This is a genomic window from Streptomyces sp. NPDC052107 (assembly GCF_040680215.1).
GTDB lineage: Bacteria > Actinomycetota > Actinomycetes > Streptomycetales > Streptomycetaceae > Streptomyces.
In genome coordinates, this window is record NZ_JBFAWG010000024.1 from 1 (window position 1) to 57,671 (window position 57,671).

Consider the following 57,671-nt stretch of genomic DNA (forward strand, 5'->3'; position numbering starts at 1 on the left):
CGGCCGGTTCCTCACACCTCACGAACGGCAGAATCGTCGTACTGGTCACGCCCAATCAGGGCACCACAACAAGATCGTGTTATGAGCTCTTAGGTGGCTGCGTCGCTCCTGTTTGACTCTTCAGAAACTTGCGTGCTGCCGGCGCTGTCCTGTCCCGAGCGGGTTATTGAGGATCGCGCTGTATCGAGGAGCGCTTGCGGGGTCACTCCTAGGTGTTGGCTTCCCCACAATGCTGCGGGGCCCATGAGAAAGATGAGTGCGGCAGGTATTGCTGCTGTCAGAGGTACGCCCACACGCGTCGCGCCAGCGAGCGCTGCCGCAGCAGCGAAGGAACTAACGACGATAATCCAAGCGTCACGCTTCTCTGACGGCGTGTGCATCGTGTCCGAGGTAACGGATTCTTCGGCGTCCTCAACATCGAGTAGATGCAGCCATCGTTTTTCGATGATCCGATCAAGCAGCGTTGAGACTAGGCGAGAGCCTTCAGGGACCCTTTCGCTGCCGTCCGTGAGAACTCCACGGGAGTATCGCATAAGTTGATTCGTGACCACGGCTATGTGTCTAGTGGCAGCTTCTCTAAGACCTGGACCCCATAGAGATGGCCCGTGCTCGGCGAAAGATTCTAGCCAGGAGCAGAGCGAAGGTATTTCCTGAGTGGCCGCAGATCCTGTTACCCCGCTTCCGGCTGTCCTGCTGTGTTCTTGAAGTATCGCGACGCAGAGGAGTAGTGCCTCGTGGTCACTGTTTTGTAGTCGCCATATCGAAGCCTGTTCGCGGTAGTGCAGAATCCCGAAGGAGGTGCCAGCGAGCACCCCGAGGAGGGTGGCCTGGTCTTCCAACTCACCTGTTGGAAAAAGCATGTTCGACCAGAGATCCTCGCCCCTGTAAGCCCACCCTGGCCACATGACTGCGGTCGCCCACACAAGTTCGAATGCGACAATGGCTACCCAGTCCATTCTGCGCAGCGCAGTTGTGCTAGACCACGCTCGCATCAACTCCGTCTTCAATCTATCTACGGTAACGACCATGGGCCTGCCGTGGCTTTGACATATTTCCAGGCAGCGTCCGCTATCTGTCTCTGCGATCTCGCGGGAGAGGGATGCGCGCAATCCTGGCACAGGGAGATATTTTCCGTGGCGCCACGGTTTGTCAACCGCAAGGCGGCCACATATCCTCTCGATTACCACTTTTATAAAAACCGTGACAGTCCCGAAGAGGAGTACCGCATTTACCCAATGTGACACTTCTATTCGCATCTTGCCCCCCCATGACCGATGATCTCTATCACCATCGCAGGCCATGCGGCCCCCTCCACCCCCCATGGCTTCCGGCGCCGGTAGTCCTGCAAGGGGCAGCCACTGTGACGCACCCCAGCGTTATATGTCTACCTGCCGATCACGCTTTGTGAATTCTGTCCGCGTCCAAGCTCGCTGCATGCCCGTTGGCCGGATGTCGCAGAGGCTAGGAGCCAGCTGAGCTGAGGAATGGTCCGCAGGAGCTGAAGCCGGCGCCCGAGCGTGTCGGAGGTGTGTCACGAACACCGAGAGACAACGAGAGAGGGCGGGAGTCAGTGAGACTGACTCCCGCCCTCTTCTGTCGGCATCCGCCCTGGTCAGCGGTTGATCCTTGCTGATCCTCGGCGAGTGCCCCCGGCAGGATTCGAACCTGCGCACACGGCTCCGGAGGCCGTTGCTCTATCCCCTGAGCTACGGGGGCGTGTCGGCTGCGGAGCTCTTTGCTCGCGGCGACGGGTAGAAGACTAGCAGGTCCGGCGAGGTGATCAGGAACCCGTTTCCCCGGTGGCGAACAGGGCGGGGTCATTGCCCATGGTGGACGGGTCCGTGTGGGGCGGGCCTGCCCTTTCGTGAGGGGCGGAAACGGGCTTAGTGCGGGGCGGGCAGGTCGTCCGGGTGCGGTGGACTTCGCCTGTACGGAGCAGGCCCGTGCCCTCGGTGAGGTGGACGGGTCCCCTGTACGGGGTGGAAGTGGGGAAAACCCGGACGCGGTGGCCGGTCCGGACCTACTCTCGACTTGTGTCAGGCGCCTCGGGTCGGGTGCTTGTTGTGGACGACAACAAGGTCATCCGGCAGCTGATCAGGGTCAACCTCGAGCTGGAAGGGCTGGAGGTCGTGACCGCGGCCGATGGTGCCGAGTGTCTGGATGTGGTGCACCAGGTGCGGCCCGATGTCGTGACGCTCGACGTCGTCATGCCCCGGCTGGACGGCCTGCGCACCGCCGCCCGGCTCCGCGCCGACCCCCGTACGCACCATCTGCCCCTCGCCATCATCAGTGCGTGCACGCAGTACGAGGTCGACACCGGTCTCGACGTCGGCGTGGACGCCTTCCTCGCCAAGCCCTTCGAGCCCTCCGAACTCGTACGCCTCGTCAAGCAGCTGATCGAGCGCGGGGGCGACGGTGACGGGGCAGACGGAGGGCAGGGAGGCGGAGGGCATCGAGGCCGGGGCGGGAGCGGCGACGGGGATGATGACGAGGACGGGGATGGTGGCGCGGATGGGGGCGGGGGCGGCGGCAGGGTTCCGGGGGGCGTCGCCGATGGGATCTCCGACGGGGTCTCCGATGGTGTGCCGGGTGGGATTTCGTCCGGTGGTTAGGTGGTCAGGGAACGGTGGGGGATCCGGGGCCGGTCAGAGGGCCGTCCCACAGTAAGGACCGTTTCGGCTACCCACTCCCTTCCTCCCCTACGCTTGTCCCGTGACCCCCGTCGAGTTGTCCCGCACCGTGCTGCACGCGGTGCGGTGTGCTGTCGATGAGGGGGAGCTGAGTGTGAGCGTGCCCGAGCGGGTCGTGGTGACCGAGCCGGGGCCCGGGGGGTGCGGGGACTTCGCCACCAACGTCGCTCTGCAGCTCGCCCGGCCGGCCGGGCAGCCCCCGCGGCGGGTCGCCGAGATTCTGCGGCCCCGGCTCGTCGGTGCCGACGGGATCCGGGATGTCGTCGTGACCGGGCCCGGGTTTCTGAACATCAGCCTGGACGCGCAGGCCGACCTCGTCACCGGGCTCGTCCGGGAGATCCGGGCCCGTGGGGCCTCGTACGGTCATGGTGACGCCCTCGCCGGGCAGGTCGTCGCGCTGCGGGTGCCGTACGAGGTGCGGGCCGAGGTCGTCGCGGACGCCGTCGTACGGATCGTCGCCACGCAGGGCGGGCGGGCCACCGTCGAGCATGGTGAGCCCGTCGATCTGCGGCCCGTGCCCGCGCCGGAGGATCCCGCGCCGCTGGGCCACGACGCCTCCCAGTGGGCCCTGCTGCACCCCGCCCCGCACGACCGGCCCCGCATCACCGCCGATCATCTGGTCCAGCGGGAGAGCAATCCGCTGTTCCGGGTGCGGTACGCCCACGCCCGCGTCCGGTCCCTCAGCCGCAGCGCCGCCCGCCTGGGCTTCGCCGCCGAACCCGGTCCGCTCGACACCAGCCCCTCCGTCGACGCCGGTCAGACCGATACCAGCCGCTCTGCAGACACTGCCCCCGCCATCGCCGCCAAGGGCAGCCACACCACCGCCAAGGGCAGCCACACCACCGCCACCAGCACTTCCCGCGACATACCTGCCATCCCCACCCTCCTCACCCCCCTGGCCGACCACCCCCGCATCCTCACCGCGGCCGCCACCCACCGTGCCCCGGACCGGCTTGCCCGGCATCTCGTCACCGTTGCCGATGCCGTGCTGCCCTTTCTGCCCTCCGTGCTGCCCTGCGGCGAGGAGAAACCCTCGGCCGCCCACCGCGCCCGGCTCGCCCTCGCCGAAGCCGCCGGGACGGTGCTGGCCGGCGGCCTGTCCCTGCTCGGCATCGACGCACCCGAACACCTCTGAGGCCCCTCGCGAGAGACGCCCGGAGAGAGACAGAGAGTCTGAGAGTCACCGTCATGAGCCGTTCCGCCCATCCCGCCGGGCCCCGCCACGCCGACGTCCTGCCCGAGGGGCACTACTACGCGCCGCCCGCCGACCTCAACGCCCTCGACCACAAGGTCTGGGCCCAGACCGTCGGGCGCAACGCCGACGGGGCCGTCACCGTCGGAGGCGTCGATGTGAAGACCCTCGCCGAAGAGCACGGCACCCCCGCCTACATCCTCGACGAGGCCGACTTCCGTGCACGCGCGCGTGCGTGGCGTACCGCCTTCGGGGCCGACGCCGATGTGTTCTACGCGGGGAAGGCGTTCCTGTCCCGTGCCGTCGTGCGGTGGCTCAATGAGGAAGGGCTCAACCTCGACGTGTGCTCCGGGGGCGAGCTGGCCACCGCCCTGTCCGCCGGCATGCCGGCCGAGCGCATCGCCTTCCACGGCAACAACAAGTCCACGGACGAGATCCGTCGCGCCATCGAGGCCGGTGTCGGGCGGATCGTGCTGGACTCCTTCCAGGAGATCGTGCGCGTCGCCCACATCGCGCAGTCCCTGGGCAAGCGGCAGAAGGTCCAGATTCGGATCACCGTCGGGGTCGAGGCGCACACGCACGAGTTCATCGCCACCGCCCATGAGGACCAGAAGTTCGGGATTCCGCTGGCCGGGGGGCAGGCCGCGGAGGCCGTGCGGCGGGCGCTGCAGCTCGACGGGCTCGAGCTGATCGGGATCCACTCCCACATCGGGTCGCAGATCTTCGACATGTCCGGCTTCGAGGTCGCCGCGCACCGCGTTGTCGGGCTGCTCAAGGACATTCGGGACGAGCATGGCGTCGAGCTGCCCGAGATCGACCTCGGCGGTGGGCTCGGTATCGCCTACACGAGCGACGACGACCCCCGCGAACCCCACGAGATCGCCAAGGCGCTCACCGAGATCGTCACGCGCGAGTGCGAGGCCGCCCGGCTGCGCACCCCCCGCATCTCCGTCGAGCCCGGGCGCGCCATCGTCGGGCCGACCGCCTTCACGCTGTACGAGGTCGGCACCGTCAAGCCGCTGGAGGGGCTGCGGACGTACGTGTCCGTCGACGGCGGCATGTCCGACAACATCCGCACGGCCCTGTACGACGCCGAGTACAGCGTCGCCCTCGTGTCCCGGACCTCCAGTGCCGAGCCCATGCTCGCCCGTGTGGTCGGCAAGCACTGCGAGAGCGGGGACATCGTGGTCAAGGACGCGTTCCTGCCCGCCGACCTGGCGCCGGGGGATCTCATCGCCGTACCGGCCACCGGTGCGTACTGCCGGTCCATGGCCAGCAACTACAACCATGTGCTGCGGCCGCCCGTCGTCGCGGTGAAGGACGGCGAGGCGCGGGTGATCGTCCGGCGCGAGACGGAGGAGGATCTCCTGCGTCTCGACGTCGGCTGACACCAGCGCATGACACCAGCTCACGGGGACGGAAGATCTACGGTCTTCCACCCCCGAACAAATGAAATAGATGTCTCACGATCCGGACGAAGGGTAGAAACTCCCGTCCGGTGAGTGAGACTGGTCCAACCGTAGACGGTATGAGGAAACGAGGTCGGATGATGCGTACGCGTCCGCTGAAGGTGGCGCTGCTGGGCTGTGGGGTTGTCGGCTCAGAGGTGGCGCGCATCATGACGACGCACGCCGACGACCTCGCAGCGAGGATCGGAGCGCCCGTGGAGCTCGCGGGCGTGGCCGTACGGCGCCCCAGCAAGGTGCGCGAGGGCATCGACCCGGCCCTCGTCACCACCGACGCCACCGCCCTCGTCAAACGCGGCGACATCGATGTGGTGGTCGAGGTGATCGGCGGGATCGAGCCCGCGCGGTCCCTCATCACCACCGCCTTCGAGCACGGGGCCTCCGTCGTCTCCGCCAACAAGGCCCTGCTCGCCCAGGACGGGGCCGCCCTGCACGCGGAGGCGGAGGAGCACGGCAAGGACCTCTACTACGAGGCCGCCGTCGCCGGTGCCATCCCGCTCATCCGCCCGCTGCGCGAGTCCCTCGCCGGCGACAAGATCAACCGGGTGATGGGGATCGTCAACGGCACGACCAACTTCATCCTCGACAAGATGGACTCCACCGGCGCCGGCTACCAGGAGGCGCTCGACGAGGCCACCGCCCTCGGGTACGCCGAAGCCGACCCGACCGCCGACGTCGAGGGCTTCGACGCCGCCGCCAAGGCCGCCATCCTCGCCGGGATCGCCTTCCACACGCGCGTGCGCCTCGACGACGTCTACCGCGAGGGCATGGCCGAAGTCACCGCCGCCGACTTCCGCTCGGCGAAGGAGATGGGCTGCACCATCAAGCTGCTCGCGATCTGCGAGCGCTCGAAGGACGGGGCGTCCGTCACCGCGCGCGTGCATCCCGCCATGATTCCGCTGACCCACCCGCTCGCCTCCGTGCGCGGCGCGTACAACGCCGTTTTCGTGGAGAGCGATGCCGCCGGTCAGCTGATGTTCTACGGCCCCGGCGCCGGCGGTTCCCCGACCGCCTCCGCCGTGCTCGGCGACCTCGTCGCCGTCTGCCGCAACCGGCTCAACGGCGCAACGGGGCCCGGTGAGTCGGCGTACGCCGCCCTGCCCGTCTCGCCCATGGGCGAGGTCGTCACGCGCTACCACATCAGCCTCGACGTCGCCGACAAACCGGGTGTTCTCGCCCAGGTCGCGACCGTGTTCGCCGAGCACGGGGTGTCGATCGATACGGTGCGCCAGCAGGGCAAGGACGGCGAGGCCTCCCTCGTCGTCGTCACCCACCGCGCGTCCGACGCCTCCCTGTCCGGGACCGTCGAGGCGCTGCGCAAGCTCGACACCGTGCGGGGTGTCGCCAGCATCATGCGGGTTGAAGGAGAGTAACCAGCAATGACCCACCAGTGGCGCGGAATCATCGAGGAGTACCGGGACCGGCTGCCGGTATCCGACACCACGCCGGTCGTGACGCTCCGCGAGGGCGGTACGCCCCTCGTGCCCGCGCAGGTGCTCTCCGAGCGCACGGGCTGTGAGGTCCACCTGAAGGTGGAGGGCGCCAACCCCACCGGGTCCTTCAAGGACCGCGGCATGACCATGGCCATCTCCAAGGCCAAGGAGGAGGGGGCGAAGGCGGTGATCTGCGCCTCCACCGGCAACACGTCGGCCTCCGCCGCCGCTTACGCCGTGCGGGCCGGCATGGTCTCGGCCGTGCTCGTCCCGCAGGGCAAGATCGCCCTCGGCAAGATGGGCCAGGCCCTCGTGCACGGTGCGAAGATCCTCCAGGTCGACGGCAACTTCGACGACTGCCTCACCCTCGCGCGCTCGCTGAGCGAGAACTACCCGGTGGCGTTGGTCAATTCGGTCAACCCGGTGCGTATCGAGGGCCAGAAGACGGCCTCCTTCGAGATCGTGGACATGCTCGGCGACGCACCCGACATCCACGTCCTCCCGGTGGGCAACGCGGGCAACATCACCGCCTACTGGAAGGGCTACACGGAGTACGCCGCCGACGGCATCGCCTCCGGGACCCCCCGGATGTGGGGCTTCCAGGCCTCCGGCAGCGCCCCGATCGTGCGCGGCGAGGTGGTCAAGGACCCGTCGACCATCGCCACCGCCATCCGCATCGGCAACCCCGCCTCCTGGCAGTACGCCCTCGCCGCGCGCGACGAGTCGGGCGGTGTCATCGACGAGGTGACGGACCGTGAAATCCTGCGCGCCTACCGCCTGTTGGCCGCGCAGGAGGGCGTCTTCGTGGAGCCCGCCTCCGCCGCCTCCGTGGCCGGTCTGCTGAAGGCCGCCGAACAGGGCAAGGTCGACCCGGGGCAGCGCATCGTGTGCACCGTCACGGGCAACGGCCTCAAGGACCCCGACTGGGCCGTCGCCGGCGCCCCGCAGCCGGTCACCGTCCCGGTCGACGCGGCCGCCGCCGCCGAGCGCCTCGGCCTCGCCTGAATCCTGGAAAACCCCTGACAGGGTGCACAGGGGGCTTACGACACGCATCGTGCGCCTCCTGTGCGCCCTATGTCGCCACACAACCTTCCTTCGATAGGCTGTACTGAACCCGCCCGTTGCATATGCCCGGCACAGGGCTGCGCACATGGGCGACGCCGCGCCGTCTGCGCGGCCGGAGGGTCTCCACGTACGTATCGAATGTCTTCGACAGTCACGCAGCTCAAGGAGAGTCAACGAGCGATGGCCGGTCCAGCGTTCCGCGCCGCCGCCGTCCGGGTGCGCGTTCCCGCCACCAGCGCCAATCTCGGCCCGGGCTTCGACGCCCTCGGCCTCGCGCTGGGGCTCTACGACGACGTGGTCGTCCGGGTGGCCGACTCCGGGCTGCACATCGACATCGCGGGGGAGGGCAGCGAAACCCTTCCGCGTGACGAGTCTCACCTTCTCGTCCGCTCCCTGCGCACCGCCTTCGATCTGCTGGGCGGACAGCCCCGCGGCCTGGAGATCGTCTGCGCCAACCGCATCCCGCACGGCCGTGGCCTCGGCTCCTCCTCCGCCGCCATCTGCGCCGGCATCGTCGCCGCCCGCACGGTGACCATAGGCGGCGAGGCCCGCCTGGACGACGCGGCGCTGCTGGAGCTGGCCACCGAGATCGAGGGCCACCCCGACAACGTGGCCGCGTGTCTGCTCGGCGGCTTCACGCTGTCCTGGATGGAGTCCGGCGCCGCACGGGCGATCAGGATGGAGCCCAGCGATTCCATCGTTCCGGTGGTTTTCGTGCCCGGTAAGCCGGTCCTAACCGAGACCGCGCGCGGCCTGCTGCCGCGCACCGTGCCGCACGTCGACGCCGCCACCAACGCGGGCCGTGCCGCCCTGCTCGTCGAGGCCCTCACCCGGCGCCCCGAGCTGCTGCTGCCCGCCACCGAGGACCGCCTCCACCAGGAGTACCGCGCTCCGGCCATGCCGGAGAGCGCCGCGCTGGTGGAGCGGCTGCGCGCCGACGGCATCCCGGCCGTCATCTCGGGCGCCGGACCCACCGTCATGGCGCTGGCCGACGCCGACAGCGCCGACAAGGTCGCCCACCTCGCGGGTGCGGGCTGGGCCGCGAACCGGCTGGACCTCGATGTCCAGGGAGCGAGCGTGCTGCCGCTTGCGACCTGACACACGGTTGCCGGATTTGGAGAGGGGGAATGTTTGTTGGATCCGGTAGTGTTAACCTCAAGTCTGCACCCGACCCCACCATGGCGAGGTGCATCGTGTCCCAGTCCGGGACAGACATTCTTCCGGGAGCCTCCCACGCCACTCCGTGTTCCGTGCGCCGTACCTGGGCAGTACGTCGTATGCGGGCACTGAGCGGGCCGCCGGGCACGCTCCGGAATCGGTGCTACCACGCCACGTGACACTGGGTGCCACGGCTCGCGGAAGCGCCAATCACCGCACATTTCCTCCGCCGCTTTGGCGGACCACCGCCCCGGCACGGTTCATGGAAGACAGGACCGTAGCCGGACAGCACAACCGGTCGCCGAGCCAGACAGGCCGACGTCCGCTCCAGGGAAGGACCCTTCGTGAGCGACACCACCGATCTGATGGGCGCACGTGTCGAGGAGACCGCTGCCGCGCCCGCCACGGACGCCTCCGCGCCTGCCACCGGTGCCGGCTCCCGGCGGCGCCGCGGTACCGGCCTCGAGGGCATGGTGCTGGCCGAGTTGCAGCAGGTCGCCTCGGGCCTCGGCATCAGGGGCACCGCGCGGATGCGCAAGAGCCAGCTGATCGAGGTCATCAAGGAGGCGCAGGCCGCCGGGGGTGCCGCCCCCCAGGCCGAGACCGCCACCGAGACCAAGCCGAAGCGCCGTGCCACCTCCAAGGCCCGTACCGGCGAGGACGCCGAGAAGAAGGCGGAGGCCAAGACCGAGGCCCCCGCCGAGAAGGCCGTGGCCCAGCAGCAGATCGAGATCCCCGGCCAGCCCGCCAGCGACGACGCGCCGACCGAGCGCCGTCGCCGCCGCGCCACCGCCGAGGCCGGCAGCCCCGCCCCGATGAGCGCCGAGACCGTCGCCGCCGAGGCCAAGGCCGAGCCCAAGGCCGAGACGCCCGCCCAGCAGCCGCAGGGCGAGGCCGGTGACGGTGAGGGCCGTGGCCGCCGCGACCGCCGTGAGCGCGGCCGGGACCGAGAGCGTGACCGCGACCGCCGCGGCAAGGGCGACGACCAGCAGGGTGGCCAGCAGCGTCAGCCGCAGGGCCAGCAGCAGGGCGGCCGCCAGGACCGTCAGCAGGATGACGACGACTTCGAGGGCGGCCGCCGTGGCCGTCGCGGCCGCTACCGCGACCGCCGTGGCCGCCGTGGCCGCGACGACATCGCCGAGCCGCAGGTCGCCGAGGACGACGTCCTGATCCCTGTCGCGGGCATCCTGGACATCCTCGACAACTACGCCTTCATCCGGACCTCCGGCTACCTGCCGGGCCCGAACGACGTGTACGTCTCCCTCGCCCAGGTCCGCAAGAACGGCCTGCGCAAGGGCGACCACGTCACCGGTGCGGTCCGTCAGCCGAAGGAGGGCGAGCGCCGCGAGAAGTTCAACGCGCTGGTCCGCCTCGACTCCGTCAACGGCATGGCGCCCGAACACGGCCGTGGCCGCCCGGAGTTCAACAAGCTGACCCCGCTCTACCCGCAGGACCGCCTCCGTCTGGAGACGGACCCGGGCGTGCTGACCACTCGCATCATCGACCTGGTCTCGCCGATCGGTAAGGGCCAGCGCGGTCTGATCGTGGCCCCGCCGAAGACCGGTAAGACCATGATCATGCAGGCGATCGCCAACGCGATCACGCACAACAACCCCGAGTGCCACCTGATGGTCGTCCTCGTCGACGAGCGTCCGGAAGAGGTCACCGACATGCAGCGGTCGGTCAAGGGCGAGGTCATCTCCTCGACCTTCGACCGTCCGGCCGAGGACCACACCACGGTCGCCGAGCTCGCCATCGAGCGCGCCAAGCGTCTGGTGGAGCTGGGCCACGACGTCGTCGTGCTGCTCGACTCGATCACGCGTCTGGGCCGTGCGTACAACCTGGCCGCGCCCGCCTCCGGCCGCATCCTGTCCGGTGGTGTCGACTCGACCGCGCTGTACCCGCCGAAGCGCTTCTTCGGTGCGGCGCGCAACATCGAGGACGGCGGCTCGCTCACCATCCTGGCGACGGCTCTCGTCGACACCGGCTCCCGCATGGACGAGGTGATCTTCGAGGAGTTCAAGGGCACCGGCAACATGGAGCTCAAGCTCGACCGGAAGCTCGCCGACAAGCGGATCTTCCCGGCTGTCGACGTGGACGCGTCCGGTACCCGTAAGGAAGAGATCCTGCTGGGTGCCGAGGAGCTGGGCATCGTCTGGAAGCTGCGGCGTGTGCTGCACGCGCTCGACCAGCAGCAGGCCATCGAGCTGCTGCTCGACAAGATGAAGCAGACCAAGTCGAACGTCGAGTTCCTGATGCAGATTCAGAAGACGACGCCGACGCCCGGGAACGGCGACTAGTCGGTAGAGACTGGGTAAGAAAAAGGGCCGCCCCCCGTCGATCGGTGACGGGGGGCGGCCCTTTGGCGCTGAGAGGTACGGGTGCACATCACGCGCCTCTTCTGACTCATCGCTCATGGGGGGACTCTTTTGTCCACGCCTCTGCCCCGCGCCGGTCGGCACAGACGCCGCATACGCATCGGCCTGCCCGTCGCCGCCGCCGGTGTCGCCGCGGCCGTCGCCGCCGCGCTGCTGACCGCCTCCGCGGGCGCCAGCACGGCCTCGGCCGCGCCGACCGTCAAGCCCGCCACCAGCTCCGCGTCCCTCACCGAGCTGACGCACCGCGTCGCGGGTGCGCTCACCACCGACAAGGACTTCAAGAAGGCCTCGAAGACCAAGGACACGAAGGGCGGCGGGACGGCTTCCGCGTCGTCCCCGTCGTCCTCGTCGTCCTCGGGCACGACGTCCGGCACCGGGACCGTCAGCCCGATGATCATCGGCGGCACCACCACCACCATCGCCTCGGCCCCGTGGATGGCCCAGCTCTGGTACTACGACGACAAGGGCACCAGCGACACCAGCGACGACCTCGGCTTCTTCTGCGGCGGTGCCGTGGTGGCGCCGACGAAGATCCTCACCGCCGCGCACTGCGTCAAGGGCTTCGACTGGCACGCCAACGGCGCCATCCTCACCGGCACCGACCAGCTGCCCACCACCGACTCCTCGGGCAACACCGACGTGCACGGCGGTACGGTCTCCGGCGTCTGGCGGCAGTGGAACCACCCGTCGTACAACGCGACGACCATCGACAACGACATCGCCGTACTGACCCTGCCGAGCCCGATCAAGGCCACGCCGATCCGCATGACGACGTCGACCGACACGGCGTCCTACGCGGCCGGCACCAGCGCCAAGGTCTACGGCTGGGGCCGCACCAGCTCCACCAGCGGCGACATCTCGCAGACGCTGAAGACGGCGACCCTGCCGATCCAGTCCGACAGCACCTGCTCCGGCGCCTACGGCAGCGACTTCATCGCGGGCCACATGGTCTGCGCGGGCAACCCCGCCACCGGCAGCGACTCCGGCACCACCGCCACCTGCAACGGCGACTCCGGCGGCCCGCTGATCGTGAACAACCGCATCGTGGGCATCGTCTCCTGGGGCGTGCAGAACTGCGTCGCCAAGGGCGCCTACAGCGTGTTCAGCAAGGTGAAGTCGTACGTCGGCGCCGCCTACCCGCGCATCGACGACACCAACCTCAGCGGCGACCACAAGGCCGACCTGTTCGTGCGCGAGCACTCCACGAACACCGGCTACGAGAAGGACTCCAAGGGCACCTCGTTCGCCTCCCGCGTCTCCTGGGGCAGCTTCTCCGGCTACAACACGATCCTGCAGACGGACCTGGACCGGGACGGCTACCAGGACTTCGTGCTGCGCCGCAGCAGTGACGGGGCGGTCTTCTGGCTGCACTACATCCCTGCCACCCAGAGCTGGAGCAAGAAGGAGATCTTCAGCAACTGGTCCAGCCGGAAGTTCACCGTCGCCCCCGGCGACGTCACCGGCGACTACCTGCCCGACCTGCTCTCGGTCGACTCCTCCGGCATCCTGTGGATCTACCCGGGCAAGGGCGACGGCTCCTTCTCCGCCCGCGTCGAGGTCGGCTCCGGCTGGGGCCAGTACAACTCCCTGCGCGGCCACGGCGACTTCGACGGCGACGGCAAGGCCGACCTGATCGCCCGCCAGAGCAGCACCAACGACGTGTACCTGTACCGGGGCAACGGCAAGTCCGGCACGGGCGCCTTCGCCTCCCGGATCAAGGTGCGCAGCGGCTGGACCGGCTACAACGCCTTCGACGCGGTCGGCGACGTGACCGGTGACGGCAAGGCCGACTTCCTGGCCCGCACCTCCGGCGGCACGCTCTACCTGTACCCCGGCACCGGCAAGGCGACCAGCGAGATCTTTGCCACAAGAATCTCGGTTGGCACCGGTTTCCAGGCATACGACCTCTGGGGCTGAAACCCCAGGTGAGCGAGGCTCGCCAACCGTAACCCGGTGACACACAGTGCCCATTGCCGTACGCGATGGGCACTGTGCGTTGTGCAACCCTGGCCCGAGTTTCTCCGTCTGCCCTTACGGAGTGACGATGGAGCGGTACCGACCGCGCCTGACCCTGAAAGCAGGGGGTAACCGACCGACGAGACCTAGGAGCGATGTGTCCGCCGAGAGCACGCCGGAGCCCGTCATACCCACGCCGGGTGAGCCCGGCCCCCGCAGTGGCAACGGCCGCCGCGGCAAGAGCCGCAGGGCCCTGCGCGTCGCGGCGTGGACGGCCGCCGGTGTGGTCGTGCTGGGCGGTACAGGCGCGGGGTACCTGTACTTCAAGCTCAACGGCAACATCAAGAGCTTCGACATCAATCAGGCCCTCGGCAACGACCGCCCGTCGAAGATCGACAACGGCTCCGAGAACATCCTGGTCCTCGGCTCGGACAGCCGCTCCGGCTCCAACAAGAAGCTCGGCGGCGGCACCGACGACGGCAGCGCCCGCTCCGACACGGCGATGATCGTCCACGTCTACGAGGGCCACAAGAAGGCCGCCGTGGTCTCCGTCCCCCGGGACACCCTGATCGACCGCCCGGCCTGCACCGACACCAAGGGCACCAGGCACCCGGCCGCGAACGGCGTGATGTTCAACGAGGCCTACTCCACCGGCGGCGCGGCCTGCGCGGTGAAGACCGTCGAGTCCCTCACCGGCATCCGCATGGACCACTACCTGGAGGTCGACTTCGCCGGCTTCCAGAAGCTCGTCGACGACCTCGGCGGCGTCCCGGTCACCACGATGAAGAGCATCGACGACCCGCAGAGCCACCTGAACCTCCAGGCCGGCACCCACACCCTCGACGGGCGGCAGGCGCTCGGCCTGGTCCGCACTCGGCACGGCGTGGGCGACGGCTCCGACCTGGGCCGCATCCAGCTCCAGCAGGCCTTCGTCAAGGCCCTGCTCACCCAGGTCAAGCACGTCGGCATCTTCAGCAACCCCAAGAAGCTCTACGACCTCGCCGACACCGCCACCAAGACGGTCACCACCGACTCCGACCTCGGCTCGGTCAACTCCCTGATCGACTTCGCGGACGGCCTCAAGGGCATCGGCTCCCAGCACATGACCATGATCACCATGCCGGTCCGCTACGACCCGTCGAACCCCAACCGCGTGCTCATGCAGAAGCAGAAGGCCCAGCTGGTGTGGGACGCCCTGAAGAACGACCGCCCGATCCCGAAGCCGGCCACGACGGGTACGGCCACAGGCGAAGCCAAGGGCGTGGTGAGCGCCCCCTGAGGGGCGCGGGGCTGTAATGAATATGCGGCTCCACCGCGTGGGCGCGAGAACCCTCCACGCACCCGCACCCGCACGGCGATCGCCAGGCGCCCCCGTAGGCGACCACCCACTCACCTGTAGGGAATAGGCGACAGCCACCCCCGGTTTTGGGGGATGGCCCCAGTCCTGGCAGACTGGTACGTCGGCTCCGGTTCACGCTCCCGCACCCCGCGGCGGCGACCCGGCGCCCTCCCGAAACCTAGGAGACACCTTGAAGCGCGACATCCACCCCGCGTACGTCGAGACGCAGGTCAGCTGCACCTGTGGCGCGTCGTTCACCACCCGCAGCACCATCGAGTCCGGCACCATCCGGGCCGAGGTCTGCTCCGAGTGCCACCCGTTCTACACGGGCAAGCAGAAGATCCTCGACACCGGTGGCCGTGTGGCCCGCTTCGAGGCCCGCTTCGGCAAGGCTGCCGCCGGCTCCAAGAAGTAGCGAGCCCCATTTCGCCGGTCCACGGTCACGCCCTCGTGGGGGTGTGCCCGGGACCGGCGTTTTTGGTCGCCCGCCCTTCCCTTCACCGCAGTACAGGAGCCCAAGATGTTCGAGGCCGTCGACGAACTCGTCGCCGAGCACGCCGATCTGGAGAAGAAGCTCGCCGACCCGTCGGTCCACGCCGACCAGGCAAACGCGCGCAAGCTGAACAAGCGCTATGCCGAGCTGACCCCGATCGTCGCCACGTACCGCTCCTGGAAGCAGGCCGGCGACGACATCGAGACCGCGCGCGAGTTCGCGGCCGACGACCCCGACTTCGCCGCCGAGGTCAAGGACCTGGAGAAGCAGCGCGAGGAGCTCACCGAGAAACTCCGCTTCCTGCTGATCCCGCGTGACCCGAGTGACGACAAGGACGTCATTCTGGAGATCAAGGCGGGCGCGGGCGGCGACGAGTCCGCGCTCTTCGCCGGCGACCTGCTGCGCATGTACCTGCGCTACGCCGAGCGTGTCGGCTGGAAGACCGAGATCATCGACGCCACCGAGTCCGAGCTGGGCGGCTACAAGGACGTCCAGGTCGCGGTGAAGGCTCGCGGCCAGCTCGAACCCGGCCAGGGCGTGTGGGCCCGGCTGAAGTACGAGGGCGGTGTGCACCGCGTGCAGCGCGTGCCGGCCACCGAGTCGCAGGGCCGTATCCACACCTCCGCCGCCGGTGTCCTCGTCACCCCGGAGGCCGAGGAGGTGGACGTGGAGATCAACCCCAACGACCTCCGCATCGACGTCTACCGCTCCTCCGGCCCGGGCGGACAGTCGGTCAACACCACCGACTCCGCGGTGCGCATCACGCACCTGCCGACCGGGGTCGTCGCCTCCTGCCAGAACGAGAAGAGCCAGCTGCAGAACAAGGAGCAGGCGCTGCGTATCCTGCGCTCCAGGCTGCTCGCCATGGCGCAGGAGGAGGCCGAGCGGGAGGCCGCCGACGCCCGCCGCAGCCAGGTCCGCACGGTCGACCGCTCCGAGAAGATCCGCACCTACAACTTCCCGGAGAACCGCATCTCGGACCACCGCGTCGGCTTCAAGGCGTACAACCTGGACCAGGTCCTGGACGGAGACCTCGACGCGGTCATCCAGGCCTGCGTCGACGCCGACTCGGCGGCGAAGCTGGCAACCGCGTAAGACGCGTACGAGCACCAGTACGAGCACGACACGGAGGACTCGCGTGAACCTGCTGCTCGCCGAGGTGGCCCAGGCCACCCAGCGGCTGGCCGACGCCGGCGTGCCCTCGCCGCGCACCGACGCGGAGGAGCTCGCCGCGTTCGTGCACGGCGTGAAGCGCGGCGCACTGCACTCCGTGAAGGACTCGGACTTCGACGCCCGGTACTGGGAGGTCATCGCCCGGCGCGAACAGCGCGAGCCGCTGCAGCACATCACCGGGCGGGCCTACTTCCGCTATCTGGAGCTCCAGGTCGGGCCGGGCGTCTTCGTGCCCCGGCCCGAGACCGAGTCCGTGGTCGGCTGGGCCATAGACGCCGTACGCGCCATGGACGTCGTCGAGCCGTGCATCGTCGACCTGTGCACCGGCTCCGGCGCCATCGCGCTCGCCCTCGCCCAGGAGGTCCCGCGCTCGCGCGTGCACGCCGTGGAGCTGTCCGAGGACGCCCTGGTGTGGACGCGGAAGAACGTCGCGGGCTCCAGGGTCGATCTGCGCCAGGGGGACGCCCTGACGGCCTTCCCCGACCTCGACGGGCAGGTCGACCTGGTGATCTCCAACCCGCCGTACATCCCGCTCACGGAGTGGGAGTACGTGGCTCCCGAGGCCCGCGACTACGACCCCGAGATGGCCCTGTTCTCCGGCGAGGACGGTCTCGACCTGATCCGGGGCATCGAACGCACCGCGCACCGCCTGCTCCGCCCGGGCGGGGTCGTCGTGATCGAGCACGCCGACACCCAGGGCGGCCAGGTGCCGTGGATCTTCACCGAGGAGCGGGGCTGGGCCGACGCGGCCGACCACCCCGACCTCAACAAGCGCCCCCGGTTCGCGACCGCCCGCAAGGCGCTGCCGTGAGCACCCCCACGGCAGTCTTTTCCGAAGTCCCGCATTACGTGTACGAGGAGGCCCGCTAGACATGGCACGGCGATACGACACCAACGACGCGACCGACCGCGTGACGGGTCTGCGTGAAGCCGCGTCCGCGGTCCGCCGGGGCGAGCTGGTGGTGCTCCCGACCGACACGGTGTACGGCATCGGCGCCGACGCGTTCTCCTCCGAGGCGGTCGCCGACCTGCTCGCCGCCAAGGGCCGGGGCCGCAACATGCCCACCCCTGTCCTCATCGGCTCCCCGAACACGCTGCACGGTCTCGTCACGGACTTCTCCGAGCTGGCCTGGGAGCTGGTCGACGCCTTCTGGCCGGGCGCCCTGACGCTCATCGCCAAGCACCAGCCGTCCCTGCAGTGGGACCTCGGCGACACCCGGGGCACGGTGGCCGTCCGCATGCCCCTGCATCCCGTCGCCATCGAGCTGCTCACCGAGGTCGGCCCCATGGCCGTGTCCTCCGCCAACCTCACCGGCCACCCGGCGCCGGAGAACTGCGACGCCGCGCAGGAGATGCTCGGCGACTCCGTCTCCGTCTACCTCGACGGCGGCCCCACCCCGGGCAACGTGCCGTCGTCCATCGTGGACGTCAGCGGCCCGGTGCCGCTGCTGCTTCGCGAGGGCGCGCTCTCCCCGGAGGAGCTGCGCAAGGTCGTACCCGACCTCGAGGTGGCGAATTGACGGCCCCTGAAGCGGGGCGTGGCATAGGCATCGGAGAGCGTGTCGCGGAGCAGACGACGACGTTCGGCTTTCCGCGCGACACCTTCCGCATCCTCCACGTCAGCACCGGCAATGTGTGCCGCTCGCCCATCACCGAGCGGCTGACCCGCCATTTCGTGGCGGAGCGGCTCGGCGTGCTCGGCGGCGGTCTGATCGTGGAGAGCGCCGGCACCTGGGGCCACGAGGGCGCGCCGATGGAGGCCAACGCGGAGGCGGTGCTGGCCGAGTTCGGCGCGGACGCCTCCGGCTTCTTCGGCCGGGAGTTGCTGGACGAGCACGTCATCAGGGCCGACCTCGTGCTCACCGCCACCCGCGACCACCGCGCCCAGGTCATCTCCATGGGCCATTCGGCGGGGCTGCGCACCTTCACCCTGAAGGAGTTCACCCGGCTGGTCCGGGCGATAGATCCGGCCACCCTGCCGCCCCTGGACGACGGGGTGGTCATGCGCGCCCGCGCCCTGGTTCGTGCGGCGGCCGCTCTACGCGGGTGGCTGCTGGCGCCCACGGCCGAGGCGGACGAGGTCCACGACCCGTACGGGGCGCCCCTGACGTTCTTCCGGTCGATCGGGGACGAGATACACCAGGCACTGGATCCGGTGGTGACGGCGCTGACCGGAGTACCGGCGCGGACCTGAGCGCCTCGTAAAGAGCTGCAATACCGGACATACCGCACATCCCCGGCCTACATTGGTCGTACGTCACCGTCGACCGCCCGGGAGCCCGCCATGTCGGTCACCCCTACCCTCGAGACCGATGTCCTGCGACGGCAGGACCCGGCGATGGCCGAGATCCTGCTCGCGGAACTGGCGCGGCAGTCCACGACCCTGCAGTTGATCGCCGCCGAGAACTTCTGTTCGCCGGCCGTGCTCGCCGCCCTCGGGTCGGCGCTCGCCAACAAGTACGCCGAGGGCTATCCCGGCGCCCGGCACCACGGCGGCTGCGAGATCGTCGACCTCGCCGAACGCACCGCCATCGACCGGGCCAAGGAGCTGTTCGGCGCGGAACACGCCAACGTCCAGTCCCACTCCGGCTCTTCCGCCGTCCTGGCCGCCTACGCCGCCCTGCTGCGCCCCGGCGACACCGTCCTCGCCCTCGGTCTGCACTACGGCGGCCATCTCACCCACGGCTCGCCCGCGAACTTCTCCGGCCGCTGGTTCGACTTCGTCGGGTACGGGGTGGACGCGGAGACCGGGCTCATCGACCACGACCAGGTGCGTCACCTGGCCCTGGGCCACCGGCCCAAGGCGATCGTGTGCGGCTCGATCGCCTACCCCCGGCACATCGACTACGCCTTCTTCCGCGAGGTCGCCGACGAGGTCGGTGCCTATCTGATCGCCGACGCCGCGCACCCGATCGGGCTGGTCGCCGGCGGCGCGGCGCCGAGCCCGGTGCCGTACGCCGACATCGTGTGCGCGACCACCCACAAGGTGCTGCGCGGTCCGCGCGGCGGGATGATCCTGTGCGGGAGCGAGTTGGCCGAGCGCGTCGACCGGGCGGTGTTCCCGTTCACCCAGGGCGGCGCCCAGATGCACACGATCGCCGCGAAGGCCGTCGCGTTCGGCGAGGCGGCAACACCGGCCTTCGCCGTGTACACCCATCAGGTGGTCGCCAACGCGCGCGTGCTCGCCGGTCACCTGGCCGCCGAGGGCCTCACCGTCACCACCGGCGGCACGGACACTCATCTGATCACCGCCGACCCGGCCCCGCTCGGGGTGGACGGCCGCACCGCGCGCGGCCGGCTCGCCGCCGCCGGGATCGTGCTGGACTGCTGTGCGCTGCCGCACGGCGACGGCCGTGGCCTGCGCCTGGGCACGGCCGCGGTGACCACACAGGGCATGGGGGAACCGGAGATGGTGCGGATGGCGGCGCTGATGGCGGCCGTGCTGCGCGGCGGGACCGAGCCGGCCGCGGCACGGGACGAGGTGCGGGTTCTCACAGGTGCGTTTCCGCCGTATCCCGCCTGAACGGGGGTAGACGCAGCCCCGTACACCCCGATGTGCGGCTGGTCCACAGCCAGGCGTGCAACCATCGTGGCTACCCGGAAGTCCCCATCCATATACGTCCATCGCTAGGGTGTGGGGCTGTGATGGCCAGCGAGACCCGTGGGGAAGCCTGTGCGTGAATACCTGCTGACGCTCTGCATCACGGCTGCGGTGACGTATCTGCTGACAGGGCCGGTACGGAAGTTCGCGATCGTGGCCGGGGCGATGCCGGAGATCCGGGCGCGTGACGTGCACCGGGAACCCACTCCGCGCCTCGGCGGTATCGCCATGTTCTTCGGCCTGTGCGCGGGCCTGCTGGCCGCGGACCATCTGACCAACCTCAACGAGGTCTTCGCGAAGTCGAACGAGCCGCGGGCCCTGCTCTCCGGCGCGGCCCTGATCTGGCTGATCGGCGTCCTGGACGACAAGTTCGAGATCGACGCGCTGATCAAGCTGGGCGGCCAGATGATCGCCGCGGGCGTGATGGTCGTGCAGGGTCTCACCATCCTGTGGCTGCCGATCCCCGGCGTCGGCAACGTGGCGCTCACCCAGTGGCAGGGCACGCTGCTGACCGTGGCGCTGGTGGTCATCACGATCAACGCGGTGAACTTCGTGGACGGCCTGGACGGCCTCGCGGCCGGCATGGTCTGCATCGCCGCGGCCGCGTTCTTCCTGTACGCCTACCGCGTCTGGGTGTCGTACGGCATCGAGGCCGCCGCTCCCGCCACGCTGTTCGCGGCGATCCTGATGGGCATGTGCCTGGGCTTCCTGCCGCACAACATGCATCCCGCGCGGATCTTCATGGGCGACTCCGGCTCGATGCTGATCGGGCTGGTGCTGGCGGCCGGCGCGATCTCCATCACCGGCCAGCTCGACCCGGACGCGCTGAACCTGTACGCGGGTTCGGAGAAGGCGGCGGTGCACCAGACGGTGCCGGTCTACATCCCGCTGCTGCTCCCGCTGACGATCATCGCGGTGCCGGCGGCGGACCTGGTCCTCGCGATCGTCCGGCGCACCTGGCGTGGCCAGTCGCCGTTCGCCGCGGACCGCGGGCATCTGCACCACCGGCTGCTGGAGATCGGCCACTCGCACAGCCGGGCCGTACTGATCATGTACTTCTGGTCGGCCCTGATCGCCTTCGGCACGCTGGCGTACTCGGTCAACTCCGCCTCGATGTGGATCGTGCTGGGCGTGGTCTTCCTCAGCTCGGTCGGCCTGGTCCTGCTGCTGCTCCCGCGCTTCACGCCGCGGGTGCCGATGTGGGCACAGCGGTTCGTGCCGCCCCGCTACCGGCTGCGCCGCCGTACGGCCGAGGCCGCTGTGGCCAGGGAGGCCGAGGAGGCGCAGGAGGCCGAGGAACGGACGCCCGTCCCCGCCGGCGTCTCGGGCGTCAACGGGGCGACCGCGATCGGCCCTCGTTCGCGTTTCCTTGATCGTCGGTAAGACGCCCAAGGTAAGAATCTGACTAGAGCATTGCCCGCTCATGGGGGAGCAAACTCCCCCAATACCAGACAACCAGGTCCGGTTTCTGCACAGACGCGCACTGTCACTCTCATGTGTGACAGCAAGCACACCGAGCAGGTAAAGACCTCATCAAATAGTTTGTGATACGGTTCACGAGAACCCCGGACAGAACCGAAGGACCGTAGTGAGACGGTCCAATGGTGTGAGGTCTCGATCACTCAGCCCGGGACTACGCTCGTCCATGACGACACCCTGCCCCCTGTGAAAGCGGAGTTGCCGCCATGCCGTCCAAAGACGCCCGGAACCTTCTGCGGATCGCTGTGCCCACAGCGGCTGCAGGCGCGATCGCCATCGCCGTGAGCGCGGCGGTCGCGGGGGGCAAGGGCGCGCTCGGCGCGGCGGTCGGCACGGTGCTGGCCATCCTGTTCATGGGAATCGGCCTGTACGTGCTGCAGTGGACGGCAAAAACGCTCCCGCAGCTGTTCCAGATGATGGGGCTGTTGCTCTACGTCGCGCAGCTGCTGCTCCTCCTGATCTTCGTCGCTGTTTTCAAGGACACCTCTCTCTTCAACGCGAAGACGTTCGCCGTGTCGCTCGTCGTCGCGACCGTCGTGTGGATGGCCGCGCAGGCTCGCGCGCACATGAAGGCCAAGATCTTCTACGTCGACCCGGACTCCGAGAAGAGTGAGAAGCCCGAGAAGACAGGGCCGAGGCCGTGAGGGGTAGGGGCGGGATAAAGGCTTGTGAGATCTCCTGCTATCGTCCGGTGCCAACTGCGGCATCGCGGGCGCGGGCATCTGAGCTGACGCCTGCTCGATCGCGAGGCTCGATGCCCCCAGCCGCCCCCACATCCGTAACACCAAGTCCGGTGCCGATCCGCGGCCGTGCGCCGCGCCGACACAACGAGGTTGCCGTACCCATGCGTCACGCCGAAGGAGCCCGCGGTGAGTGCTGACCAGACCCAGCTCGCCTTTGACTGGAGTTGTCGGGTCCTGTCCGACAACGGGTGCGGTTTCCCGGCCCCGGGCCTCGAGTCCTTCCTGTTCAAGCCGCTCGTCACGGTCGGGGGCTTCGAGTTCAACAAGGTGATGCTGCTCGCGCTCGTCACCACCCTGCTCATCGTCGCCTTCTTCTGGGCCGCCTTCGGCAAGGCCAAGGTCGTCCCGGGCAAGCTGCAGATGGTCGGCGAGGCCGGCTACGACTTCGTGCGCCGCGGCATCGTCTACGAGACCCTCGGCAAGCGCGAGGGCGAGAAGTGGGTGCCGCTCATGGTCTCCCTCTTCTTCTTCGTCTGGATCATGAACGTCTGGTCCGTGATCCCGCTGGCGCAGTTCCCGGTGTCGTCGATCATCGCCTACCCGGCGGTGCTCGCCGCGATCGTCTACATCACCTGGGTCTCGCTGACCTTCAAGAAGCACGGCTTCGTCGGCTTCTTCAAGAACGTCACGGGCTACGACAAGTCGCTCGGCGCCGTGCTGCCCCTGGTCATGCTCATCGAGTTCTTCTCGAACCTGCTGGTCCGCCCGTTCACGCACGCGGTGCGACTGTTCGCCAACATGTTCGCCGGTCACCTGATGCTGGTCATGTTCACCGTGGCCTCCTGGTACCTGCTCAACAGCTGGCTGGTCGTGGGCGCCGGCGTCTCCTTCGTGATGACGATGGCCATGATCCTCTTCGAGCTCTTCGTCCAGGCCGTCCAGGCGTACGTCTTCGTGCTGCTGGCCTGCTCCTACATTCAGGGCGCTCTCGCCGAGCACCACTGAGCCGTACCACCCCCGCCAACCCCCAGACGTCCGGTGGCCAACCCCCACCGGTCCAGTAAAGAGAAGGAAGAACCGGCATGTCCGCTCTTGAGACCCTCGCCGCCACCGCTGGTGTTCACGGTTCCGTCGGCTCCATCGGTTACGGTCTCGCCGCGATCGGCCCCGGCATCGGCGTCGGCATCATCTTCGGCAACGGCACCCAGGCCCTGGCCCGCCAGCCCGAGGCGGCCGGTCTGATCCGCGCCAACCAGATCCTGGGCTTCGCCTTCTGTGAGGCGCTCGCCCTCATCGGCATCGTTATGCCGTTCGTGTTCGGTAAGTAATCACCCCTTACCCGACACGAATCGACGAAAGGCACTGATGTGATCGCCAACCTGGTACAGCTGGCGGCCCCGACGGAGGGCGGGAACCCGCTCGTTCCCGAGGGTCCCGAGCTGCTCGTCGGCACCATCGCCTTCGCCATCGTGTTCTTCTTCTTCTGGAAGAAGCTGCTTCCGAACATCAACAAGGTTCTGGAGGAGCGTCGCGCGGCGATCGAAGGCGGCATCGAAGAGGCCGACGCCATGAAGGTCGAGGCCCAGAGCGTCCTTGAGCAGTACAAGGCCCAGCTCGCCGAGGCCCGGCACGAGGCCGCGCGCCTGCGCCAGGAGGCGCAGGAGCAGGGTGCCGCCCTCATCGCCGAGATGCGGGCCGAGGGCCAGCGGCAGCGCGAGGAGATCGTCACCGCCGGTCACACCCAGATCGAGGCCGACCGCAAGGCCGCCGCGCAGACGCTGCGTCAGGACGTGGGCAAGCTCGCCACCGAACTGGCCGGCAAGCTCGTCGGCGAGTCCCTCGAGGACCACGCCCGCCAGAGCCGTGTGATCGACCGCTTCCTCGACGAGCTCGAGGAGAAGGCCGAGGCCACGCGATGAACGGAGCGAGCCGCGAGGCCCTGGCAGCCGCACGTGAGCGTCTCGACGCGCTGACGGACTCCACGTCCGTGGATGCCGCGCAGCTCGCGGACGAGCTGTCGGCCGTCACCGCGCTGCTCGATCGCGAGGCCGGCCTGCGCCGGGTCCTCACCGACCCGGCGCAGCCCGCAGAGGCCAAGGCGGAGCTGGTCCAGCGTCTGATCGGTGGCCAGGTCAGCGGGTCCGCCGCGGACCTGGTGGCCGGGATGGCGCGCTCGCGCTGGTCGCAGCCCCGCGACCTGGTGGACGCGCTGGAGGAGCTGGCGAGCATCGCCGACCTCACGGCCGCGGAGAAGACGGGCACCCTCGACGACGTCGAGGACGAGCTGTTCCGGTTCGGCCGGATCGTCTCCTCCAGCACCGAGCTGCGCGCCGCGCTGACCGACCGCGCCGCCGGTACGGCGGCCAAGACCGAGCTGCTGCACCGGCTGCTCGGCGGGCGGGCCAAGCCGGTCACCGAGCGTCTGGTGGTGCGCCTTGTGACCGCGCCGCGTGGACGTAGCCTGGAAGCGGGACTGGAGTCCCTGTCCAAGCTGGCCGCCGAGCGCCGGGACCGTATGGTCGCCGTCGTCACCTCGGCGGTGCCGCTGAGCGACGGCCAGAAGCAGCGCCTCGGCGCCGCCCTCGCCAAGCTCTACGGCCGCCGGATGCACCTCAACATGGACGTGGACCCCGAGGTCATCGGCGGTATCCGGGTGCAGGTCGGTGACGAGGTCATCAACGGCTCCCTCGTGGACCGGCTGGATGACGCCGCCCGCCGCATGGCGAGCTAGCAGCAACTCGATATCTCGAGAAAAGCAGTACGTACTTACGGCCCTGGTTGGGCCGTGCAGAGGATTCCTGGGGGTCGCCCCCAGACCCCCCAAGTGAAACTTCGGGCCCAACAAGGAGAGCAGGGAACCCAGATGGCGGAGCTCACGATCCGGCCGGAGGAGATCCGGGACGCGCTGGAGAACTTTGTCCAGTCGTACAAGCCGGACGCGGCCTCGCGCGAGGAGGTCGGTACGGTCACCCTTGCCGGCGACGGCATCGCGAAGATCGAGGGTCTTCCCTCGGCCATGGCCAACGAACTGCTGAAGTTCGAGGACGGCACCCTCGGCCTCGCCCTCAACCTCGAGGAGCGCGAGATCGGTGCCATCGTCCTCGGTGAGTTCAGCGGCGTCGAGGAGGGGCAGCCGGTCACCCGCACCGGTGAGGTTCTCTCCGTGGCGGTCGGTGAGGGCTACCTCGGCCGTGTCGTCGACCCGCTCGGCAACCCGATCGACGGCCTCGGCGAGATCGAGACCGACAGCCGCCGTGCCCTTGAGCTGCAGGCCCCCACGGTCATGCAGCGCAAGTCGGTGCACGAGCCGATGGAGACCGGCTACAAGGCCGTCGACGCGATGACCCCGATCGGCCGTGGTCAGCGCCAGCTGATCATCGGTGACCGCCAGACCGGCAAGACCGCCCTGGCCGTCGACACGATCATCAACCAGCGCGACAACTGGCGCACCGGCGACCCGAAGAAGCAGGTCCGCTGCATCTACGTCGCCATCGGCCAGAAGGGCTCCACCATCGCCGGCGTGCGCCGCGCGCTGGAGGAGAACGGCGCCCTGGAGTACACGACCATCGTCGCCGCCCCGGCGTCCGACCCGGCCGGCTTCAAGTACCTGGCGCCGTACACCGGTTCGGCCATCGGCCAGCACTGGATGTACCAGGGCAAGCACGTCCTGATCATCTTCGACGACCTCTCGAAGCAGGCCGACGCCTACCGCGCCGTGTCCCTGCTGCTGCGCCGCCCGCCGGGCCGTGAGGCCTACCCGGGTGACGTCTTCTACCTGCACTCCCGGCTGCTGGAGCGCTGCGCCAAGCTCTCCGACGACATGGGTGCCGGTTCGATGACCGGTCTGCCGATCGTCGAGACCAAGGCCAACGACGTCTCGGCGTTCATCCCGACCAACGTCATCTCCATCACCGACGGCCAGTGCTTCCTGGAGTCGGACCTGTTCAACGCCGGTCAGCGTCCCGCGCTGAACGTCGGTATCTCCGTCTCCCGAGTCGGTGGTTCCGCGCAGCACAAGGCGATGCGCCAGGTCTCCGGCCGCCTCCGTGTCGACCTCGCCCAGTTCCGTGAGCTGGAGGCGTTCGCCGCCTTCGGTTCCGACCTGGACGCGGCCTCGAAGGCGCAGCTGGAGCGTGGTTCGCGCATGGTCGAGCTGCTGAAGCAGGACCAGTACCAGCCGATGGCCACCGAGGACCAGGTCGTCTCCGTCTGGGCCGGCACCAACGGCCGTATGGACGACGTCCCGGTCGCCGACATCCGTCGCTTCGAGAAGGAACTGATCGACTTCCTGCACCGGAAGCACCAGGGCCTGATGACCTCCATCAAGGAGGGCGCCAAGATGTCGGACGACACGATCCAGGCGATCGACGACGCGGTGGCCGAGTTCAAGAAGCAGTTCGAGACCTCGGACGGCAAGCTGCTCGGCGAGGACGTTCCTGCCGCTGCCGCCAAGTGACGTAAGGAAGGGACCTGACTCATGGGAGCCCAGCTCCGGGTCTACAAGCGTCGCATCCGATCCGTCAGCGCGACCAAGAAGATCACCAAGGCGATGGAGATGATCGCCGCCTCGCGCGTCGTCAAGGCGCAGCGCAAGGTGGCGGCCTCCACGCCGTACGCGACCGAGCTGACGCGCGCGGTCACGGCGGTCGGCACCGGCTCGAACACCAAGCACCCGCTCACCACGGAGGCGGAGAACCCGGCCCGTGCCGCGGTCCTGCTCCTCACGAGCGACCGCGGTCTGGCCGGCGCCTTCAACTCCAACGCCATCAAGACGGCGGAGCAGCTGACCGAGCGCCTGGAGCGCGAGGGCAAGCAGGTCGACACGTACATCGTCGGCCGGCGCGGTGTCGCCCACTACAACTTCCGTGAGCGCAAGGTCACGGAGTCGTGGACGGGCTTCACGGACGAGCCGTCGTACGCGGACGCCAAGAAGGTCGCGGCGCCCCTGATCGAGGCCATCGAGAAGGAGACGGCGGACGGCGGTGTGGACGAACTCCACATCGTCTACACCGAGTTCGTCTCGATGATGACGCAGACGGCGCTGGACGCCAGGCTGCTGCCGCTGCGTCTCGAAGAGGTCGCCGAGGAGGCTCACCCCAAGGGGGAGATCCTCCCGCTGTACGACTTCGAGCCCTCGGCGGAGGACGTCCTCGACGCCCTGCTGCCGCGCTACGTGGAGAGCCGTATCTACAACGCGCTGCTCCAGTCGGCCGCTTCGAAGCACGCCGCCACGCGGCGCGCGATGAAGTCGGCCACCGACAACGCCGGTGAGCTCATCGAGAACCTCACCCGGCTTGCCAACGCGGCCCGCCAGGCCGAAATCACCCAGGAAATCAGCGAGATCGTCGGTGGCGCGAGCGCCCTGGCCGACGCGACCGCGGGGAGTGACCGATAAATGACCACCACTGTTGAGACCGCGACGGCTACGGGCCGCGTCGCCCGGGTCATCGGCCCGGTCGTCGACGTGGAGTTCCCCGTCGACGCGATGCCGGACATCTACCAGGCCCTGCACGTCGAGGTCGCCGACCCGGCCAACGCGGGCGAGAGGAAGACGCTGACCCTGGAGGTCGCCCAGCACCTGGGTGACGGCCTGGTCCGCGCGATCTCCATGCAGCCGACCGACGGTCTGGTCCGCCAGGCCCCGGTCGTCGACACCGGCGCGCCGATCTCGGTGCCGGTCGGTGACTTCACCAAGGGCAAGGTGTTCAACACCCTCGGTGAGGTGCTGAACGTCGACGAGACCTACGACGGCGAGCGCTGGCCGATCCACCGCAAGGCCCCGAACTTCGACGAGCTCGAGTCCAAGACCGAGATGTTCGAGACGGGCGTCAAGGTCATCGACCTGCTCACCCCGTACGTCAAGGGCGGCAAGATCGGTCTGTTCGGCGGCGCCGGCGTCGGCAAGACGGTGCTCATCCAGGAGATGATCTACCGTGTCGCCAACAACCACGAGGGTGTCTCCGTGTTCGCCGGTGTCGGTGAGCGCACCCGTGAGGGCAACGACCTCATCGAGGAGATGACCGACTCGGGCGTCATCGACAAGACCGCGCTGGTCTTCGGTCAGATGGACGAGCCCCCGGGCACCCGTCTGCGCGTCGCGCTGGCCGGCCTGACCATGGCCGAGTACTTCCGTGACGTCCAGAAGCAGGACGTGCTGTTCTTCATCGACAACATCTTCCGCTTCACGCAGGCCGGTTCCGAGGTCTCCACGCTGCTCGGCCGTATGCCGTCCGCGGTGGGCTACCAGCCGAACCTGGCCGACGAGATGGGCATCCTGCAGGAGCGCATCACCTCGACCCGCGGTCACTCGATCACCTCGATGCAGGCGATCTACGTCCCCGCCGACGACCTGACCGACCCGGCCCCGGCGACCACCTTCGCCCACCTCGACGCGACGACGGTTCTGTCCCGTCCGATCTCCGAGAAGGGCATCTACCCGGCCGTGGACCCGCTGGACTCGACGTCCCGGATCCTGGACCCGCGCTACATCGCGCAGGACCACTACAGCGCGGCCATGCGCGTGAAGAGCATCCTGCAGAAGTACAAGGACCTGCAGGACATCATCGCGATCCTCGGTATCGACGAGCTCGGCGAGGAGGACAAGCTCGTCGTCCACCGTGCCCGTCGCGTGGAGCGCTTCCTGTCCCAGAACACCCACGTCGCCAAGCAGTTCACCGGCGTGGACGGTTCGGACGTGCCGCTCGACGAGACGATCGCCGCGTTCAACGCGATCTGCGACGGCGAGTACGACCACTTCCCGGAGCAGGCGTTCTTCATGTGCGGTGGCCTGGAGGACCTCAAGGCCAACGCCAAGGAGCTGGGCGTCTCCTGAACTCCCTGAGTTCGTCCGAGGGGGCGGGTGCGTCCCGCCCCCTCATCTACGCCCACTAGAATTGACCCCAACACCCGGCACCCCTGCCGGGTGGTGACCCGAGGAGCCACCCTTGGCTGCTGAGCTGCACGTCGAGCTGGTCGCCGCCGACCGCCAGGTCTGGTCCGGCGAGGCCACCCTGGTCGTCGCGCGCACCACGTCCGGCGACATCGGCGTCATGCCCGGTCACCAGCCGCTGCTCGGTGTGCTGGAGTCGGGCCCGGTGACCATCCGTACGAGTGACGGTGGAACGGTCGTCGCCGCGGTGCACGGCGGTTTCATCTCGTTCGCGGACAACAAGCTGTCCCTGCTGGCCGAGATCGCCGAGCTGTCGGACGAGATCGATGTCCAGCGCACGGAGCGGGAGCTGGAGCGCGCGAAGGCGGAGGGCGACGCCGCCGCCGAGCGCCGCGCAGACGTCCGCCTGCGTGCGGCGGCGGCGCGCTGAGTCAAGCGCGCGGTATGACGTCACTCAGCCGCGGCCGGCCCGGAGCAATCCGGTGCCGGTCGCGGCTGAGGCAGATGTGGGTGTTTTTCCGGTTTCATTACTCAGTGACAGAAGCAGTTCCCCTACCTAGGAGACGAGGAGGTCGGTGCCGATGGTCCTCGCTCTGACTGTGTGCGGGATCGTGGTCGCGCTCGTGGTGGTGGGACTGTTCCTGTTCGGGCTGCGGCGTCGGCTCATCCAGCGCTCCGGCGGCACCTTCGACTGTTCCCTGCGCTGGAACGTGGGCGAGAAACCGGACGCCAACGGCAAGGGCTGGTCCTACGGTGTCGCCCGCTACAACGGCGACCGCATCGAGTGGTACCGCGTCTTCTCCTACGCCTTCCGCCCCCGCCGCACCCTGGAGCGCGCGCAGATCGAGGTGGCCGGCCGCCGGCTGCCCGAGGGCGAGGAGGAACTGGCGCTGCTCTCCGACGCGGTGGTCCTCGCCTGTACCCATCGGGGCACGCGCCTCGAACTCGCCATGAGCGAAGACGCGCTGACCGGATTCCTCGCGTGGCTGGAGGCAGCCCCGCCCGGACAGCGAGTGAATGTGGCGTAGCCGCATTCACTCGCTGTGTGGGGGTTCCCCCCGGACGAAGTCTGGGGGAGCGTCAATGTCGCTTAGGACACGTACGGGTACTACAGGTTGCTGCTGATGGCGTTCACCAGCTCACCGTCGCTGGTGTCGCCGCTGAACTCCCAGAAGAACGCGCCGCCCAGGCCCTGGGACCTGGCCCAGCTCATCTTCCCGGCGATGGTCGACGGGGTGTCGTACGACCACCAGTTGCTGCCGCAGTGGGCGTACGCCGTGCCCGCGACGGTGCCGGTGACCGGGCAGGACGTCTTGAGCACCTTGTAGTCCTCGATGCCCTGCTCATAGGTGCCGGCCGCGGGTCCCGTGGCCGTGCCGCCCGGGGCGTCCTGGGTGACGCCGGTCCAGCCGCGGCCGTAGAAGCCGATGCCGATGAGCAGCTTGGACGCGGGGACGCCGATGGACTTGTACTTGGCGATCGCGTCGGCGGTGGTGAAGCCCGCCTTCGGGATGCCGGAGTACGAGGTGAGCGGGGAGTGCGGGGCGGTCGGGCCCTGGGCGTCCCAGGCACCGAAGAAGTCGTACGACATCACGTTGTACCAGTCGACGGAACTCGCGGCGCCCGCGTAGTCCGCGGCCTCGATCTTGCCGCCGGAGGAGCCGTCGGCGGTGACCGCGGCGGTGACCAGGTTGTTCGAGCCGAACTTGGCGCGCAGCGCGGCCATCACGTTCTTGAAGGCCGCCGCGCCGCTGGTGTCGCAGGACAGGCCGCAGGCGTTCGGGTACTCCCAGTCGATGTCGATGCCGTCGAAGACGTCGGCCCAGCGCGGATCCTCGACCAGGTTGTAGCAGGACTGCGCGAACGCGGTCGGGTTGGCCGCGGCCTGGGCGAAGCCGCCGGACCAGGTCCAGCCGCCGAAGGACCACAGCACCTTGATGTTCGGGTACTTGGCCTTCAGCTCGCGCAGCTGGTTGAAGTTGCCGCGCAGCGGCTGGTCCCAGGTGTCGGCCACGCCGCTGACCGACTGGTCGGCGGTGAACGCCTTGTCGTAGTCGGCGTAGGAGTCGCCGATCGCGCACTGGCCGTTGGTGACGTTGCCGAAGGCGTAGTTGATGTGCGTGATCTTCGCGGCCGAGCCGGACGTCACCAGGTTCTTGACGTTGTAGTTGCGGCCGTAGATGCCCCACTCGGTGAAGTATCCGAGCTTGACCTTGTCGCCGCTGGGCGGGGGAGTGGTGCCGCCGCCAGTGGTGTGCACCTTGACCGCGCCGCTGACCGGGCCGGTCTGGTCGGCGGTGTCGCGGGCCTGCACGGTGTAGGAGTAGTCGGTGCCGGCGGTCAGACCGCTGTCCGTGTACGACGTGGTGGCCACCGTGCCCACGACCTTGCCGTCGCGCAGCACGTCGTAGTTCTTGACGCCCTTGTCGTCGGTGGCCGCGCTCCAGCTGAGCTTCACCGAGGTGTCGGTGATGTTCGAGGCGGTGGGCGTGCCGGGGGCGCTCGGGGCGGCGTCGCCGGGGACGGTCGTGCCGTCACAACTGTCGCCGTTGAGCTTGCAGTTGGACGGGGAGCCGGGGCCCGCGCCGTTGAAGCCGAAGGAGACGGAGGCACCGGGGGCGATGGTGCCGTTGTAGGACTTGTTCTTGGCGGTCCAGTGGGTGCCGGAGCTGGTGACGTCCGCGTCCCAGGCCGAGGTGACGGACGTACCCGAGGGGAAGTCCCACTCGACGGTCCAGGAACTGATGCTGCTGCTACCGGTGTTCTTGATGGTCCACTGAGCGCCGAAGCCGGTTCCCCAGTCGCTGGTCTTGGTGAAGCTCGCCGTCGCGTTGGTCGCGGCCTGGGCGGGGCTCGCGAGACCGACGAGTCCGGCCAGGGGGAGCAGCAGGGTCGCGAACCCTGCCGCGGCTCTGTGTCTGAAGCGCATGCTGCGCCTCCTCGATATCGGGGACATAGAGGGGGGTCAGGGGCATGACTGAGCCTTCACGCCCACGGTGCTGCGAGAGTAGAAAGGTCTGGACCACGGGTCAATAGGTCTGGACCAGTTCCCTGGCGGCTGTCGCTAGATCCCCAACTCCTGTGCCAGCACGGCCGCTTGCACCCGGCTGCGCAGCTCCAGCTTGGCCAGCAGCCGGCTGACGTGCGTCTTGACCGTGCCCTCCGCCATGCTCAGTCGCTCAGCGGTCTCCGCGTTCGACAGCCCCTGCCCGACACAGGACAGCACCTCGCGCTCGCGCCGGGTCAGGGCGTCCAGCACCGCCGGATCGGTCTTCGCCCCCCGCACCGGTGCCGCCGCGAACTCCGCGATCAGCCGCCTCGTCACGGCCGGCGCGACGATCCCCTCTCCGCGCGCCACCGTACGGACGGCCGCCATGAGGTCCGTGGCCTCGGTGTTCTTCAGCAGGAACCCGGCGGCTCCGGCCCGCAGGGCCCCGAAGACGTACTCGTCGAGGTCGAAGGTGGTCAGGACGAGGACGTCCGCGAGTCCTTCGGCGACGATCTGCCGGGTCGCCGACACCCCGTCCAGGCGTGGCATCTGTACGTCCATCAGCACGACGTCCGGACCGGTCTCCCGGGCCAGTTCCACCGCCCGCTCACCGTCCGCGGCCTCGCCGACCACCTCGATGTCGGGTGCGCTGCGCAGGATCAGGACGAGTCCGGCGCGGACGGCGGACTGGTCCTCGGCGACGAGGACGCGGATGGGCCGGTTCATACGGAGGCCCTACCTTTCAGTGGTGGGTTTGAACTGGTCATTCGTAAGATCGGTGGACCCAGGGGCTCTGGGTATGGCTGCATGCGGTGCGCCGTGGATGGCTCAGGGAGCTTGGCCGCCCAAAGCCCCGCGACGACTCGACGGCCAGTTGGGAGATGCGACTCGATCGCTGTGTAGGGCAACGTCGGCGAGGTCGTCTGCTGGGCTGTGAACGCGCGACGAGGTGGCGGAGGTGACCGTGCCCCGGATGTGGGCCGGAGTGGACATCGGCATGGGACACCACCACTGCGTGGTGATCGACGGGGACGGTGAACGCCTGCTGTCCCGCCGGGTCCTGGACGATGAATCGGCCCTGCTGGGGTTGATCGGAGATGTTCTCGCCCTCGACGCAGACGTGCTGTGGGCGGTCGACCTCAACAGCGGCGGCGCGGCCCTGCTGATCGGCCTGCTGCTCAGCCACGATCAGCCGATGGTCTACATCACGGGCCTGCGCGTGGACCTCGCCCCGGCCTCCTGCCGGGGCGAGGGCAAGACGGATGCCATGGACGCCTTCGTCATTGCCGACCAGGCCCGCATGCGCCGTGACCTGGGCCCGCTGCGGCCGGGTGGCGAGATCGCCGTGGACCTGCGGACCCTGACCGCGCGCCGCACCGATCTGGTGGCCGACCGGACCCGCCGGATCAACCGGCTCAGAGTCCAACTGCTGGAGATATTCCCGGCGTTGGAGCGTAAACTGGAGCTGGCGAACAAGGGGCCCGTCATCTTGCTGACGGGCTACCAGACCCCGGCAGCGATCCGCCGCAGCGGCGCGAAGCGCATCGAGACGTGGCTGCGAGGCCGCAAGGTGCGCGGAGCCGCAGCCCTGGCCCGGACAGCCGTGGCGGCTGCCGAGGCCCAGTACACGGCCCTGCCCGGAGCGAAACGGGCCGCCGCGATGGTGCTGCGGCTCGCGACGGGGGTGATGGCCCTTGATGAGGAGATCGCGGAAGTCGAAACCCTCATCGAGGCCCGGTTTCGCGAGCACCCGCACGCCGAGGTGATCCTCAGCCTGCCCGGCACGGGCAAGTTGATGGGCGCCGCGTTCATCGCATCCACCGGCGGCGACATGGACGCCTTCGGCAGCGCCGACCGGCTCGCCGGCTACGCCGGCCTGGCGCCGGCACCTCGCGACTCCGGCCGCGTCAGCGGCAACCTTCGCAGACCACGCCGCTTCCACCGTGGCCTGCTCAACGCCATGTGCCTTTCCGCGCTCTCCAGTCTGAAGAGCTGCCGGGCCTCCCAGACGTACTACGCGCGCAAGCGTGCCGAGGGCAAGGGCCACAAGCAGGCGCTGGTGGCGCTCGCTCGCCGCCGCGTCAATGTCCTGTAAGCGGTGATCCGCGACGGAGCGTGCTACGAAGCCACACCACCTGTCACGGCAGCGGCTTGACATCAGCATTGGGAAGTTCCTTCGACGAGCGGAAGGCCGGCGCGCACGGTCCACAGGCCGGCCTCGGGCCCGGCCGCGAAGGTGCCGCCGAGCAGTGTGGCCCGCTCCCGCATCCCGGTGAGCCCGGAGCCCGAGCCGGGGGCGCGCGGGGTTTCGCCGGGCCGGTAGGGGCTGGTGACATCGATGCGCAGCGTGCCGTCGGCCTGCCGGAGGGCGACCCGGACGGGCCCCGGTGCCGCGTGCTTGAGCGCGTTGGTCAGCGACTCCTGCACGATCCGGTAGGCGGCCAGCTCCACGGGGGCCGGCACCCGGTCGTGGCCCGCCTCCAGGCGGACGTCCAGGCCGCCCGCGCGGGCGCCCTCGACCAGGGTGGCCAGGCCGTCGAGCGTCGGCGTGGCGGCCGGCTCCAGGTCGCCGCTGCTGTCCCGCAGGATACCGATCAGCCGGCGCATCTCGGCCAGTCCCTCCACGCTGTTCTCCCGGATCACGCGCAGCGCGTCGCGGGAGGTCTCCGGATCCTCGAGGGACAGCGCGGCCGTGGAGTGGATGGCGATCGCGGACAGGTGGCCGGCCACCATGTCGTGCAACTCCCGTGCCATCCGCGCCCGTTCGGCCGTCACCGCCTGAGTGCGGTCCACCTCGGCGAGCAGCGCGGTCTGTTCGGCGCGCAGCCGGGCGGCCTCGGCGGCGTCACGGTGGTTGCGCACCACCCAGCCGGTCGCGGCGGGCGCCAGCGCCACCACCCCGACGCCCACACCGATCAGCAGTGCCTGCGGATCGCGCCAGAGCGCGGCCGGTACGACTCCGCCGAGCACCGTCAAGAGCCCGGTGATCCAGGGGATCCGGCGGGCGGAGGACGGGGTGCCGTACAGGACGGCCGCGTACACGAGATCGGTGTACAGCACGATGGTGACGACGCTGCCCAGCGTCACCGTGTCCAGGGTCAGCGCGAGTGTGCCGACCAGCAGACCTAGGCGCGGCCAGGTGCGGCGCAGCGGCTCGCACGCGGCCGTCACCGCCAGCGGCACCAACGGCGCCCAGGGCGCCGCCCATTGCACCAGCGGGTCCGAGGGCACCCGCGGATGGATCCCGAACAGCCACAGCAGCACCCCGCCGAGCAGCCCGCCGACGGCGATGCGCACGTCGTCGCGATGGGGGCGGGGGAGCGCGAGGGTCATGCCCCCATCCAACACGGCCCACAGCAGCCCCGCTTGCTCCCTGGGCACGGTCCTGGACTGCACCTTTCGCTTACCCCGGGTTTCGCCCGTACCGACGACGATCCGCGCCCCGGGCGCCGGGAGCCTTGAAGGCGAGCGAGGGGAGCGAATCGTGATCGTCAGGTCGATCATCGCCTGCGAGGTGGCGTTCTGGGTGCTGCTGGGCGCCGGACTGGCCGTGCGCTACGTGCTGAAATGGCGCCGTACGAGCGTGGTGTTGCTGCTGTGCGAGCCCCTGCTGGAGCTGGTGCTGTTCGTCGTGACCGGGATCGACCTGAAGAACGGCGCTGAACCGGACTGGCGGCACGGACTGGCCGCGGTCTACATCGGCTTCACGGTCGGACTCGGCCACTCCACCATCAAGTGGGCGGACGCCTGGGTGGCCCACCGCTTCGCGGGCGGCCCGCCCCCGGTCAGGCCCCCGAAGTACGGCAGGGCCCGCGCCGTCCACGAGTGGAAGGTCGCGGGCCGCTGGATCCTCGCCTGCGTGGTCGGCCTCGCGCTGCTCCAGGCCGCCGCCTGGTACGTCGGCGACGGCCGCGACACCGATCCGCTGCGGGCCTGGCAGCTGCGGCTGCTCATGGTCCTCGCCGTCAACCTGGTCATCGCCGTCAGCTACACGGTGTTCCCGAAACGGGAGCCGGCCGGGCAGCGCCCTCGGCACGAGGTCCAGCGGCGCCCCTGACCCGGCGGAAGCACACCCGCCCGCCCTGCCGCACGCCCGGCACGGGGTCGTACGCTGACCGGCGACGAGGAGGGGGCGCATGACGGACACGGCGGGCTCCGGTGCGGTGCTGGTCGTCGACGACGACGCGGCGATCCGGCGCTCGCTGGAGCGCGGGCTCAGGCTGAGCGGCTTCGCGGTGCGGATCGCCGCCGACGGACCCGAGGCGCTGGCGGCGGTCCGGGACGCGCCGCCCGATGTGCTGGTGCTCGACGTCTCGATGCCCGGCATGAGCGGCATCGAGGTGTGCACCCGGCTGCGCGACGAGGGCCGGGACCTGCCCGTGCTGATGCTCTCCGCGCTGGACGAGACCGCCGACCGGATCGCCGGCCTCCAGGCCGGGGGCGACGACTACCTGGTCAAGCCGTTCGCCCTGCAGGAACTGGTGCTGCGGCTGCGCGCCCTGCTGCGCCGCCGCCCGCCGACCGGCCCTGCACCGCTGCGGGTCGCGGGCCTGGTGATCGACCCGGCCGCCCGCACCGCCGAGCGCGATGGCAGGCCCCTCGACCTCACCCGGCGCGAGTTCGAGCTGCTGGAGGTGCTCGCCCGCAACGCCGGACTGGTCCTCACCCGCGACCAGCTCCTGGAACGCGTCTGGGGCTACGACTTCGACGTGCGCACCGACACCGTCGACACCTTCGTCAGCTATCTGCGGCGCAAACTGGAGGCGGACGGCGGCGGCAGGCTGATCCACACGGTGCGGGGCGTCGGCTTCGTGCTCAGGGAACCGCGGGACACACCGTGAGACTCTCCACCCGGATCGCCCTCGCCGTCGGCTGCACCGTCCCGCTGCTCGTGCTCGCCGCCGGCTGGCTGCTGCTGCACCTGGTCGCCCGGGACCTGCACCGGACCGAGGACCAGCATCTGCGGCAACGCGCGGTGGCCCTCGCGCCGGAGGCACGGGCGCTGCTGCGGGCCTCGGCGAACGGCCGCCCGAAGGCCGCCGACACCCGGGAGCGGCAGCTGTTCAGCTCGGCCCTCGACGTCGGCGTACGCCTCGTCGGGACGGACACCACGTTCAGCGGCGGCCCCCAGCCCGGCCCCGCCGTGGCCCTGCCCGAGCGGACCTCCGGTTTCGCCACCCTCCGCGACGGCGGGCGCGGCTGGCGGGCCCTGGCCCGGCCGGTACGGACCGCCACGGCCTCCGGCACGCTCTGGCTCTTCTCGCCCGACACCGCCGACCGCACCCAGGTCCGGCTCGTCCGCAACCGGGTGCTCCTCACCGCGGTGCTCGCCGCACCCCTGTCCGGTCTCCTCGCCTGGGGTCTGGCCGCCGGAGCGAGTGCGCCCCTCATCCGTCTCACCCGCCGCACCGCCGGCCTCGACCCGCGCACCAGCACGACCCGGCCGCCCGAGGAGCGCACCGGGGTGCGGGAGGTCGACGAGCTCGCCGCGACCCTCCGGACCGTCCTCGCCCGCTACGACGAACAGGCCGCCCGCACCGGACAGGCCCTGGACACCGCGCGCTCCTTCTCCTCCGCTGCCGCACACGAACTGCGCACCCCGCTGATGAGCATGGGCACCAACCTCGACATCCTCACCGGCCACCCCGGCCTGCCGGCAACGGAGCGCGCCGAGGTCCTCGCCGACCTGCACCGCGAACACGCCCGCCTCCTCGGTCTGCTGGTGATGCTGCGGGACATGGGGCGCGCGGACCTGGTGGAGGCGGAGGCGTTCCGGCCCGTCGACCTGACCGACCTCGCCGACGCCGCCGTCGCCGAGGTCCGGCGCCGCGCCCCGGACGCCGACATCACCCTCGACGCGGCACCAGGAGTCACCGTGCACGGCTGGGAACCCGGCCTCCGCCTGCTGCTGGACAACCTGCTCGGCAACGCCCTGGCCCACGGCCGCGACACACAGGGCCGGGCACGGGTGCGGGTCGGCGTGACCGGCACCGCGGATCAGGTCCTCGTCACGGTCGACGACCACGGCCCCGGGGTTCCGCCCGACGCCCGCGCCCGGATCTTCGAACGGTTCCAGCGGGGTCCGGACAGCGCCGGCTCCGGGCTCGGCCTCACCCTCGTCGCCCAGCAGGCGGCCCTGCACCGGGGGAGCGTCACCGTGAGCGAGGGGCCGGACGGCACCGGGGCGTGCTTCGAGGTACGGCTGCCGTCGGGCGGCGCGATCCTGCCCGGCCGCCAGGACTGGCTGATCGGCACAGCCGGGGCAAACCGGTCACAGAGTTTCCCCAAAGACCCTTCCTAGTCTCCGTTGCGTCGCACGGACGGCTCGCTCGTCCGGGAAGGGAACGGAGACACCGATGAATGCACGTCGACGTACGCGCGCTCTGCTCGCCGGATGCGCCGTGGCGGCCGTCCTGGCGGGCACCGCCGGAGTGGCCTCGGCCGACAGCAGCACCCCCGCACCGGGGCCCACCGGAGACGGGGCCCACGCCCTGTGCAAGCGGGTGCCCAAGATCGACCGCCGGATCCAGCGGGCCCTGAAGCGGCTGGACGCGGGGGCCGGAACCCGTGGCTCGGTGGCCCGGCTGGAGCAGCGCGTGGACAACGCGAAGAAGGCCGGCCACACCCAGATCGCCACCTTCCTCCAGGACCGGCTGGCCTTCCGCAAGTCGCTGGTGACCAACCTCCAGCAGCGCCAGAAGGACCTGAACGACGTCCGGACCTGGTGCCGGGACAACAACGCCGGGAAGGCGGCGAGCTGATGCGGGCACGGCGGGCGGTGCTGCCGGCGGTGGCGCTGCTGGTGGCGCTCACCGCGGGCTGCGCCCACCACGACGGGGCGTCCCCGACGACCCCGGCGGTGTCGGGCACGCCCTCCGGATACGCCGAGATGCAGAAGAAGGTGAACGCGGCCGAGTCCGCGGCCGCCTCGGCCGACCGGGACGCGGCGAGCGACACGGACCGGTGACGCGTCCGGGTCCCCGCGCGGGAGCCGCCCTCAGCGCTCCCCGCCGGGGACCCACAGCACGTCACCGACGTCCTTGTTGGCGATCCGCGCCAGAATGAACAGCAGGTCGGACAGCCGGTTGAGGTAGGTCGCCGTGAGCGGGTTCATCGTGTCGCCGTGCACCTCCAGGGCCGTCCAGGTCGAGCGCTCGGCGCGGCGTACGACCGTGCAGGCCTGGTGCAGGAGGGCCGCGCCCGGGCTGCCGCCGGGCAGGATGAAGGAGCGGAGCTTCTCCAGCCGCTCGTTGAAGCGGTCGCAGTCCGCCTCCAGCTTGTCGATGTAGAACTGTTCCACCCGCAGCGGCGGGAACTCTGGGTTCTCCACCACCGGCGTCGACAGGTCCGCACCCACGTCGAACAGGTCGTTCTGGACGCGGGTGAGGACCTTGACGACCTCCGCGTCCAAGCCGCCCAGCGCGATCGCGGTGCCGATCACCGCGTTGGCCTCGTTGGCGTCGGCGTAGGCCGAGATCCGGAGGTCGGTCTTGGCGACCCGGCTCATGTCACCGAGCGCGGTGGTGCCCTTGTCGCCGGTCTTGGTGTAGATGCGCGTCAGATTGACCATGTGACCAGCGTAGTTATGCCCCGGCCGTCCGGAACACTCGTGTGCCCACCGTCACCGTCAGCGCCGCGAAACCGACGGCGACGAGGACGCCGTAGAGCATGTTCGCGGTCGCGTAGTGCCCGACGTACGCGTCGCGCACCGCGTCCACCAGGTAGCGGAACGGGACGAAGTGGGACAGCGCGTTCAGTCAGGCGGGTGCGAGGGTCATCGGGAGCATCAGGCCGGACAGCAGCATCGACGGCATCGACACCATGTTGATCAGCGGGCCGAACTCCTGCGGGGTGCGGACCTTCATGCCGAGCGCGTACGACAGCGAGGCCAGCGAGAGTGTGAGCAGGGCGACGAAGGCGAAGCCGATCAGCACACCGGTCAGCGGTGCGCGCAGGCCCATCACCAGTGCGGCCAGCACCAGCAGCATCGCCTGGAAGACGAAGACCGTGGCGTCGCGCAGCACCCGGCCGAGGAGGAGGGCGAGGCGGCTGACCGGGGTCACACGCATCCGCTCCACCACCCCCTGCCCCTTCTCGACGATGACCGTGAAGCCGGCGAACAGGGCGCCGAACAGCCCGAGTTGGAGCAGCAGGCCCGGCACGAGCACCTGCCAGGAGCTGCCGCCCCCGCCCAGCGGGAGACGGGTGAGCAGGGGACCGAAGAAGAGCAGATAGAGCAGCGGCGTGAGCACTCCGAAGAGCAGGGCGAACCGGGAGCGCAAAGACTGGCGCAGACAGCGGCCGTAGATGAGGGCCATGTCCCTCAGGAGCATCTGTGGATCCCTAGACGGCGACGGGGGCGGAGTCAGGAAGACCTCTTCTTCGACCGCTGCGCCGGCATGATCGACCGCCCGGCCCGCTGGCTCCGCGGCCGCCCCCAGGGCGAGTCGGCGGCCGCCGCGGTCCTGCGCGAACTGCGCGAGGAGGTCGAGGCCGTCTCCCCCCGGGTCGGCCTGCTCCCCGGCTACGCCGCCTTCATGAAGGTCATCGAGGAGGCCCCCGCCCTGCGCTCCCGCCTCTGGGCCATCGGCCAGGAGGTCCAGGCCAACCTGGAGCAGGCCCTCCGCGAGGAGGCCGGCGCCGCGGACGGCGACGAGCTGCCCCATCTGATGGCCAGTCAGATCGGCTGGATCCACAGCACGGTCATCGCGGTCATCGGCCGCTAAATGGTCAAGGGCCGCGAACCGCGCGAAGTATCCCGAGAGGTGCTCACCCTCCTCGACGACATCGAGGACCTGGTGGGCGAACGGGTCCTGAACTACGCCGTGCGAGGAGCGGCCTGAGCGCGCTCTCCGAAGCGCCAACCAGCGCCGACCCGCAAGGGATTGGCGCGTCGGCCGCAGCGCCCGGAGTCCCGCCGGACGAGCGGGTGGGAGGATCGCCGAGTTCGCCGACCGGGACGTGACGGGTGTCTCACGCTCTGAGACCGTGACACGCGTTACTAACTGCTCACACAGCGCCGCCGGAGCGCTATGGTCCGCCGGAGAAGCAGACTTGGAGCGCGTTCAAGGGAGTCGGAGTGGCACGGAAGCTCGCCGTCATCGGGGCCGGTCTCATGGGGTCCGGGATCGCTCAGGTCGCCGCGCAGGCGGGCTGGGACGTCGTCCTGCGGGACGTCACCGACGAGGCACTGAAGCGTGGCACCGACGACATCAAGGCCTCGTACGACAAGTTCGTGAGCAAGGGGAAGATGGAGGCGGGTGACGCCGAGGTCGCGCTGGCCCGCATCACTGCGACCACCGACCTGGACGCCGCCGCCGACGCCGATGTCGTCGTCGAGGCCGTCTTCGAGAAGCTGGAGGTCAAGCACGAGATCTTCCGCGCGCTCGACAAGCTCGTGCGCGAGGACGCCGTGCTCGCCTCCAACACCTCCGCCATTCCGATCACCAAGATCGCGGCGGCCACCGAGCGCCCCGAGCGGGTCGTCGGCGTCCACTTCTTCTCGCCGGTGCCGATGATGCAGCTCGTCGAGCTGGTCCGCGGCTACAAGACCAGCGACGAAACCCTCGCCACCGCACGGGAGTTCGCCGAGTCCGTCGGCAAGACCTGCATCGTCGTCAACCGGGACGTCGCCGGCTTCGTGACCACCCGGCTCATCTCCGCCCTCGTGGTGGAGGCGACCAAGCTGTACGAGTCCGGCGTCGCCACCGCCGAGGACATCGACCTCGCCTGCAAGCTGGGCTTCGGCCACGCCATGGGCCCGCTCGCCACCGCCGACCTCACCGGCGTGGACATCCTGCTGCACGCCACCAGCAACATCTACACCGAGTCCCAGGACGAGAAGTTCGCCCCGCCGGAGCTGATGCGCCGGATGGTGGACGCCGGTGACATCGGCCGCAAGAGCGGGCAGGGCTTCTACAAGTACTGAGCACCTTCCGTACGGACATCCGCCGGACATCACCCCCGGGAGTTATCACTCCCAGGGGTGAATTCGGTATCGGTTCGCTTACAAACAGCAACCGCACCACCGCTCACACAGTCAGACGTTGCAACGTCACGGAGTACGCCAACCGCACTCAACGGGGAGCGCATATGTACATCAGGGGCGACCACGCCGAGCTGGTCGTCGGGGGCCGCCTCGACGTCCGCAGCGCGGCGGACGCCCGTACGGCCTTGCACTCGGCCGTCGACGGCGGAGTCGGCGACCTGGTGCTCGACCTGTCCGAACTGGACTCCTGGGACGCCACCGGACTCGGGGTGATCATGGGTGCCCATCGGCGGGCCGGCCGCTGCGGGCGCCGTCTGGTGCTGCGCGGTGTCCCGCCGCAGATGCAGCGCCTGCTGGTGGCCACCCGGCTGCACCGCATCCTCGCCATCGAGGGCGGCATCGGGGTCGAGTCACTGCCCCACGTCTGAGGTGCGCATGAGTGTGCGGTGCGTACGGGCGTGAGGTGCGCACGGCTGTGAGGTGCGCACGGGCGTGAGCCGGACGGAGACCGCTGCGACCGATGCGACCCGGGCACGGCAGCCGAAGCGCACGGCGGGGGGCAATCCTCACCGGACTGTGACGTCTCGGACCGCACGGCACCCCGCCCTGTCGTAGATACTGAGCGAAGGTTTAGGGTTCGGTCGCCCGCCGCCTCGCAACCCTCGACCGAGCGGGCCCGGACCAGAAGCGACAGCGCGGTGTGCGACCAAGGCCGGGAGGGGCCGCAATCACGGGCACACGACGCTTTTGGGGGGTTTGAACCCATGGAACCCATGGACCCGATCCACCAGGGACCCGAGGAGCACGGCCAGGCGGCCAGCCGCCGCCCGCCCCGGGAATCCCTGACCTCCGACTTCGGTCAGAGCACGCCCGCGCTCGCCCGTACGGCGCATGTCGTGGTCGGCGATCTGCTGCTGACCGTGAACCCCGTCGACGGCAGCGAGATAGAGCCCTGCCCGCCGCACCAGCGGATCGAGCGGCCCCGCAAGCGCACCGCCGCCGAGCGCGCCGAGGCCGAGCGGGCCGCCCGGCCGCCGGTGCCGCCCGGCCCCGCCCAGCCGGCGCTCCCCCTGCTGGAACGCCAGGACGAACGCGAGCGCCTGGTCCGGCTGCTGGCCCGCGGCCGTTCGGTACGGCTCACCGGGCCCGGCGGCTCCGGCCGTACCGCCCTGCTGGACCTGGTCGCCGAGGACTGCCTGGACCTCGCACCCGACGGCGTGGTCCGTCTCACCGGCTTCCACCGCACCACCACCGACCTGCTGCACGACCTCTTCCACGCGGTCCACGACGCCCCGCGCCACCGCCTCGATCCGGACGAACTGCGCGCACTGGTCCGCGAGATCGGCGCGGTCGTCGTCCTGGACGACATCGAGTTCGGCGGCGCAGCCCTCGACGAGCTCCTCGAAGCCACCCCCGAGTGCGCGTTCCTGATCGGCGCCACCCCCGACGTGCCCGCCCCCTCCGAGGGGTCCGAGGTCGAGGAGGTCTTCCTCAGCGGCCTGGACCGCGCGGCCGGTGAGGAGATCCTGGAGCGGACCGCCGGCCGGGTCCTCACCGAGGAGGAGTCCAACTGGGCGGGCGACCTGTGGTTCGAGTCCGAGGGACTGCCCCTGCGCTTCGTCCAGGCCGGCGCCCTGCTCCGGCAGCGCGACGAGCTGCGGGCCGGCGCCGGCGCCGTGGACGAGTACGGCGTCTTCGAGGACGCACGCCAGCCCGCCGAACTGCCCCTGGAAACGGCGGACGAGGTCCCGCTGCCCTCCCTCGGCGAGGCCGCCGCACCGGCCCCGCTGCTCGCCTCCCGGCTCAGCGGCTCCGCGCGCGCCACCCTGCGCTTCGCCGTCGCCCTCGGCGGTGAGGTGCCGCACCAGGCGCATCTGCCGGCGCTGATCGGCGACACCCACGCCGACGCCGCCCTCGGCGAACTGGCGGGCTGCGGACTGGTCTCACCGGTCGGTGCCCGCTACCGGCTCGCGGCCGGTGTCCTGACCCAGCTGGAGGCCGCCGGGTACGCCGACGACGCCCAGACCCAGGCGCTGGCCGCCGCCGAGCACTACGCCTGGTGGGCCGGGCATCCCTCGGTCACCCCCGAGCGGGTGTGCGCGGAGGCGGACGCGGTGCTGGCCGCGCTCGCCGTGATCGTGCCGCACACGGCTCCGTCCGCCGAGGGGGAGGAGAGCCGCGCGGTACGGCTCGCCCGTACGGCCGCGCCCGCGTTCGCCGCCGGGCTGCACTGGAGCGCCTGGGAACGCGCCCTGCGCTCCGGCGCGGAGGCCTCCCGGCTGGCCGGTGAGGTACCCGAACAAGCCTATTTCCACCACGAGTTGGGTGTCCTCGCGCTGTGCGGGGGCCAGCTCGACCGGGCCCGCGCCGAGTTGGAGGCGTCCATCGGGCTGCGCGGGGCGCTCGCCGACAAGCGGGGCACGACCGCCGGGCGCCGGGCGCTCGCGCTGGTCGCCGACCGCTCGGGCGACGTACCCGGGATCGTCGCGACTGCGGGGGAGGAACTGCCGGAGGTACGGCACGAGGAGTCGGCGCCGCCGCCGTACCCGCCCCTCGGTGACCCGCTGGTCACGACCCGGCTCCCGGCCGCCGCGGAGCGGGGCGGAAGCTTTCGGCGGCTGGCCCGCCGCAACCTCGTCGCGGTCGGCTCCGGGGCGCTGCTCGCCGCCGTGCTGGGTACGGTCGTCACGCTGGGCATGACGTCCAACGAGAACGCCGACAAGAACCCGGCCGGCAAGGTCGACGTCAATCCGTCGGCGAGCCAGGGCACGGACGACGGCACCCTGGGCGCGGACCCGAACCAGACCCCGTCCGCGAGTACCGGATCCCACCGGCCCACCAGCAGTCCGACGAACCCGGGCCCCGACGGCACCTACGGCACGACCGACGACCCGACGCCGTCGGCCACGACGCCTTCGGCCGGCACGAGCCACACCAGGGGCACGGGCAGCGGGGGTACGACCCCGACCCCGTCCAGGACCAGGACGACCAAGCCGGGTACCCCGACGCCGACGAAGACGACCCCCACGGGCACGCCGACCTCGACCCCGCCGACGTCCAGCTCGTCCCCCTCGACGTCGACCAGCCCGACGACCACGAGCCCGTCCACGACGGACACGGCGAGCGGCCCGACGGCACCGCAGAGTTCGGGGAGCGCGCCGAGCTCGGGGGCCGCGTCGGAGTCCTCCGGCTCGGTGATCTGACCGTTCCGGCGGTGCCGAACCGGCCTGGGGCCGGCGGGGCACCGCCGGACACCGGCGTACGGGCCGGACGCCGTCCCGGCGGAAGAGAAGTCCGCCGGGACGGCGCCGAAAAGGTGAACCTCAGAACAGGCGCAGCTTGTCGTCCTCGAGGCCGCGCAGGGCGTCGTAGTCGAGGATCTGGCAGTTGATGCCGCGGTCGGTGGCGAGGACCCGGGCCTGGGGCTTGATCTCCTGGGCGGCGAAGACGCCGCGGACCGGGGCCAGGTGCGGATCGCGGTTCAACAGGTCCAGGTAGCGGGTGAGTTGCTCGACGCCGTCGATCTCGCCACGGCGCTTGATCTCCACCGCGACCGTCTGACCGTCCGCGTCCCGGCACAGGATGTCCACCGGGCCGATGGCCGTCATGTACTCGCGGCGGATCAGGGTGTATCCCTCGCCGAGCGTCTCGATGCGGTCGGCGAGCAGCTCCTGCAGGTGCGCTTCCACGCCGTCCTTGATCAGACCGGGGTCCACGCCGAGTTCGTGCGAGGAGTCGTGGAGGATCTCCTCCATCGTGATGATCAGTTTCTCGCCCGCTTTGTTGACGACGGTCCACACGCCCTCGTCCTCGCCCGCGCCCTCCTTCAGCGTGCAGGGCGGCGACATCCAGTTGAGGGGCTTGTAGGCCCGGTCGTCGGCGTGGATGGAGACGCTGCCGTCCGCCTTGACCAGGATCAGGCGGGGCGCCGAGGGCAGGTGGGCGGTGAGCCGGCCGGCGTAGTCGACCGAGCATCGGGCAATGACGAGACGCATGGTCGGCAACGCTACTCGACGCCCCGAGGTGCGCGCGATCCGCCCGCCCCGCTCCCGATCGATCGTCCCAATTGTCCCTGGAAACTCTTGTTCATCCCTGGCCGATTGTGCCCGTAACGGGACCGTTCCATATACGCATTCTGCTGGTGTGGTCACCGACCGTTGCCTACCGTAGTAAACGGGAGGTCGCCGTCTATGTACTGAGAGTGTTCGATATCGCGAACTCCCTTACCTGTCCGGCAACCCCTGCTCCGCGGGGGTGCGAGAGGAGAACCCATGTCGCTCGACGTCTCACCGGCCCTACTCGAACAGGCCGAGCGAGGCGAGGTCGACGACGCAGCATTCGTCGACTGCGTCCGGACCTCCCTGCCCTACGCATGGGAGATGATCAGCTCCCTGGTGGCCCAGCTGAAGGTCGACGGCGGCCCCTTCGCCGACAACCAGACGCCCCCGCCGGACGAGCAGGCACGCGGTCAGCTGCTGCGTGCGCTCGCGAGTGACGCCATCCGCGGCGCCCTGCAGCGGCACTTCGGTGTGCGGCTGGCCTTCCAGAACTGCCACCGGGTGGCGGTGTTCCCGCTGGACGCCTCGGTGGACGAGACCTTGGCCCGCTTCACCTCGGTACGCGGCCAGTTGCTGAACCAGTCGCCGGAGCTTCGGGACTGCTGACGGGCAGTCCCGGTACGGCGGACGCTGTGAGCCGTTTGCTTGCCGCTCCACCCGGGGGAGGTGCATTCAGTGCTGGGGCGGCAAGCCCCCAAGGCGGCCGGGGAGTTGCCGGACGGCTCAGCGCAGCTGGGGCAGCACCTCGGCACCCAGCCGCCGCAGGTTCTCCTCCGTCGCGGAGAGATCGCCCGAGCCCTCCACGAGGAGCGCGAAGCGGGAGATGCCGGTGCGCTCCGAGGTGGCCGCGAGCCGGTCGGCGGCCAGTCGCGGGGTGCCGACCGGGTGCAGTCCGCAGAGCAGTTCGGTGTAGGCGTACGGGTCGCGCATCGAGCGCACCCGGCCGTCGACCGTCACATGCGCCTCCAGGCCCTGCTTCAGCCAGCCCGGCATGGCCTTCATCAGCGTCTCCGCCGCGTCCGTGCGCCGGTCGGCGAGCTGGCACACCCCGGCCGAGACGTGCGCGGCGCCCGCGATCTCCTCGGCCGGCCGGCCCGCCGCACGGGCGCAGCTCCGCCACAGGGCCACCATCTCGGCCTTTTCCTCGTCCCCGACGTGCATACCGAGCAGCATCGGCAGCCCGCGCTCGGCGGCCAGCCGTACGCTCGACGGAGAGGTGCACGCGAGGACGACCTCGGGGCCCGGGGTCTCCGTCAGCGCCTCCGACGGGCGGGGTACGACCGGCACCTCGCGGAAGCTGAACCGCTCGCCGGACGCCGACACCCGTGGCTCGCGCAGCCAGCGCAGCAGCAGATCGAGTGACTCGGGGAATCCGTGTTCGTACGCCTCCAGGCCCGAGCCGAAGACCTCCAGGTCCACCCAGGGCCCGCCGCGGCCCACGCCGAGCGTGAACCGTCCGCCGCTCGTCAGGTGCAGCAGCGCGGCCTGTTCGCCGAGGGCGACCGGGTGGGCGGTGGGCAGTACGCTGACCGCCGTACCGACGCGGATGCGGTGGGTGCGGCCGAGCAGCAGGGCGGCCAGGGTGGCGGCGGACGGGCATGTGCCGTACGGCACGAAGTGGTGCTCGGCCAGCCACACGGCGTCCAGCCCGGCCTCCTCGGCGACCTCCGCCGAGCGGACCGCCCGGTGCAGGGCCTCCCCGGGGCCCTGGCCCGGGAACTGGGCGCCCAGCACAAAACTTCCTACGTACATCTCATTTCCTGCTTCCTTGGCTCCGACCCGGAGCTCCCCCACAGGGCATAACCGTCTGACACGTGCCCAGGACACGGCCTGACGGAGAGATTTGCGGATTGTCTGCAGAATGGGTCGCCCTGGAGGGGGACTTGTGCGGGTTGGTACCGTACGCGTACCCCACATGGCGGCGCGTAGGCTGGATACAGCCCGTGCTTCCTGTATAGCCCCGAGAGGTGTCCCGTGTCCCCGCGTCGCAACCGACCGAAGGCAGCCGGATCGTCGGGCCGGAGCGCCGAGGACGACCGCGACGGCCGGTACGGCGGCTGGCAGTCGACCGAGAGCTGGCAGGGCGAGGACTGGAGCGTGCGCCATGTCGCCGGGGCGAGCGCGGACGGCAAGACCTACCGGTGCCCGGGCTGCGACCAGCTGATCGCCTCCGGCGTCCCGCACGTGGTTGCCTGGCCGGAGCACGCGGGCGTGGACGACCGCCGCCACTGGCACAAGGCCTGCTGGAACGCCAAGGACCGCCGCACCACACGGGTGCCGCGGTCCCGTAACGCGCCGAGGTTCTAGCCGGGGTCGGTTAGTCGGCTTCGACCAGATATCGGACGGAGTCCACCACAGGAATCTCCAACGACTTCTGGCCGTCGTTGCTGGTGCCGGGTGGCCAGTGGAAGCCCGTATCGGTGAACCCGGCCGGGGTGGTCAGGCCGTCGAGGGGCTGGGTTTCGTCTCTGTCGAGATGGTCGTCAAACACGAGGGCCTCCCGTCGGCGCCGCGCGGATCTGGCGATCCACAGCGCCGGGGAGGCCCTCATCCGATCAAGCGAGGCTCACACGTCCCGCTTCTCCAGGAGCGCGTAGGCGCCGGCGAACGCGGCTGCCGAGAGGCCCAGCATGATCCACAGCGGGTCCCAGCCCGTGGGGCCGGAGCTGCTCAGGGAGTTGTCGTAGAAGCAGCTCATCTGGCTGGGGATGGAGTACTCCAGCAGCCACTCCCGCACCTTGGACAGCGACTGGGAGGCCATGAACAGGGCGATCACCAGAGGGGCCAGGACCGCGCCGATCATGATGGTGATGGCGCCCGCGGAGTGCCGGATGATCGAGCCGATGAGCAGCGAGAACAGCCCGAGCAGCGCGATGTAGAGGCTGATGCCGACCGTCGCCTTCAGCCAGTCGCCCCCGGAGGGCGTACGGGCGCCGCCGACGCCGTTCAGCATGGACGCGTGGATCATGGCCATGAGGCCGGACGTGGCCAGGGTGACGACGAAGGCGACGGCGAAGAACACGATCGACTTCGCGGCGAGCACCCGGCCCCGGCTCGGGCACGCGACCATCGTCGTACGGATCATGCCGGTGCCGTACTCCGAGGCCGTGGTCAGCACGCCGAGCGTGATGATGCACATGCTGCCCAGCAGCAGGCCGAAGAAGCCGAACTGGAGCGGGTTCTGGTCCGCCAGGGTCTCTGGGCTGGAGTTGGACTTGACCACCGAGCCGGCCATCAGGCCGATGGCGAGGACGAGGACCACGAACACGCCGAGCGTCCACATCGTCGACCGCACCGACTTGATCTTGGTCCACTCGGAGGCCAGCGCATGTCCGAGGTGGGTGCGCACGACCGGGATCGGCGAGGTGTAGGCGGGGTACGAGCCGCCGGGCGCCGCCTGCCAGTCGGGCGCGGCCGGGGCCTGCGGCATCGGGGGCTGATGGGTGCTCATCGGGCGTCCTCGGGCTTGGTCAGGTCGGCGGGTGCGGTGGCCGGAGCCGGGGGAGCGGCGGCGGGCGCCTGCTGCGGCGCGGGCGGTGCCGGGGCGGCGGCCGGGGCCGGCGCCTGGGCGTGCGGGGTCTGCTGGGGCGGCTGGGCGTACGGGTTGGGGGCGCCGGGAGTGCCGTAACCGGCCGGCTGCGAGCCGCCGTACGGTCCCGTGGGCGGCTGCATCGCGAACGGCTGGCCGCCCTGCTGGGGCGGCGGCGGGGCGTACCAGCCGGGCTGGCCCTGGCCGGGCACCGGCATGGGCGGCTGGGCGCCGGGCGGCAGCGGCTGCTGCAGGCCCGCCTTCTGGTCGATGGTCGAGCGGTAGTCGACGGCGCCCTGCGTCATCCGCATGTACGCCTCCTCCAGCGAGGCCTGGTGCGGCGACAGCTCCCACAGCCGGACGCCCGCCTCGTGGGCGAGGTCGCTGATCCGGGGCAGCGGCAGCCCGGTCACGCGCAGCGCGCCGTCCTGCTCCGGCAGCACATGACCGCCCGCCTCGGTGAGCGTGGTGCTGAGCTTCTCGCGCAGCTGCGGCTCGGTGTCCGGGGTGCGCACCCGGGCGAAGTCGGCGGAGTTGGCCGAGATGAAGTCCCTCACGCTCATGTCGGCGAGCAGTTGGCCGCGCCCGATGACGATGAGGTGGTCGGCGGTCAGCGCCATCTCGCTCATCAGGTGCGAGGAGACGAAGACCGTACGGCCCTCGCCCGCCAGAGCCTTCATGAGATTGCGGACCCAGAGGATGCCCTCGGGGTCGAGGCCGTTGACCGGCTCGTCGAACAGCAGCACCTGCGGGTCGCCGAGCAGCGCGGCGGCGATGCCGAGGCGCTGGCCCATGCCGAGCGAGAAGCCCTTGGAGCGCTTGCGCGCCACGTCCCGCAGGCCGACCACGCCGAGCACCTCGTCCACGCGGCGGGCCGGGATGCCCGACAGCTGGGCGAGGCTCAGCAGATGGTTGCGGGCGCTCCGGCCGCCGTGCACGGCCTTGGCGTCGAGCAGCGCGCCGACCTGGCGGGGCGCGTTGGGCAGCTTGCGGTAGGGGTAGCCGCCGATCGTCACCGATCCGGACGTGGGGTTGTCCAGCCCGAGGATCATCCGCATGGTCGTCGACTTGCCCGAGCCGTTCGGCCCGAGGAAGCCGGTGACGGCACCTGGCCGCACCTGGAAGGAAAGGTTGTACACGGCGGTCTTGTCGCCGTAGCGCTTGGTCAGGCCGACAGCCTCGATCATGCTCCGCACCCATCGAAAGGTTCAGGACAGCGGGGACCCGCCCCCGTAAGGGTTAGGAGGATATCGAGGCGCTGACGGTTCCGCCCAAAGGACGGTAAAGCCAGAACACTACGATGCGTGACCGAAAGCGCTACTGGGCGTCCCTGCGCTTGAGGAGGGCGTACCCGCCGGCCAGCGCGGCGATCACCCACAGCACCATGATCCCGAGCCCGCCCCAGGGCCCGTACGGCGTGTCGTCGGCCGTCGGGACCACCTGCATGATCCGGCTGCCCGCCTGGTCCGGCAGGAACCGCCCGATCTTCTTCGTGGCGTCGACGTTGCCGAGGATGTTGGAGATCAGGAAGAAGAACGGCATCAGGATGCCGAGCGACAGCATCGGCGAGCGCAGCATCGCGGCGACGCCCATGGAGAACATCGCGATCAGCGTCATGTAGAGCCCGCCGCCGATGACCGCGCGCAGCACGCCCGGGTCGCCGAGCTGCGCCCGGTGCGGGCCGAGCATCGCCTGGCCGAGGAAGAACGCGGCGAAGCTCGTGGCCATGCCGACCACCAGGGCGAGCGCGCCGGCCACCGTGATCTTGCCGAACAGGAAGGTGGCGCGCTGCGGTACGGCGGCCAGCGAGACCCGGATCATGCCGGTGCTGTACTCGTTCGAGACGACCAGCACACCGAACACGATCATGGCGAGCTGGCCCAGGCTCATCCCCGCGAAGCTGACGTACGTCGGATCGAACGACAGCCGGTCCTGCACCGGCATCGAGTCGAACTGGTTCCGCGACAGCGCGGAGATGAGCATCCCGAGGGCGATCGTGACCACCACGGCCAGCGACAGTGTCCACACCGTGGACGCCACCGACCGGATCTTGGTCCACTCTGACCGGATGACCTGCACCGCTGCCATGGACGTCAGGCCTCCTTCCAGTCGGCGCCCCAGTCCCGCGGGGAGCCCCCGGGCCCGGAGTGCGCGTGGTACTCCACGGCCTGCGCCGTCAGCTGCATGAACGCCTCCTCCAGTGAGGCCTGCCGAGGGCTCAGCTCGTGCAGCACGATCCCGTACCGCGCCGCCAGCTCGCCGATCCGCTCGGCCTTGTCGCCCTCCACCTCCAGCGCGCCCCCGCCCGCCTCCACGACGGTGATCCCGTCCTCGTGCAGCAGATCGAGCAGCCGCTCGCGCTGCGGAGAGCGGATCCGGACGTACGAGCGCGCGTACTGCCGGATGAAGTCGGCCATGGACGTGTCCGCGAGCAGCCGTCCCTGCCCGATGACGACGAGATGATCGGCGGTCAGCGCCATCTCGCTCATCAGATGGCTGGAGACGAACACCGTCCGCCCCTGCGCGGCCAGCGATTTCATCAAGTTCCGGATCCAGTGGATGCCCTCCGGGTCCAGCCCGTTGACCGGCTCGTCGAACATCAGGATCCGCGGATCCCCGAGCAGCGCCGCCGCGATCCCCAGCCGCTGCCCCATGCCGTACGAGAACCCCTTGGCCTTCTTCCGCGCGACGGCGGTGAGCCCGACGGTGTCCAGTACCTGCGCCACCCGGGATTCCGGGATCCCGTTGCTCTGCGCGAGACACAGCAGATGGTTGTAGGCGCTGCGCCCGCCGTGCACGGCCTTGGCGTCCAGCAGCGCGCCGATGTACGTCAGCGGGTCCTTGAGCTGGGCGTAGTGCTTGCCGTCGATCCGGACATCGCCGGCGGTGGGATGGTCGAGTCCCAGGACCATCCGCATGGTGGTGGACTTCCCGGCGCCGTTGGGCCCGAGGAACCCGGTGACGATGCCAGGTCTGACCGAGAAGGTGAGTCCGTCGACCGCCACCTTCTCGCCGAAGCGTTTGGTCAGCCCCTCCAGCTCGATCATGCGGCCACGCTAAAACGGCACGAAGCCCCCTGCCACTTGAGGACAGGGGGCTCCACAGCGCCCGAAGGGGCGCGGGGCTGACCCGATATGCGGCTCCGCCGCGTGGGCGCGAGAAACCACGACGGACCCGCAGTTCCCCGCAACCCGCAGTTACCGGGTCTGCTGCGCCGGCACTCCACGAGAGATCGGCTCGTCGTCGGTCGTCGTGCCGGCGGCGGCCACAGCCGCACCGGTCAGCGTCGCGAGCATCTCCCGGACGTTCGTCAGCTGGGCGTTGATCGAGTCGCGGCGGTTGGTCAGCGCGGCGAGCTCGCGCTCGGATTCCGAGCGGATCCGGTCGGCCTTGGCGTTGGCGTCGGCCACGATGTCCTCGGCCTGGCGCTGGGCCGTCTCCACCGTCTGGCGGGCGCGGCGCTCGGCGTCGGTGCGCAGCTTCTCGGCCTCCAGGCGCAGCTGCTCGGCGCGGTGCTCGATCTCCGCGAGCCGCTTCTCGGCCTTCTGCTGACGCGAGGCCAGGTCGCGCTCGGACTGCTCGCGGCGCTTGGCGAGGTTCGTCTCGAAGTCGGCGGCGGCCTGCGCGGCCTTGGCGCGGGTCTCCTCGAAGAGGGCGTCCGCCTCCTCGCGCTTGGACTGCGCGTCCTTCTGGGCCTCGGAGCGCAGCTGGGCGGCCTCGCCCTTCGCCTTCTCGACGATCCGGACGCCCTCGTCCTCGGCCTTGGCCTTGCGCTCGGCGGCGTAGGACTCGGCGTCGTTGCGCACCTGCTGGGCCGCGGACTCGGCGAGGTCGCGGTGCTGTTCGGCCGCCCGCCGGGCCTCCTCACGCAGCTCCTTGGCCTCTTCCTCGGCCAGGCGCAGGATCTTCTCGACCCGGGCACCGAGACCCGCGTACGACGGCTCGGCGTCGGTGACCTGGGCCTGGGCGTTCTGCGTCTCGAGGTGGAGCTCCTCGATGCGCTTCTCCAGGGCGGTGATGCGGGCGAGAGCGCTGTCACGGTCGGAGACGAGCTTGGAGATACGTTCGTCCACCTGAGCGCGGTCGTACCCACGCCGCACAAGCTCGAAGCCGTAGGGGGAAGTGTCGCTCATGGGGTTCCTGTCAATGAGACCGGTGAGGTGATAGGGGGAATCCTAGGGGCCGAAGCGGTGTGTCATCGAGCGGATACGTGTTTGATCTGGAGAATGACACCTCTTTTGGGTGGCTGACCGCAGGACGGCTTGCCAACCGACTCGGGCAAAGCCCCCAGACGTTACCGGAACGCACCGCTCACACTAGCCGTCTGACGACTTGCCACCCGAACGGGGGGCGCCTACCGTCGCCCCGGCCTTGACCGAGCCCTCCTTGCCGGACGACGGGGCCTCGAAGGACTCCAGCGCCTCCAGGACGTCCTGGACGCGGGAGATCTCGGCGTTGATGTCCTCGCGCCTGCGCACCAGGATCTCCAGCTCGCGCTTGCCCTCCTCGACCGTGCGCCGGGCCTCGCGGATCGCCTCGGCCTTGAGCTCCTCGGCCTCCTTGACGAGGCTGGCCTTCTTCTGCTCGGCCTCCTTGAGCAGCCCCTCCGCCTTCTTGACGGCGGCGATGCGCACCTTGCCCGCCTCGGAGTTCGCCTCCGACACCAGCTCCTTGGCCTTCGCCTCCGCCTTGGCCAGCTGCTCCTCGGCGGCCTTGATGAGGGCGTCGCAGCGGTCGCCGGTGGACTTCATGGTCTCGGCGGCCTCGCGCCGGGCCCGCTCGTGCAGCCCCTCGATCTCGGTGGTGATGCGGTCGCGCAGCTCCTCCGCGCGCTCCCTGATCGCGGTCGCGTCCCGGCGGGCACCGACCAGCAGCTCGTCGGCGTCCGTGCGGGCCTTCTCCACCATCGAGTTGCCCTCGATCGTGGCCTCGGAGACGATCCGCTCGGCCTCGCTGCGGGCCGCGCCGACCATCGTGTCGGCCTGCGACTCGGCGTCCGCCGTGGTCTTCAGCGCCTGCTCCTGCGCCTCGCTGAGCAGCTTGTCGACCTCGGCCGTGGTCTCGTTGATGAGCGTGTCGACCTGCTCGGCCGCCTCCGAACGCCGCTTGTTGGCGTCCTTGCGGGCCTCGTCCAGGGTCCGCTCGGCCTCCTCGCGGGCGGAGTTGAGCAGCCGTTCGGCCGCCCCCTCCGCGTCCGCCCTGAGCTGCTCGGCCTCCGCCCGCACCCGCTCGGCGTGCGCCTGCGCCGAGCCGACCGTCTCGGCGGCCTCCGCGCGCAGCCGTTCGGCCTCGCCGGTGGCGTCCCCGATGAGCTGCTCGGCGGCCGCCAGGGCCTTTGCGCGCACCCGCTCCGCCTCGGCGGCGGTCTCCGTCTGCAGCCGTTCGGCCTCCGCGATCGTCTCGGTCTGCAGCCGCTCGGCCTCGTTACGGGCCTCGGTGATGAGGGTGTCCGCCTGTGTCGCCGCGTCGGAACGCATCCGGTTGGCGTCCTCGCGGGCGTCCGCCCGGGTGCGGGCGGCGGCCTGGTCGGCCTCGGCGAGCGCGTCCGAGGCCTCGGTGCGCACCCGCTGCGCGTACTCGCCGGCGTCCGAGCGCAGCCGCTCGGCCTCCGCCATCGCCTCCCCGACCGTACGCTCGGCCAGCGCCTTGGCGGCCTCCGACTCCTCGTTCGCCTCGCGCCGGATCCGCGAGGCGTCCTCGCTCGCCCGCTCCCGCTCGGCATAGGCGTCGGCGCGGACCCGGTCCGCCTCCTCCTCGGCCTCCCGCCGCGTACGGTCCGCCGCGTGCTCGGCGGCCGAACGCAACCCGGCGATCTCCTCCTGCGCCTGCTCGTGCAGCCCGGTGACGGAGTCCCGTACCTGCTGGGCGTGCTGCTCGGCGGCCGACACCATCTCGGTGGCGCGCCGGTCGGCCTCCTCCACCAGCCGGGTCGCCTCGGTCTGCGCCTCCTCCACGCGCCCCCGCGCTACGGCCAGCAGCTCCTCGCTCTGCTCGCGGGCCCGCTCGCGCTCCTGGTCGGCCTCGGCCCGCGCGGAACCGAGGGTCTCCTCGGCCTCACGGCGGCGCCGGACGGCCTCCTCCTGGGCGGCGGCCAGCGTCTCGGACGCCTCGGTGCCGAGCCGCTCGGCGGCGGCCTGTGCCTCCGCGCGCACCCGGTCGGCGGCGTCCTGGGCCTCCGCCTTCAGCCGCTCGGCCTCGGCGGCGGCCTCCGAGCGCAGCCGTACGGCGACGGCCTCGCCCTCGGCGCGGGAGGCGGACGCGTCGGACGCGGCCTCGTTGCGCAGCCGGTCGGCCTCGGTCTCGGCCTGCTGCTGGAGCGTGCGGATCCGGTCGGCCGCCTCGGCGCGCAGCCTCTCGGTCTCCTCGGCGGCCTCGCGGCGGATCCGGGCGGCCTCGTCACGGGCGTCCGTGAGCGCCTGCTCGGCCGACTCCAGCCGGTCCCGTGTCTCGGTCTGCAGCCGGGTCAGCTCCCCGGCGGCCTCGGCGCGGCGGGCCTCGACGGCGCGCTCGGTCTCCTCGCGCAGCTCGCGCGCGGCGGTCTCGGCGTCCGCCTTGACCGACTCGGCCCGCTCGTCGGCCTCGGCGCGCAGCCGCTCGGCCTCCTTGCGGGCCCGGTCCAGGGTCTCCTCGGCCTGCCGGCGCAGGCTGGTGGCCCGCTCGATGGCCTCGGTGCGGACCTTCTCGCTGTCGGTGGTCGCGGTCTGCCGCAGCTCGTCGGCGTCCGCCTTGGCCTTGGCCAGCAGTTCCTCGGCGGACCTGGCCGCCTCCTCGATCTGCGCGACCGCGTCCCGGCGGGCCTCCGCGCGGATCGACTCGCCCTCGGCGACCGCGTCGGCGCGCAGCTGCTCGGCCTCGCCGCGCAGCCGGCGGGCCTCCTCCTGCAGCTCGACCGTCTTGGCGCGGTACTCCTTGGTGTCGTCCTTCGCCGCGCCCTTGAGCTGCTCGGCGATGTCGTGCGCCTCGGCGCGCAGCCGGTCCGCCTCGGCCTCCGCCTCGGTGCGGATCCGCTCGGCCTCCTCGGTGGCCGCCTTGGTGGTGCGCTTGGCCTCCTCGGACGCCTTGTTGAGCACGTCCTCGGCGGTCTTGGCCGCCTTCGACAGCTGGGTGGCGCTCTCCTCGGCGGTGACCGTGCGGGCCTTCTCCGCGGCCTCGGCGACGATCTTCTCGGCCTCGGCACGGGCGTCCGCGACCAGCTGCTCGGCCTCGGTCCTGGTCTGCTCGGCCTCCTTGGTGGCCTCCTCGACCAGCCGGGCGACCTGCTCCTTGGCCGTACGCGTGCGTGCCTCGCCCGAGGCCTCGGCGCTCGCGAGGGTCTTGGCGGCGGCCTGTTCGGCCTCCGTCTGCAGCTTCTCGGCCTCCGCCTGCGCCTTGCGCAGCGCCTCCTCGGCCGCCGCCATCCGCTCCTCGGCGGCCCGGCTCAGCTCGCCGGCCTGCCGGCGGGCGGTGTCCGACTCGCCGACCGCGTCGGTGCGCAGCCGCTCGGCGTGGTCGGTGGCCTCCTGCGCCTGCGTGGAGGCGGCGTTCAGCAGCCGCTCGGCGTCCGTGCGGGCGCGGCGCAGGAGCTGCTCGGCCTCGGCGCGGGCCGCCTCGGCGTCGGTCTGCAGCCGCTCGCGGGCCTCCCGGGTCAGCCGCTCGGCCTCGGCGCGGGCGGTGGCCAACGCCTGCTCGGCCTCGGCGCGGGACTCGTCGAGGAGGCGGCGGGCCTGCTGGTCGGTGCGGGCGCGCAGCTGCTCGGCCCAGGCCACGTTCTCGTTGACGTGCGACTCGACGGTGGCGCGGCGCTCGGCCAGCTCCTGGTCGAGCTGCTGGCGCCGGGTCACCGCCTCCTGGTGCAGCTCCGCCTGGAGCCGGGCGGCCTGCTCGGCGTGCTCCTGCAGGATCCGCTGGGTCTGCGCGCGGGCCTGGCTCAGCTCCCGCTCGGCGTCCTGGCGCAGCTGATCGGCCTGCATCTGGGCATTGCGGAGCAATTGCTCGGCCTGATAGCCGATGTCACCGCCGTCGAAGGCGGGCCGGGTCATCAGGGTGCGGCGCGCCTCGTGCAGCTTGGCGCGCAGCACCTCGACCTGGTAGCCGAGGTCCTCGGCGTGCTGGATCGCCTTTTCCCGCTCGGTC

The 57,671-nt window shown here is 70.3% G+C and carries 50 protein-coding genes, 1 tRNA gene and 2 pseudogenes (1 of these 53 running past the window's edge); 38 read left to right on the top strand and 15 right to left on the bottom strand.

What is annotated here, in order from left to right; genetic code table 11:
• Nucleotides 1-1,644 precede the first annotated feature (1,644 nt).
• A tRNA-Arg gene (locus AB0M27_RS24620) sits at nt 1,645-1,716 on the bottom strand.
• A 317-nt stretch (nt 1,717-2,033) separates the two neighbouring features.
• Here AB0M27_RS24620 and AB0M27_RS24625 point away from each other — a divergent pair.
• The 26 genes from AB0M27_RS24625 to AB0M27_RS24750 all read left to right on the top strand — a co-directional run bounded on the left by AB0M27_RS24625 (nt 2,034) and on the right by AB0M27_RS24750 (nt 30,023).
• A complete protein-coding gene (locus AB0M27_RS24625) occupies nt 2,034-2,612 on the top strand; it encodes a response regulator (RefSeq protein WP_365724114.1) in 579 nt (192 codons plus the stop codon).
• Between the two features lie 100 nt (nt 2,613-2,712).
• A complete protein-coding gene (gene nrtL / locus AB0M27_RS24630; protein WP_365724116.1) occupies nt 2,713-3,825 on the top strand; it encodes an ArgS-related anticodon-binding protein NrtL in 1,113 nt (370 codons plus the stop codon).
• 53 nt (nt 3,826-3,878) lie between these two features.
• Nucleotides 3,879-5,270, top strand: coding sequence for a diaminopimelate decarboxylase (gene lysA, locus AB0M27_RS24635; protein WP_365724118.1), 1,392 nt, complete (start codon nt 3,879-3,881; stop codon nt 5,268-5,270).
• A 158-nt stretch (nt 5,271-5,428) separates the two neighbouring features.
• A complete protein-coding gene (locus AB0M27_RS24640) occupies nt 5,429-6,721 on the top strand; it encodes a homoserine dehydrogenase (RefSeq protein ID WP_365724121.1) in 1,293 nt (430 codons plus the stop codon).
• A gap of 6 nt (nt 6,722-6,727) precedes the next feature.
• A complete protein-coding gene (gene thrC / locus AB0M27_RS24645; protein ID WP_365724123.1) occupies nt 6,728-7,786 on the top strand; it encodes a threonine synthase in 1,059 nt (352 codons plus the stop codon).
• Between the two features lie 240 nt (nt 7,787-8,026).
• The gene (thrB, locus tag AB0M27_RS24650; protein ID WP_365724125.1) at nt 8,027-8,944 is read left to right on the top strand and encodes a homoserine kinase; all 918 of its coding nucleotides are present in this window, start codon (nt 8,027-8,029) and stop codon (nt 8,942-8,944) included.
• A gap of 404 nt (nt 8,945-9,348) precedes the next feature.
• Nucleotides 9,349-11,304 carry a transcription termination factor Rho gene (gene rho, locus AB0M27_RS24655; protein ID WP_365724127.1) on the top strand — a complete coding sequence of 652 codons (1,956 nt, stop codon included), beginning with the start codon at nt 9,349-9,351 and terminating at the stop codon, nt 11,302-11,304.
• A gap of 171 nt (nt 11,305-11,475) precedes the next feature.
• The gene (locus AB0M27_RS24660; protein ID WP_365724262.1) at nt 11,476-13,299 is read left to right on the top strand and encodes a trypsin-like serine protease; all 1,824 of its coding nucleotides are present in this window, start codon (nt 11,476-11,478) and stop codon (nt 13,297-13,299) included.
• Between the two features lie 196 nt (nt 13,300-13,495).
• Nucleotides 13,496-14,617, top strand: a complete 1,122-nt coding sequence (locus AB0M27_RS24665) for an LCP family protein (protein WP_365724129.1) — start codon at nt 13,496-13,498, stop codon at nt 14,615-14,617.
• Between the two features lie 250 nt (nt 14,618-14,867).
• Nucleotides 14,868-15,092 carry a 50S ribosomal protein L31 gene (gene rpmE / locus AB0M27_RS24670; RefSeq protein WP_014675000.1) on the top strand — a complete coding sequence of 75 codons (225 nt, stop codon included), beginning with the start codon at nt 14,868-14,870 and terminating at the stop codon, nt 15,090-15,092.
• 105 nt (nt 15,093-15,197) lie between these two features.
• Nucleotides 15,198-16,265: a peptide chain release factor 1 gene (prfA, locus tag AB0M27_RS24675; RefSeq protein ID WP_365724132.1), complete on the top strand. Its 1,068-nt coding sequence runs from the start codon at nt 15,198-15,200 to the stop codon at nt 16,263-16,265.
• Between the two features lie 43 nt (nt 16,266-16,308).
• A complete protein-coding gene (prmC, locus tag AB0M27_RS24680; protein ID WP_351799915.1) occupies nt 16,309-17,154 on the top strand; it encodes a peptide chain release factor N(5)-glutamine methyltransferase in 846 nt (281 codons plus the stop codon).
• Nucleotides 17,155-17,215: 61 nt separating this feature from the next.
• Nucleotides 17,216-17,863 (top strand): L-threonylcarbamoyladenylate synthase, encoded by a 648-nt coding sequence (locus tag AB0M27_RS24685; RefSeq protein WP_365724134.1) that lies wholly within the window; start codon nt 17,216-17,218, stop codon nt 17,861-17,863.
• A complete protein-coding gene (locus AB0M27_RS24690) occupies nt 17,860-18,537 on the top strand; it encodes a protein-tyrosine-phosphatase (RefSeq protein ID WP_356310238.1) in 678 nt (225 codons plus the stop codon). Before AB0M27_RS24685 ends, AB0M27_RS24690 begins: the two co-directional genes overlap by 4 nt.
• Before the next feature lie 90 nt (nt 18,538-18,627).
• Nucleotides 18,628-19,866 (top strand): serine hydroxymethyltransferase, encoded by a 1,239-nt coding sequence (gene glyA, locus AB0M27_RS24695; RefSeq protein ID WP_365724136.1) that lies wholly within the window; start codon nt 18,628-18,630, stop codon nt 19,864-19,866.
• A 150-nt stretch (nt 19,867-20,016) separates the two neighbouring features.
• Complete coding sequence (locus tag AB0M27_RS24700) at nt 20,017-21,327, top strand: MraY family glycosyltransferase (protein ID WP_365724264.1); 1,311 nt, start codon at nt 20,017-20,019, stop codon at nt 21,325-21,327.
• Nucleotides 21,328-21,629: 302 nt separating this feature from the next.
• On the top strand, nt 21,630-22,067 hold the full coding sequence (locus AB0M27_RS24705) for a hypothetical protein (RefSeq protein WP_365724138.1): 438 nt from the start codon (nt 21,630-21,632) through the stop codon (nt 22,065-22,067).
• A 273-nt stretch (nt 22,068-22,340) separates the two neighbouring features.
• Nucleotides 22,341-23,111: a F0F1 ATP synthase subunit A gene (gene atpB / locus AB0M27_RS24710; protein WP_365724265.1), complete on the top strand. Its 771-nt coding sequence runs from the start codon at nt 22,341-22,343 to the stop codon at nt 23,109-23,111.
• 77 nt (nt 23,112-23,188) lie between these two features.
• A complete protein-coding gene (gene atpE / locus AB0M27_RS24715) occupies nt 23,189-23,434 on the top strand; it encodes an ATP synthase F0 subunit C (RefSeq protein WP_059130009.1) in 246 nt (81 codons plus the stop codon).
• 39 nt (nt 23,435-23,473) lie between these two features.
• Complete coding sequence (locus tag AB0M27_RS24720; protein WP_365724140.1) at nt 23,474-24,025, top strand: F0F1 ATP synthase subunit B; 552 nt, start codon at nt 23,474-23,476, stop codon at nt 24,023-24,025.
• Nucleotides 24,022-24,837: a F0F1 ATP synthase subunit delta gene (locus AB0M27_RS24725; protein WP_365724141.1), complete on the top strand. Its 816-nt coding sequence runs from the start codon at nt 24,022-24,024 to the stop codon at nt 24,835-24,837. The genes AB0M27_RS24720 and AB0M27_RS24725 overlap by 4 nt, the downstream gene beginning before the upstream one ends.
• A gap of 132 nt (nt 24,838-24,969) precedes the next feature.
• Entirely contained in the window at nt 24,970-26,562 is a 1,593-nt protein-coding gene (atpA, locus tag AB0M27_RS24730; protein WP_365724143.1) for a F0F1 ATP synthase subunit alpha, read from the top strand.
• Between the two features lie 21 nt (nt 26,563-26,583).
• Nucleotides 26,584-27,501, top strand: a complete 918-nt coding sequence (locus AB0M27_RS24735; RefSeq protein ID WP_365724145.1) for a F0F1 ATP synthase subunit gamma — start codon at nt 26,584-26,586, stop codon at nt 27,499-27,501.
• On the top strand, nt 27,502-28,938 hold the full coding sequence (gene atpD / locus AB0M27_RS24740; RefSeq protein ID WP_365724147.1) for a F0F1 ATP synthase subunit beta: 1,437 nt from the start codon (nt 27,502-27,504) through the stop codon (nt 28,936-28,938).
• Nucleotides 28,939-29,050: 112 nt separating this feature from the next.
• Nucleotides 29,051-29,425, top strand: a complete 375-nt coding sequence (locus AB0M27_RS24745; RefSeq protein ID WP_031171909.1) for a F0F1 ATP synthase subunit epsilon — start codon at nt 29,051-29,053, stop codon at nt 29,423-29,425.
• Between the two features lie 151 nt (nt 29,426-29,576).
• Nucleotides 29,577-30,023 (top strand): DUF2550 domain-containing protein, encoded by a 447-nt coding sequence (locus AB0M27_RS24750; RefSeq protein WP_365724149.1) that lies wholly within the window; start codon nt 29,577-29,579, stop codon nt 30,021-30,023.
• 80 nt (nt 30,024-30,103) lie between these two features.
• On the opposite strand, the gene AB0M27_RS24755 is transcribed toward AB0M27_RS24750, so the two are convergent.
• Nucleotides 30,104-31,924, bottom strand: coding sequence for a glycoside hydrolase family 18 chitinase (locus tag AB0M27_RS24755; protein WP_365724151.1), 1,821 nt, complete (start codon nt 31,922-31,924; stop codon nt 30,104-30,106).
• Between the two features lie 135 nt (nt 31,925-32,059).
• Nucleotides 32,060-32,710, bottom strand: a complete 651-nt coding sequence (locus tag AB0M27_RS24760; protein WP_365724153.1) for a response regulator transcription factor — start codon at nt 32,708-32,710, stop codon at nt 32,060-32,062.
• A 232-nt stretch (nt 32,711-32,942) separates the two neighbouring features.
• On the opposite strand from AB0M27_RS24760, the gene AB0M27_RS24765 reads away from it, so the two are divergent.
• Nucleotides 32,943-34,079, top strand: coding sequence for an IS110 family transposase (locus tag AB0M27_RS24765; RefSeq protein WP_365724155.1), 1,137 nt, complete (start codon nt 32,943-32,945; stop codon nt 34,077-34,079).
• A 62-nt stretch (nt 34,080-34,141) separates the two neighbouring features.
• Here the strand turns inward: AB0M27_RS24765 and AB0M27_RS24770 are convergent, their stop codons facing one another.
• Entirely contained in the window at nt 34,142-35,317 is a 1,176-nt protein-coding gene (locus AB0M27_RS24770) for a histidine kinase (protein ID WP_365724266.1), read from the bottom strand.
• A 151-nt stretch (nt 35,318-35,468) separates the two neighbouring features.
• Here AB0M27_RS24770 and AB0M27_RS24775 point away from each other — a divergent pair, with 151 nt between their 5' ends.
• The 5 genes from AB0M27_RS24775 (at nt 35,469) to AB0M27_RS24795 (ending at nt 38,951) form a co-directional block, all read left to right on the top strand.
• Nucleotides 35,469-36,041: a hypothetical protein gene (locus AB0M27_RS24775; protein WP_365724157.1), complete on the top strand. Its 573-nt coding sequence runs from the start codon at nt 35,469-35,471 to the stop codon at nt 36,039-36,041.
• Between the two features lie 79 nt (nt 36,042-36,120).
• Nucleotides 36,121-36,825: a response regulator transcription factor gene (locus tag AB0M27_RS24780; RefSeq protein ID WP_365724159.1), complete on the top strand. Its 705-nt coding sequence runs from the start codon at nt 36,121-36,123 to the stop codon at nt 36,823-36,825.
• Entirely contained in the window at nt 36,822-38,285 is a 1,464-nt protein-coding gene (locus AB0M27_RS24785) for a HAMP domain-containing sensor histidine kinase (protein ID WP_365724161.1), read from the top strand. Before AB0M27_RS24780 ends, AB0M27_RS24785 begins: the two co-directional genes overlap by 4 nt.
• Nucleotides 38,286-38,340: 55 nt before the next feature.
• On the top strand, nt 38,341-38,745 hold the full coding sequence (locus AB0M27_RS24790; protein WP_365724163.1) for a hypothetical protein: 405 nt from the start codon (nt 38,341-38,343) through the stop codon (nt 38,743-38,745).
• Nucleotides 38,745-38,951 carry a hypothetical protein gene (locus AB0M27_RS24795; RefSeq protein WP_365724165.1) on the top strand — a complete coding sequence of 69 codons (207 nt, stop codon included), beginning with the start codon at nt 38,745-38,747 and terminating at the stop codon, nt 38,949-38,951. The genes AB0M27_RS24790 and AB0M27_RS24795 overlap by 1 nt, the downstream gene beginning before the upstream one ends.
• Before the next feature lie 30 nt (nt 38,952-38,981).
• Here AB0M27_RS24795 and AB0M27_RS24800 read toward each other — a convergent pair whose 3' ends face one another.
• Both AB0M27_RS24800 and AB0M27_RS24805 read right to left on the bottom strand, forming a co-directional pair.
• Nucleotides 38,982-39,554 (bottom strand): cob(I)yrinic acid a,c-diamide adenosyltransferase, encoded by a 573-nt coding sequence (locus AB0M27_RS24800; RefSeq protein ID WP_365724168.1) that lies wholly within the window; start codon nt 39,552-39,554, stop codon nt 38,982-38,984.
• Between the two features lie 13 nt (nt 39,555-39,567).
• Nucleotides 39,568-40,317, bottom strand: a pseudogene (locus tag AB0M27_RS24805) (ABC transporter permease).
• 30 nt (nt 40,318-40,347) lie between these two features.
• On the opposite strand from AB0M27_RS24805, the pseudogene AB0M27_RS24810 reads away from it, so the two are divergent.
• From AB0M27_RS24810 to AB0M27_RS24825, 4 genes and pseudogenes are all read left to right on the top strand, one after another.
• Nucleotides 40,348-40,827: pseudogene (locus AB0M27_RS24810) on the top strand (TetR/AcrR family transcriptional regulator); the annotation flags it as partial.
• 236 nt (nt 40,828-41,063) lie between these two features.
• Nucleotides 41,064-41,912 carry a 3-hydroxyacyl-CoA dehydrogenase family protein gene (locus tag AB0M27_RS24815; protein ID WP_365724170.1) on the top strand — a complete coding sequence of 283 codons (849 nt, stop codon included), beginning with the start codon at nt 41,064-41,066 and terminating at the stop codon, nt 41,910-41,912.
• A gap of 164 nt (nt 41,913-42,076) precedes the next feature.
• Nucleotides 42,077-42,400 carry an STAS domain-containing protein gene (locus tag AB0M27_RS24820; protein ID WP_351799988.1) on the top strand — a complete coding sequence of 108 codons (324 nt, stop codon included), beginning with the start codon at nt 42,077-42,079 and terminating at the stop codon, nt 42,398-42,400.
• A gap of 345 nt (nt 42,401-42,745) precedes the next feature.
• Complete coding sequence (locus tag AB0M27_RS24825; protein WP_365724268.1) at nt 42,746-45,175, top strand: ATP-binding protein; 2,430 nt, start codon at nt 42,746-42,748, stop codon at nt 45,173-45,175.
• A 120-nt stretch (nt 45,176-45,295) separates the two neighbouring features.
• Here AB0M27_RS24825 and nucS read toward each other — a convergent pair whose 3' ends face one another.
• Nucleotides 45,296-45,967 carry an endonuclease NucS gene (gene nucS, locus AB0M27_RS24830; protein ID WP_365724172.1) on the bottom strand — a complete coding sequence of 224 codons (672 nt, stop codon included), beginning with the start codon at nt 45,965-45,967 and terminating at the stop codon, nt 45,296-45,298.
• Nucleotides 45,968-46,243: 276 nt separating this feature from the next.
• Here nucS and AB0M27_RS24835 point away from each other — a divergent pair, with 276 nt between their 5' ends.
• Nucleotides 46,244-46,636, top strand: a complete 393-nt coding sequence (locus AB0M27_RS24835) for an SCO5389 family protein (RefSeq protein WP_365724174.1) — start codon at nt 46,244-46,246, stop codon at nt 46,634-46,636.
• Between the two features lie 117 nt (nt 46,637-46,753).
• Here the strand turns inward: AB0M27_RS24835 and AB0M27_RS24840 are convergent, their stop codons facing one another.
• Complete coding sequence (locus AB0M27_RS24840; RefSeq protein ID WP_365724176.1) at nt 46,754-47,782, bottom strand: LLM class flavin-dependent oxidoreductase; 1,029 nt, start codon at nt 47,780-47,782, stop codon at nt 46,754-46,756.
• A 222-nt stretch (nt 47,783-48,004) separates the two neighbouring features.
• On the opposite strand from AB0M27_RS24840, the gene AB0M27_RS24845 reads away from it, so the two are divergent.
• On the top strand, nt 48,005-48,337 hold the full coding sequence (locus AB0M27_RS24845; RefSeq protein WP_365724178.1) for an ATP/GTP-binding protein: 333 nt from the start codon (nt 48,005-48,007) through the stop codon (nt 48,335-48,337).
• A gap of 10 nt (nt 48,338-48,347) precedes the next feature.
• On the opposite strand, the gene AB0M27_RS24850 is transcribed toward AB0M27_RS24845, so the two are convergent.
• The 7 genes from AB0M27_RS24850 to scy form a co-directional block, all read right to left on the bottom strand.
• Nucleotides 48,348-48,521: a hypothetical protein gene (locus AB0M27_RS24850; protein ID WP_365724180.1), complete on the bottom strand. Its 174-nt coding sequence runs from the start codon at nt 48,519-48,521 to the stop codon at nt 48,348-48,350.
• A 75-nt stretch (nt 48,522-48,596) separates the two neighbouring features.
• Nucleotides 48,597-49,481: an ABC transporter permease subunit gene (locus tag AB0M27_RS24855; RefSeq protein ID WP_365724182.1), complete on the bottom strand. Its 885-nt coding sequence runs from the start codon at nt 49,479-49,481 to the stop codon at nt 48,597-48,599.
• Entirely contained in the window at nt 49,478-50,746 is a 1,269-nt protein-coding gene (locus tag AB0M27_RS24860; protein ID WP_365724184.1) for an ABC transporter ATP-binding protein, read from the bottom strand. Before AB0M27_RS24860 ends, AB0M27_RS24855 begins: the two co-directional genes overlap by 4 nt.
• Before the next feature lie 130 nt (nt 50,747-50,876).
• Nucleotides 50,877-51,647 (bottom strand): ABC transporter permease subunit, encoded by a 771-nt coding sequence (locus AB0M27_RS24865; RefSeq protein ID WP_365724186.1) that lies wholly within the window; start codon nt 51,645-51,647, stop codon nt 50,877-50,879.
• Nucleotides 51,648-51,652: 5 nt separating this feature from the next.
• Nucleotides 51,653-52,606: an ATP-binding cassette domain-containing protein gene (locus tag AB0M27_RS24870; protein WP_365724189.1), complete on the bottom strand. Its 954-nt coding sequence runs from the start codon at nt 52,604-52,606 to the stop codon at nt 51,653-51,655.
• 150 nt (nt 52,607-52,756) lie between these two features.
• Nucleotides 52,757-53,692, bottom strand: a complete 936-nt coding sequence (locus AB0M27_RS24875; protein WP_365724191.1) for a cellulose-binding protein — start codon at nt 53,690-53,692, stop codon at nt 52,757-52,759.
• A gap of 183 nt (nt 53,693-53,875) precedes the next feature.
• On the bottom strand, nt 53,876-57,671 hold the 3' portion of the coding sequence (scy, locus tag AB0M27_RS24880) for a polarized growth protein Scy (protein WP_365724193.1). Its footprint extends 86 nt past the window's final position; 3,796 of the gene's 3,882 nt are visible here — the last part of the coding sequence; its start codon lies beyond the right edge, outside the window — the gene reads right to left on this strand; the stop codon is at nt 53,876-53,878.

Excerpts from the sequence above, each read along its gene's own strand:
- lysA (WP_365724118.1), top strand. The coding sequence starts at position 3,879 with ATGAGCCGTTCCGCCCATCCCGCCGGGCCCCGCCACGCCGACGTCCTG.
- AB0M27_RS24640 (WP_365724121.1), top strand. The coding sequence starts at position 5,429 with ATGATGCGTACGCGTCCGCTGAAGGTGGCGCTGCTGGGCTGTGGGGTT.
- thrC (WP_365724123.1), top strand. The coding sequence starts at position 6,728 with ATGACCCACCAGTGGCGCGGAATCATCGAGGAGTACCGGGACCGGCTG.
- thrB (WP_365724125.1), top strand. The coding sequence starts at position 8,027 with ATGGCCGGTCCAGCGTTCCGCGCCGCCGCCGTCCGGGTGCGCGTTCCC.
- prfA (WP_365724132.1), top strand. The coding sequence starts at position 15,198 with ATGTTCGAGGCCGTCGACGAACTCGTCGCCGAGCACGCCGATCTGGAG.
- AB0M27_RS24685 (WP_365724134.1), top strand. The coding sequence starts at position 17,216 with ATGGCACGGCGATACGACACCAACGACGCGACCGACCGCGTGACGGGT.
- glyA (WP_365724136.1), top strand. The coding sequence starts at position 18,628 with ATGTCGGTCACCCCTACCCTCGAGACCGATGTCCTGCGACGGCAGGAC.
- AB0M27_RS24705 (WP_365724138.1), top strand. The coding sequence starts at position 21,630 with ATGCCGTCCAAAGACGCCCGGAACCTTCTGCGGATCGCTGTGCCCACA.
- atpE (WP_059130009.1), top strand. The coding sequence starts at position 23,189 with ATGTCCGCTCTTGAGACCCTCGCCGCCACCGCTGGTGTTCACGGTTCC.
- AB0M27_RS24725 (WP_365724141.1), top strand. The coding sequence starts at position 24,022 with ATGAACGGAGCGAGCCGCGAGGCCCTGGCAGCCGCACGTGAGCGTCTC.
- atpA (WP_365724143.1), top strand. The coding sequence starts at position 24,970 with ATGGCGGAGCTCACGATCCGGCCGGAGGAGATCCGGGACGCGCTGGAG.
- AB0M27_RS24735 (WP_365724145.1), top strand. The coding sequence starts at position 26,584 with ATGGGAGCCCAGCTCCGGGTCTACAAGCGTCGCATCCGATCCGTCAGC.
- atpD (WP_365724147.1), top strand. The coding sequence starts at position 27,502 with ATGACCACCACTGTTGAGACCGCGACGGCTACGGGCCGCGTCGCCCGG.
- AB0M27_RS24750 (WP_365724149.1), top strand. The coding sequence starts at position 29,577 with ATGGTCCTCGCTCTGACTGTGTGCGGGATCGTGGTCGCGCTCGTGGTG.
- AB0M27_RS24755 (WP_365724151.1), bottom strand. The coding sequence starts at position 31,924 with ATGCGCTTCAGACACAGAGCCGCGGCAGGGTTCGCGACCCTGCTGCTC.
- AB0M27_RS24760 (WP_365724153.1), bottom strand. The coding sequence starts at position 32,710 with ATGAACCGGCCCATCCGCGTCCTCGTCGCCGAGGACCAGTCCGCCGTC.
- AB0M27_RS24770 (WP_365724266.1), bottom strand. The coding sequence starts at position 35,317 with ATGACCCTCGCGCTCCCCCGCCCCCATCGCGACGACGTGCGCATCGCC.
- AB0M27_RS24780 (WP_365724159.1), top strand. The coding sequence starts at position 36,121 with ATGACGGACACGGCGGGCTCCGGTGCGGTGCTGGTCGTCGACGACGAC.
- AB0M27_RS24790 (WP_365724163.1), top strand. The coding sequence starts at position 38,341 with ATGAATGCACGTCGACGTACGCGCGCTCTGCTCGCCGGATGCGCCGTG.
- AB0M27_RS24795 (WP_365724165.1), top strand. The coding sequence starts at position 38,745 with ATGCGGGCACGGCGGGCGGTGCTGCCGGCGGTGGCGCTGCTGGTGGCG.
- AB0M27_RS24800 (WP_365724168.1), bottom strand. The coding sequence starts at position 39,554 with ATGGTCAATCTGACGCGCATCTACACCAAGACCGGCGACAAGGGCACC.
- AB0M27_RS24820 (WP_351799988.1), top strand. The coding sequence starts at position 42,077 with ATGTACATCAGGGGCGACCACGCCGAGCTGGTCGTCGGGGGCCGCCTC.
- AB0M27_RS24825 (WP_365724268.1), top strand. The coding sequence starts at position 42,746 with ATGGACCCGATCCACCAGGGACCCGAGGAGCACGGCCAGGCGGCCAGC.
- nucS (WP_365724172.1), bottom strand. The coding sequence starts at position 45,967 with ATGCGTCTCGTCATTGCCCGATGCTCGGTCGACTACGCCGGCCGGCTC.
- AB0M27_RS24835 (WP_365724174.1), top strand. The coding sequence starts at position 46,244 with ATGTCGCTCGACGTCTCACCGGCCCTACTCGAACAGGCCGAGCGAGGC.
- AB0M27_RS24840 (WP_365724176.1), bottom strand. The coding sequence starts at position 47,782 with ATGTACGTAGGAAGTTTTGTGCTGGGCGCCCAGTTCCCGGGCCAGGGC.
- AB0M27_RS24855 (WP_365724182.1), bottom strand. The coding sequence starts at position 49,481 with ATGAGCACCCATCAGCCCCCGATGCCGCAGGCCCCGGCCGCGCCCGAC.
- AB0M27_RS24860 (WP_365724184.1), bottom strand. The coding sequence starts at position 50,746 with ATGATCGAGGCTGTCGGCCTGACCAAGCGCTACGGCGACAAGACCGCC.
- AB0M27_RS24865 (WP_365724186.1), bottom strand. The coding sequence starts at position 51,647 with ATGGCAGCGGTGCAGGTCATCCGGTCAGAGTGGACCAAGATCCGGTCG.
- AB0M27_RS24870 (WP_365724189.1), bottom strand. The coding sequence starts at position 52,606 with ATGATCGAGCTGGAGGGGCTGACCAAACGCTTCGGCGAGAAGGTGGCG.
- AB0M27_RS24875 (WP_365724191.1), bottom strand. The coding sequence starts at position 53,692 with ATGAGCGACACTTCCCCCTACGGCTTCGAGCTTGTGCGGCGTGGGTAC.